46 protein-coding genes, 1 pseudogene and 1 other annotated feature (1 of these 48 cut by a window edge) are annotated in these 57,671 nt (G+C 57.6%); of the genes and pseudogenes, 7 read left to right on the top strand and 40 right to left on the bottom strand.

Annotation, left to right across the window (positions count from 1 at the left end; translation table 11 throughout):
• Positions 1–61: the 3' end of an NUDIX hydrolase gene (locus tag GT003_RS00840; RefSeq protein WP_161693432.1), read on the top strand. The gene continues 497 nt to the left of window position 1, outside the view; 61 of the gene's 558 nt are visible here — the last part of the coding sequence; the start codon falls outside the window, past its left edge; the stop codon is at positions 59–61.
• Positions 62–181: 120 nt separating this feature from the next.
• Here GT003_RS00840 and GT003_RS00835 read toward each other — a convergent pair whose 3' ends face one another.
• From GT003_RS00835 to GT003_RS00815, 5 genes are all read right to left on the bottom strand, one after another.
• Entirely contained in the window at positions 182–2,587 is a 2,406-nt protein-coding gene (locus GT003_RS00835; RefSeq protein ID WP_161693430.1) for a beta-galactosidase, read from the bottom strand.
• A 292-nt stretch (positions 2,588–2,879) separates the two neighbouring features.
• The gene (locus GT003_RS00830; protein WP_161693428.1) at positions 2,880–3,872 is read right to left on the bottom strand and encodes an aldose 1-epimerase; all 993 of its coding nucleotides are present in this window, start codon (positions 3,870–3,872) and stop codon (positions 2,880–2,882) included.
• A gap of 168 nt (positions 3,873–4,040) precedes the next feature.
• Positions 4,041–4,841: an alpha/beta hydrolase gene (locus GT003_RS00825; RefSeq protein ID WP_161693426.1), complete on the bottom strand. Its 801-nt coding sequence runs from the start codon at positions 4,839–4,841 to the stop codon at positions 4,041–4,043.
• Positions 4,817–5,749 (bottom strand): aldo/keto reductase, encoded by a 933-nt coding sequence (locus GT003_RS00820; protein WP_161693424.1) that lies wholly within the window; start codon positions 5,747–5,749, stop codon positions 4,817–4,819. Before GT003_RS00820 ends, GT003_RS00825 begins: the two co-directional genes overlap by 25 nt.
• 25 nt (positions 5,750–5,774) lie before the next feature.
• Complete coding sequence (locus GT003_RS00815; RefSeq protein ID WP_239565660.1) at positions 5,775–6,761, bottom strand: Gfo/Idh/MocA family protein; 987 nt, start codon at positions 6,759–6,761, stop codon at positions 5,775–5,777.
• A 183-nt stretch (positions 6,762–6,944) separates the two neighbouring features.
• Between GT003_RS00815 and GT003_RS00810 the strand changes: the two genes are divergently transcribed.
• Entirely contained in the window at positions 6,945–7,550 is a 606-nt protein-coding gene (locus tag GT003_RS00810) for a DedA family protein (RefSeq protein ID WP_239565661.1), read from the top strand.
• Positions 7,551–7,718: 168 nt separating this feature from the next.
• On the opposite strand, the gene GT003_RS00805 is transcribed toward GT003_RS00810, so the two are convergent.
• Positions 7,719–8,522 carry an arylamine N-acetyltransferase family protein gene (locus GT003_RS00805; protein ID WP_161693422.1) on the bottom strand — a complete coding sequence of 268 codons (804 nt, stop codon included), beginning with the start codon at positions 8,520–8,522 and terminating at the stop codon, positions 7,719–7,721.
• A 115-nt stretch (positions 8,523–8,637) separates the two neighbouring features.
• Between GT003_RS00805 and GT003_RS00800 the strand changes: the two genes are divergently transcribed.
• On the top strand, positions 8,638–9,528 hold the full coding sequence (locus GT003_RS00800) for a helix-turn-helix domain-containing protein (RefSeq protein ID WP_161693420.1): 891 nt from the start codon (positions 8,638–8,640) through the stop codon (positions 9,526–9,528).
• A 136-nt stretch (positions 9,529–9,664) separates the two neighbouring features.
• Here the strand turns inward: GT003_RS00800 and GT003_RS00795 are convergent, their stop codons facing one another.
• The 10 genes from GT003_RS00795 to GT003_RS00750 all read right to left on the bottom strand — a co-directional run bounded on the left by GT003_RS00795 (position 9,665) and on the right by GT003_RS00750 (position 22,856).
• A complete protein-coding gene (locus tag GT003_RS00795) occupies positions 9,665–11,584 on the bottom strand; it encodes a PAS domain S-box protein (RefSeq protein ID WP_161693418.1) in 1,920 nt (639 codons plus the stop codon).
• Between the two features lie 109 nt (positions 11,585–11,693).
• Positions 11,694–12,506, bottom strand: coding sequence for a class I SAM-dependent methyltransferase (locus GT003_RS00790; protein WP_161693415.1), 813 nt, complete (start codon positions 12,504–12,506; stop codon positions 11,694–11,696).
• Between the two features lie 213 nt (positions 12,507–12,719).
• Positions 12,720–14,006, bottom strand: coding sequence for a tyrosine--tRNA ligase (gene tyrS / locus GT003_RS00785; protein ID WP_161693413.1), 1,287 nt, complete (start codon positions 14,004–14,006; stop codon positions 12,720–12,722).
• A gap of 72 nt (positions 14,007–14,078) precedes the next feature.
• Positions 14,079–14,302: a binding site (T-box leader), on the bottom strand.
• Between the two features lie 45 nt (positions 14,303–14,347).
• Positions 14,348–15,457, bottom strand: a complete 1,110-nt coding sequence (locus GT003_RS00780) for a Gfo/Idh/MocA family protein (RefSeq protein WP_161693411.1) — start codon at positions 15,455–15,457, stop codon at positions 14,348–14,350.
• Positions 15,454–16,515 (bottom strand): Gfo/Idh/MocA family protein, encoded by a 1,062-nt coding sequence (locus GT003_RS00775; protein ID WP_161693409.1) that lies wholly within the window; start codon positions 16,513–16,515, stop codon positions 15,454–15,456. The genes GT003_RS00780 and GT003_RS00775 overlap by 4 nt, the downstream gene beginning before the upstream one ends.
• An 81-nt stretch (positions 16,516–16,596) precedes the next feature.
• Positions 16,597–17,139: a DMT family transporter gene (locus tag GT003_RS00770; protein WP_161693407.1), complete on the bottom strand. Its 543-nt coding sequence runs from the start codon at positions 17,137–17,139 to the stop codon at positions 16,597–16,599.
• Positions 17,140–17,169: 30 nt separating this feature from the next.
• Positions 17,170–17,871 carry a Crp/Fnr family transcriptional regulator gene (locus GT003_RS00765; protein ID WP_161693405.1) on the bottom strand — a complete coding sequence of 234 codons (702 nt, stop codon included), beginning with the start codon at positions 17,869–17,871 and terminating at the stop codon, positions 17,170–17,172.
• 67 nt (positions 17,872–17,938) lie between these two features.
• Positions 17,939–18,367 carry a DMT family transporter gene (locus GT003_RS00760; RefSeq protein ID WP_161693402.1) on the bottom strand — a complete coding sequence of 143 codons (429 nt, stop codon included), beginning with the start codon at positions 18,365–18,367 and terminating at the stop codon, positions 17,939–17,941.
• 190 nt (positions 18,368–18,557) lie between these two features.
• Positions 18,558–21,680: a beta-galactosidase, LacZ type gene (gene lacZ, locus GT003_RS00755; protein WP_161693400.1), complete on the bottom strand. Its 3,123-nt coding sequence runs from the start codon at positions 21,678–21,680 to the stop codon at positions 18,558–18,560.
• A 399-nt stretch (positions 21,681–22,079) separates the two neighbouring features.
• On the bottom strand, positions 22,080–22,856 hold the full coding sequence (locus GT003_RS00750) for a phytanoyl-CoA dioxygenase family protein (protein ID WP_204798875.1): 777 nt from the start codon (positions 22,854–22,856) through the stop codon (positions 22,080–22,082).
• A 57-nt stretch (positions 22,857–22,913) separates the two neighbouring features.
• Here GT003_RS00750 and GT003_RS00745 point away from each other — a divergent pair, with 57 nt between their 5' ends.
• Entirely contained in the window at positions 22,914–23,072 is a 159-nt protein-coding gene (locus GT003_RS00745; RefSeq protein WP_161693396.1) for a hypothetical protein, read from the top strand.
• Between the two features lie 331 nt (positions 23,073–23,403).
• Here GT003_RS00745 and GT003_RS00740 read toward each other — a convergent pair whose 3' ends face one another.
• From GT003_RS00740 to GT003_RS00655, 18 genes are all read right to left on the bottom strand, one after another.
• Positions 23,404–25,176, bottom strand: coding sequence for an ABC transporter substrate-binding protein (locus GT003_RS00740; protein ID WP_239565662.1), 1,773 nt, complete (start codon positions 25,174–25,176; stop codon positions 23,404–23,406).
• Between the two features lie 448 nt (positions 25,177–25,624).
• Positions 25,625–26,530 carry a carbohydrate ABC transporter permease gene (locus GT003_RS00735; protein ID WP_161693394.1) on the bottom strand — a complete coding sequence of 302 codons (906 nt, stop codon included), beginning with the start codon at positions 26,528–26,530 and terminating at the stop codon, positions 25,625–25,627.
• A gap of 14 nt (positions 26,531–26,544) precedes the next feature.
• The gene (locus GT003_RS00730) at positions 26,545–27,501 is read right to left on the bottom strand and encodes an ABC transporter permease (protein ID WP_161693392.1); all 957 of its coding nucleotides are present in this window, start codon (positions 27,499–27,501) and stop codon (positions 26,545–26,547) included.
• A gap of 115 nt (positions 27,502–27,616) precedes the next feature.
• Complete coding sequence (locus GT003_RS00725; protein ID WP_161693390.1) at positions 27,617–29,176, bottom strand: response regulator transcription factor; 1,560 nt, start codon at positions 29,174–29,176, stop codon at positions 27,617–27,619.
• Positions 29,169–30,959, bottom strand: a complete 1,791-nt coding sequence (locus tag GT003_RS00720; RefSeq protein ID WP_161693388.1) for a sensor histidine kinase — start codon at positions 30,957–30,959, stop codon at positions 29,169–29,171. The genes GT003_RS00725 and GT003_RS00720 overlap by 8 nt, the downstream gene beginning before the upstream one ends.
• An 846-nt stretch (positions 30,960–31,805) precedes the next feature.
• Positions 31,806–32,198 carry a DoxX family protein gene (locus GT003_RS00715; protein WP_161693386.1) on the bottom strand — a complete coding sequence of 131 codons (393 nt, stop codon included), beginning with the start codon at positions 32,196–32,198 and terminating at the stop codon, positions 31,806–31,808.
• A gap of 289 nt (positions 32,199–32,487) precedes the next feature.
• Positions 32,488–33,165, bottom strand: coding sequence for a GTP pyrophosphokinase (locus GT003_RS00710; RefSeq protein ID WP_161693384.1), 678 nt, complete (start codon positions 33,163–33,165; stop codon positions 32,488–32,490).
• Between the two features lie 45 nt (positions 33,166–33,210).
• On the bottom strand, positions 33,211–34,665 hold the full coding sequence (gene cls / locus GT003_RS00705) for a cardiolipin synthase (protein ID WP_161693382.1): 1,455 nt from the start codon (positions 34,663–34,665) through the stop codon (positions 33,211–33,213).
• A 355-nt stretch (positions 34,666–35,020) separates the two neighbouring features.
• Positions 35,021–35,734 (bottom strand): FadR/GntR family transcriptional regulator, encoded by a 714-nt coding sequence (locus GT003_RS00700; protein WP_161693380.1) that lies wholly within the window; start codon positions 35,732–35,734, stop codon positions 35,021–35,023.
• Positions 35,735–35,919: 185 nt separating this feature from the next.
• Positions 35,920–36,651 carry a LutC/YkgG family protein gene (locus tag GT003_RS00695; protein ID WP_161693378.1) on the bottom strand — a complete coding sequence of 244 codons (732 nt, stop codon included), beginning with the start codon at positions 36,649–36,651 and terminating at the stop codon, positions 35,920–35,922.
• Positions 36,644–38,173 (bottom strand): LutB/LldF family L-lactate oxidation iron-sulfur protein, encoded by a 1,530-nt coding sequence (locus GT003_RS00690; protein ID WP_161693365.1) that lies wholly within the window; start codon positions 38,171–38,173, stop codon positions 36,644–36,646. The genes GT003_RS00695 and GT003_RS00690 overlap by 8 nt, the downstream gene beginning before the upstream one ends.
• Complete coding sequence (locus tag GT003_RS00685; RefSeq protein ID WP_161693364.1) at positions 38,170–38,898, bottom strand: heterodisulfide reductase-related iron-sulfur binding cluster; 729 nt, start codon at positions 38,896–38,898, stop codon at positions 38,170–38,172. Before GT003_RS00685 ends, GT003_RS00690 begins: the two co-directional genes overlap by 4 nt.
• A gap of 260 nt (positions 38,899–39,158) precedes the next feature.
• A complete protein-coding gene (locus GT003_RS00680) occupies positions 39,159–39,923 on the bottom strand; it encodes a DeoR/GlpR family DNA-binding transcription regulator (protein WP_161694247.1) in 765 nt (254 codons plus the stop codon).
• 209 nt (positions 39,924–40,132) lie between these two features.
• The gene (locus GT003_RS00675) at positions 40,133–41,608 is read right to left on the bottom strand and encodes a rhamnulokinase (protein ID WP_239565663.1); all 1,476 of its coding nucleotides are present in this window, start codon (positions 41,606–41,608) and stop codon (positions 40,133–40,135) included.
• A 151-nt stretch (positions 41,609–41,759) separates the two neighbouring features.
• Complete coding sequence (rhaA, locus tag GT003_RS00670) at positions 41,760–43,043, bottom strand: L-rhamnose isomerase (RefSeq protein ID WP_161693360.1); 1,284 nt, start codon at positions 43,041–43,043, stop codon at positions 41,760–41,762.
• Between the two features lie 19 nt (positions 43,044–43,062).
• Positions 43,063–43,437: a sensory rhodopsin transducer gene (locus GT003_RS00665; RefSeq protein WP_161693358.1), complete on the bottom strand. Its 375-nt coding sequence runs from the start codon at positions 43,435–43,437 to the stop codon at positions 43,063–43,065.
• A gap of 18 nt (positions 43,438–43,455) precedes the next feature.
• Positions 43,456–45,525: a bifunctional aldolase/short-chain dehydrogenase gene (locus tag GT003_RS00660; protein ID WP_161693356.1), complete on the bottom strand. Its 2,070-nt coding sequence runs from the start codon at positions 45,523–45,525 to the stop codon at positions 43,456–43,458.
• A 211-nt stretch (positions 45,526–45,736) separates the two neighbouring features.
• Positions 45,737–46,027: a hypothetical protein gene (locus GT003_RS00655; protein ID WP_161693354.1), complete on the bottom strand. Its 291-nt coding sequence runs from the start codon at positions 46,025–46,027 to the stop codon at positions 45,737–45,739.
• Between the two features lie 269 nt (positions 46,028–46,296).
• Between GT003_RS00655 and GT003_RS00650 the strand changes: the two genes are divergently transcribed.
• On the top strand, positions 46,297–46,467 hold the full coding sequence (locus GT003_RS00650) for a hypothetical protein (protein ID WP_161693352.1): 171 nt from the start codon (positions 46,297–46,299) through the stop codon (positions 46,465–46,467).
• 132 nt (positions 46,468–46,599) lie between these two features.
• On the opposite strand, the gene GT003_RS00645 is transcribed toward GT003_RS00650, so the two are convergent.
• The 4 genes from GT003_RS00645 to GT003_RS00630 all read right to left on the bottom strand — a co-directional run bounded on the left by GT003_RS00645 (position 46,600) and on the right by GT003_RS00630 (position 50,887).
• Positions 46,600–47,385 (bottom strand): DeoR/GlpR family DNA-binding transcription regulator, encoded by a 786-nt coding sequence (locus GT003_RS00645; protein WP_161693350.1) that lies wholly within the window; start codon positions 47,383–47,385, stop codon positions 46,600–46,602.
• A 121-nt stretch (positions 47,386–47,506) separates the two neighbouring features.
• A complete protein-coding gene (phnW, locus tag GT003_RS00640) occupies positions 47,507–48,619 on the bottom strand; it encodes a 2-aminoethylphosphonate--pyruvate transaminase (protein ID WP_420831407.1) in 1,113 nt (370 codons plus the stop codon).
• A gap of 749 nt (positions 48,620–49,368) precedes the next feature.
• On the bottom strand, positions 49,369–49,836 hold the full coding sequence (locus GT003_RS00635) for a GNAT family N-acetyltransferase (protein ID WP_161693346.1): 468 nt from the start codon (positions 49,834–49,836) through the stop codon (positions 49,369–49,371).
• A 223-nt stretch (positions 49,837–50,059) separates the two neighbouring features.
• A complete protein-coding gene (locus GT003_RS00630) occupies positions 50,060–50,887 on the bottom strand; it encodes a phytanoyl-CoA dioxygenase family protein (protein ID WP_161693344.1) in 828 nt (275 codons plus the stop codon).
• A 156-nt stretch (positions 50,888–51,043) separates the two neighbouring features.
• On the opposite strand from GT003_RS00630, the gene GT003_RS00625 reads away from it, so the two are divergent.
• Both GT003_RS00625 and GT003_RS00620 read left to right on the top strand, forming a co-directional pair.
• Entirely contained in the window at positions 51,044–51,907 is an 864-nt protein-coding gene (locus GT003_RS00625; RefSeq protein ID WP_161693342.1) for a helix-turn-helix transcriptional regulator, read from the top strand.
• 222 nt (positions 51,908–52,129) lie between these two features.
• Positions 52,130–53,368: an MFS transporter gene (locus tag GT003_RS00620; protein ID WP_161693340.1), complete on the top strand. Its 1,239-nt coding sequence runs from the start codon at positions 52,130–52,132 to the stop codon at positions 53,366–53,368.
• 79 nt (positions 53,369–53,447) lie between these two features.
• Here GT003_RS00620 and GT003_RS00615 read toward each other — a convergent pair.
• Positions 53,448–54,183, bottom strand: a pseudogene (locus GT003_RS00615) (class I SAM-dependent methyltransferase).
• 309 nt (positions 54,184–54,492) lie between these two features.
• The gene (locus GT003_RS00610) at positions 54,493–57,600 is read right to left on the bottom strand and encodes an efflux RND transporter permease subunit (protein ID WP_161693339.1); all 3,108 of its coding nucleotides are present in this window, start codon (positions 57,598–57,600) and stop codon (positions 54,493–54,495) included.
• Positions 57,601–57,671: the final 71 nt, after the last annotated feature.

Below are 57,671 nucleotides of genomic sequence, written 5' to 3'. Positions count from 1 at the left end.
CGCGTGGCTGCTTGCGTCCTCGGAATTCGCATCGTCCGTGGGCGACAACGAAAGCAAATAATAAACGGTTGCGCCGGGCAGCGGCTGCGAATTCCGCCTGCGCGAGCGCCAACCGTTTTTTTGTTTACTGGCTGCCAGCCGGATTGCGCGATCCTGCCGGCACGATCCTATCCGCTTCGGATCACCGTCCCGTTGCCTCGAGCTTCACCGTGCGGCACGCAGCGATGCGTCCGCGCGAATCCGATGCGCCGACGTGCACGCGAAGAACGCCCTCGTACGGCGCGTACGCACGCGCGCGATAGTCGTACACGCCCGGCAGCGAAGCGCGCTCAAGCCCAATCGCGAATTCGCCTTCGCCGACGCCGAAGACCGGCGCCTCCGCATCGAACAGCGGCGCGACGCGGGCGCTCACGGACGCGGACGCATCCGGTTGTCCGCCCCGCATTACCCGCACGCGCAGGCATTCCGGGCCGGCCTCCACGAGCTCGATCGACCATTCGCTCTCTTGCGCCCCCGCAGGCGTTTCAATCCCCCGTAATTTGTACACGCCCGTGCCGAAGCCGTCCAGCTTCACGGCGAACGTCCCGTCTTCCCCTAGCGGCTGCGCCGGCTTGCCTGCAGCCGAAAGCGGTTCCGCCGACCCGCCCGCGAACCCGAGCCGGTCGGATATCGTCGCTTCGAACGCCACTTCTTCGCCGGTCCGATTGATAAATACGCATGCCGCGTGCTCGCCGTCCGTCAAGACGAAGCTTTCCGTCCCGACCGGCGCGCCGGCGAGCGGCTTGGCATAGCCGCGCCGGCCGAGCCATGCGAGCGCATGCTGCCACATTTGCGTGACGAGCGTCTCCTGCGCGTAGAAAATCCGCTGCAGGAACAGCCGGTTATACGATGACCGCACCCAAAGCACTTCGCCTTCGCCGTAACGCGCCTCCGCCGTACGGAAGCGCTTGGCCGGATCGGCGGGCGAGAACGAAGGCGCAAGCGCCGCGAACGGATCGCTCCAGCCTAATTCCGCATGGGCGGCCGCCGTGCGCAGCTGCTCGGCGTCGTCGAACAACACGAGCTTGCCGCCTTGGGCGACGAATCGCAGCAGCTTGTCCGCCGCATCCGTCCGGAGCGCTGATGCATACGGTACGATGACGCTGCCGATCGCGTCCGGTCCGTAGGAAACGCCGTCCGGCAAAGCGCCCAACTGCCGGTCGAGCGATTGATCGAACAGCGTCACGTAGGGAACATGCGCATCGATCGTCGCGCGGTGCAGCAGCGTCCATTCTTCCTGCCAGCCGTCCAACAGCAAGGCCGCTTCCGAATACAGGATGCCGAGAGCGGGCGCAAGCCTCGCCATGCCTGCCAGTTCCGGCTTCATCGCATCCAGCTCGGCCGCGAGCAGCCTCACTTCCTCCTGCGCCGGCGTACCGGCGACCTGCCAATTGCCATCGGGCAGATCGCCTTTCCATTGCACGAGGCCCGCATGCCAGATCCCCATGCCGAGGCATTCGTAGACGGCCCGTCGCACATCCTGCGGCGTGAACGAGTTGTTGACGACCTGCTCGCCGATCGGCGGGCTGACGCAGGCAAGCGCTTGCGAGGTCGCCGGCTTGCCGAGCGACGTGATGAATTGCAGGTACATGTGATTGAAGTCCGGTTTATGCGCATTAAACAAAATCTGACTCGTCGCCAATCCGTCCGAAACCGCGCTCATCCCGTATACCGACTGGCCCATTTCGGCATACGTGCGTTCATGGAACATGTCGCCGTGCAAGATCGCCAGCAGCGGATAAGGCGAATCCGATGCAAGGAACGTGATGTATTGCCGCTGGAAATATTCGCTGAGCGCGTCCATTCGGAAAGCATGCCAGTCGAGCCCGCGCGCCGAACGTTCGTCCCATGCTGCCGGGACGGCAGCTTCGAAGCCGTCGATGCCTTCGCCCCGATCGCCCCACGCCTCGCGCAGCGCCTGCACGGTGCCGTATTTGCGCGTCAGCCAGGCGCGGTAATGATCCTGCGCCGCAGCGGAATAATCGCTGTGCCGATCGGGAAACACGTAGGTCGGATACAGCATTTCGCCGCCCGTGACCCAATACGCCATGCGCTCGTGTTCGCCGAAGGCATCGACGAAACCGCGGACGAACGCGTCGATTTCCTCGTTGTACGCCGCGCATTCCGTGCCTGCCCATGGCTTATAATGGCCGTGCATCGAAGCCATGATCGGCTCGCCGTGCTGGTCCTTGACGGCAAGGTCTGGATGCGCTTCCAAATACCACTGCGGCAAATAAGGAAACAAGCCGTTGTTCCAAGCGCCGAGGCAAATATCGAACGATAAGCCCGTCGCCGCGAATTGCTCCCTGAACTGCCGCGCCCTTTCGCTTCCCATCTCGTACGGATCCCGCTGATTCCCTTCGGCATCCAGCTCCGGAATATAAATGACGTTGTTCGGACTGGAGCAGTTTACGCCTTCTTCTTCCATCTCCGCCAGTTCATCCCGGCCGTTGCCGCCGAAATAACCGAAATACGCCATCGGCCCCGACATCCTGCCGCGGGCCTCCGGCTGCAACAGCGCTCTCAATGCTTGATTCTTCTCCCCCATGCTGCACCTCCGACTTTCGTATCCCTGCTTGCGCGGCTTACGATTCTTTGGTTATTCGACGGCTTCGCGGATTTCCCTTGTCGCACAAGACGGCGAGTTCAAGAGGGAACGAGGCGCCTTCGACTCCAGGTTCAGCCAACGCTCGATTGCTTCACATGCTGACCGAACAGTTCAAGCGTACGATCACGTCAAACAGCGGAAATCCGGACATGCTGCCATGTCCGGACTCCCGCTGTTTATTCGAGCCGAGATCGATCGCGGCCTTGCTGGATGCAACTCCGATCCCGACCTCTTATTTCACATAGATCCGCGCGCGTTCCTGCCAGATCTCGCCCGGGGCCAGGCTGAACAGACCGATGTCGTCCGCCGGCAGTTCCGTGTTCGGCGCATTGACGAGGCTGATTTGCGGCTCCGGGCAGAAGAAGCCTTCCGTCGCGCCGTTATTCCAAATCATCCACTGCTTGTAAGACGTACCCGCGTCATACACGAGCGTCAAGCCGGCCTTCGTATCCGTCAGCTCCATCCGGTTGCGGCCGTTCTGCGGCCGGACCGTGTAATGGTTATCCAGCGCTTCGAAGAACGGGTAGACGCCTTCGCCCTTCATCAGCTGCTCGTTCGGCGACAGCGGCTGGAATTCGCCGGTCGGAAGCATCCGTTCGTTCAGGTGCCAGCGATCGCCCACCGTCAGCTTCAGACGGTAATCCTTCGCGGAATTGCCCGGTACGAACGGCGCATTGACCGACGTATGGAAGGCATACAGGCAAGGCAGCGATTCTTCCCCGTCGTTGATGACGGTGAATTGCTGCTCCAGCCCTTGTTCGCCGATCGCATAGCGCAGACGCAGCGTGAAGCGGAACGGCATATACTTGTACACGTCGCTTTGCTCGTCCACTTTCAGCGCGGCAACGACGTAGCTCTCCGTCGCGGTCGTGCCGAAATCTTCGACCGTGAACGTCTCGCTGTGCACGAAGCCGTGCAGATGGTTGCCCGTCTCCGGCTCGTTGACGGGGAACGCCAACGTCCGGCCGTTCCAAGGGAACTTGCCGTCCTCGAAACGGTTCGGAGGAAACAGCACGGGAATGCCGTGAATGAACGGACGCGCCTTGAACGATTCCATCTCGTCCTGCGTCGGCTCATGCAGGAACGCATAGCCGTTCTCCGCGTCGCGGAACGCGATCAGGTTCGCCCCGACTTCCGGAAGCAGGACCGCTTCGTAGCGACCGAACTTCAGGAATACGGCCGGCTCTCCCAAATAGGTATCTTTATAAGCTTGATTCATGCTCATGCGTCATTCGTCTCCTTTAATATAAGTGAACGATAATAGGGATAGCGAAACTATAATACCATTAATCGACCGTCGGATGAAACTGCCTGTCCCCTCCGGACAGCGAAAATCCTCCCCGCCGATGCGGCGGGAAGGATTGCTGCGCAAGCGGGTTGTCCCTTGTCCCGTTTAGAAATCGTAACGCTTCAGCCACAGTCCGCAAACCGTCGTCCAGTTCCCCACATGCGGATCGCGCTCGGCCAATCCCATGCCGTGCGGACCCTTCTCGTAGACGTGCAGATCGAACGGAACGCCTGCGCGGCTCAGCGCAGCCGCGAACAACAGCGCGTTCTCGACCGGCACGGCGGCATCGTCGGACGTGTGCCACAGGAAGGTCGGCGGCGTGTCCGCCGTCACTTGAAGCTCGGTGCTCATGCGCGCGACCAATGCCGCGTCCGGTTCGTCGCCGAGCAGATTCGCGAGCGAGCCCGAGTGGCCTGCCGGCCCCATCGAGATGACCGGATAGCAGAGGATGGCCGCGTTCGGCCGGCTCGACATCCGGTCGATCGGATCATCCGCTTCCAGTCTTCCGGAATCGTACAGCGTTGCAGCGGACGATGCCAGGTGGCCGCCGGCGGAGAAGCCGAGAATGCCGATCTTCTCCGGGTCGATGCCGTATTCTGCCGCGTGCAGGCGCACGTAGCGGATCGCCCGCTGCGCGTCCAGCAGCGGACTCGGATGCTTGTACGGCGCAACGCGGTAGCGCAGCACGAAGGCGCTGATGCCGATGCTGTTCAGCCACAGCGCGATGGGCTCGCCTTCATGGTCCGCCCGCATGCCGTAGCCGCCGCCCGGACATACGATGACCGCGCCTTTGCTGCCCGCCGCCGGATAAGGCGTCAGCGCGGGACGGTCTTCGTCCGTCGTTCCGGCCGCGTAGGGTGCTCCCTCCGGCCAAAGCTCGATTAAGGCGTTCTCAGATCCAGCCATTTGATTTCCTCCATCGTGAGCGGTATAGTCGTCGCTTCCTGGCAGGATTTCATCTCCGCTTCATTGCGCGCGCCGATGATCGCCGCAGTCGGGAACGACTGATTCAGCACGTACGCAAGCGCGATCTGAATCGTGGAATAGCCTTTCTGCTTGCCGAGCTCCTCGGCGCGGCGATAACGCTCCCAGTTGTCGTCGTTATAGAATACGCGAACGAGATCGGCGTCCGAACGGTCTTCCGGCGTGAAACGGCCGGTGAAGAAACCGCGTGCCTGGGAGGACCAGGAGAAGAGCGGCAGTTCGGTATTCTCATGCCAAGAGAGGATCGCGTCGTCTACGCTGATGCAGTCCGCCCAGTAAGGTTCCTGCGCTTTGCCCAGGCTCAGGTTCGGGCTGCTGAACTCGAAGCCGCGCAGGCCGTGCGCCGCCGCATATGCATTGGCTTCCTGCAGGCGCGCCGTCGTCCAGTTGGAACCGCCGAACGTGCGGATGCGGCCCGCTTCGATATGCTCGTTCAGAATCTCCACGATCTCGCCGACCGGTACGTTCGTGTCGTCGCGGTGAAGCGCGTAGACGTCGATGTAATCCGTGCGGAGACGCTCCAGGCTGACCATCAGCTCGTCGTAAATGGCCTTCTTGTTCACCTGCGGCACGCCGTTATGCGGATGGCCGCCCTTCGTCCATACGTTGATGGATGCGCGGTTCTTCCGCTCCTCCATCCACATGCCGATGGCCTGCTCGCTTTTGCCGCCGTAATAGATGTACGCGGTGTCAATCGTATTGCCGCCGATCGCCGTGAAAGCATCCAGATTGCTGCTGACCAGCTCGTAAACCTCCGGCGCGAAATAATCGGAGCCCATGATGAGTTGGGAGACGCCTTGATTTAATCCGGGAAGTGCGATATGTTTCATTGGTTGTTAACTCCTTCTCGTTAGATTATAGCGTTACGCGTTTGCGGGAATACGCGGATTCCAGGCAAGCGTCGATGACTTTCATATTCGCGACGGCGTCGGCCGGGGCGAACCGCACCGGCTGCTCTCCCCAAACGTTGCGGGCAAAAGCATCGGCCTGCAGCGCATACTGGTTCAACGACGGCTGTTTCACTTCGCGCTTGCCGTCCTTGGTGATTACGTAGTACTCGGCATCGCCGATGAAGGCGGAAGGCACCTCGATGCGGCCCTCCGTGCCAAGCACTTCAAGCGTGTTGCGGAACGCCGCCCACATGCCGCAGTCGAACGTCAGCGCGACGTTGTTCGGGAATTCCAGGATGCCGGATGCCATCATGTCGACATTGTCATGCTCGGGAGAGATCAGGGCATGAACCGTTGCGGCTTCGGGTTCCGCGCCGAGAATCAGCCTTGCCGCGCTGATCGGATAGCAGCCGACGTCATACAAGGAACCGCCGCCCCAATCTTTGCGGTAGCGAACGTTCTTGGCGTCGCCGGCGTTGTTGAACGTGAAAGCGCCGTGTATGCCGCGGATTTCTCCGATTTCGCCGGAATCGATGATCGCTTTGATTTCATCATAACGCGGATGGTTGCGGTACATGAACGCTTCGGCAAGATGCACGTCGTTCTTCTCTGCCGCATCCGCCATCCGCTGCGCTTCCTCGGCGTTCAACGCGATGGGCTTCTCGCAGAGCACGTGCTTGCCCGCTTCCATGGCACGGATCGACCATTCCATATGCAGGTGGTTCGGCAGCGGGATATAGATGGCGTCGATATCTTGATCCGCCAATATTTCTTCATAGCTTCCATAGGCTTTCGCTATGCCAAGCTTAGCTGCCGTTTCTTCGGCCTTGGCCGAATCGCGGCTTGCAATCGCTGTCACTTCTCCGGTTTCGGAAAGCTTGATGCCTGGAATAACGGAGTGGACGGCAATGCCGGCACAGCCGATGACGCCCCAGCGTAATTTACGGGTCAATTTGATAGCCACCTTTAACGATAGAATGAATTCGTCCCTAGTATAGTCCATTCCGATATGGGAAGAAATATAAAACAACAACATTTTCATATAACAATCATGTCGAATTTGTATATTCACCGTTCGTTCATCGTTCATTCAGCGTACTCCCATGATTTCAATCGCAGAAAGTAGGCCTCTCACTTGGAAAACCTCTTAGAGCTGCTCATTATGCGTTATGGCTATATCGGCTTGACCCTGGCTCTGTCGCTCGGCATCGTCGGCATCCCCGTTCCGGACGAAGCGCTGCTCACCTATTCGGGCTATCTCGTCGGCGAAGGCAGGCTTCTGGCGCCGCTGGTCGTCTTAAGCGCTTTTCTCGGCGCCGCGATCGGCATTACCGCCAGCTACGCGATCGGCAACCGTCTCGGACTGCCGTTTCTGCTCAAATACGGCCCCCGCCTCCATCTCTCGTCCGCCAAAATCGAACGCGCGCAAGGCTGGATGAACCGTTACGGAAAATTGCTGCTGTTCGTCGGCTTCTTCATCCCAGGCTTCCGTCACGTGACGGCGTATATGGCCGGCATGTCGCGCTTCAAGCTTCGGACGTTCCTGCTCTACGCTTACGCAGGCGCTCTCGTTTGGAGCACCTTGTTCGTCTACGTAGGTTATATGCTTGGCGAACGCTGGGAGAGCGTCAAGACGTATGTCCATCATAACGGACGAACGCTGTTGTTCGTCGCGTGCCTGCTTGCGCTTCTGGGCATGTTCTTCCGGGCGGTCATGAATGCCCGCAAAGTGAAAGCCTAACGAAGCTATGCCGAACGCATACGGCCCGGGTCTCGATATCGAGGCCCGGGCCGTATGCATTCATTGTCGATCCAACATTAGCAAAAGGCGCTTGATTTATGATTAGCCTTTGTTTCAGCCCTTGTTTTAGCCCTTGTTTTAGCCTTTGTTCTAACCTTAGCTAGTGGATTAGCCATTGTCCTCGTCCCTGGTCGCGATCACGATGCCGAAGTGAGCTGCCAGCGCCTCGTCGTACTCGGCTTGCGTCGAAGGCGCAAGCACGGTCACGCTTCCGTTCCGGAATAACCGAATTTCTCGGCCGACGCCGGTATTGCGGCCCTCCGGCGTGCAAATCGCCAGCTTGGCTTCCGTTCGAAACGGCGAATCCGGCGCGTATTGGCACCAATAACTGGCGAAGAGGTAATCGTCGGCCAGCTGCGGCTCTTCCGTGAAGGAATAGACGCGGCCCCATTCGCCCTTCTTCCGCTCGCTCAGAAACCACCCGAATGCGGCGTCGCGGTCGAGCCGGTAAGCTTCTTCTCCCTGCTCTTGGACCAGCCCGTCCTCCAGCAGGAGCGGACGCCGCGGCACGCTGCCGCCGACGCCGACATCGCATAGATACGACCGTCCTTCCGCCTCCACCTTCAGCACGTGATGGCGCCGCTTGGGCGGAAGCAGCGTCTCGTCCCGCCAGAACCGCGCTACGAGGTTCGTAACGGAAAAGCCCAGCTCCTGCAGCAGCCAGCTGAACATCGCATTCAGTTCGAAGCAGTAGCCGCCGCGGCGTCTAAGGACGATCTTATCCCATAAGCGTTCGGGGTCAAGCGACAACGGCACGCCGTTCAAAATATCCAAGTTCTCGTAGGGCACCGCCAGCAGATGCGCCTGCTGCAGCAGGGCCAGCATCTCCGCGCTCCCGTCCACCGGCCCCTCGTAAGCGATCCGTTCCAAATACGCGGCCGCGGCCGGTTTCATGATTTGCTCCATCTTCATCCCGCTCCTCTATCTTCCCATTCAGCCTGGCGGCTGTCCCTGAATCCGCATAGACAACTGTTCCTTGCCGTGCCATAATCATCCTATCCCACCGGACAAGAGGATGGATCCGTTCATGACGATATTCAAAGGCGATATGTTTTTTAACCAGAACGACTTTCCGTTCTTTATCGAGCGCTACATCATTCAGAAGAACGAATATATTCCGTCGCACACGCATGATTTTATCGAGCTTGTGTTCGTCGTGGAAGGCAGCGCGCTGCATGAAATGTCCGGTAACGCCTACCAGCTTGCGGCAGGGGACGTATTCGTCGTGGAACCGAATGTCTATCACAGCTACACGTGCGCGCCGGACAAGGACGCGATCGTATACAACGTGCTGTTCGACGCGGCATTCCTGCAGCGGGAAATGGAAGTGCTGCAGCAGATGCCGTCCTTCATCAACTTCTTCTATCTGGTGCCTTTTCTTCGGAAAAGCCATTCGTTCGTGCCCTACCACCCGCTGCAGCCTACGCAGAAGGTTCAGATCCAATCGCATCTGCAAACGATCTACGAGGAGTTCAAGCAGCGCCGCGAAGGCTACCAGCTCGTCATCAAGACCCGGTGGATCGAATGCCTCGTCTGGCTCAGCCGGTTCCACCAAGAAAACCGAGACTCCGGGCTGCGACCGAGCGTCAGCGACCGCGCCTGGATGGACTCCATCATCCATTACGTGGATCAACACTACTACCAGCCGCTGACCTTGCAGCAGCTAAGCCGGCTGAGCGGCATGAGCGTCTCGTCGTTCACCGCCAAATTCAAGGAAGCCGCCGGCATGAGCCTGCTCGATTACAAGCATACCGTGCAAATTCGCCATGCGTCTACCCTCCTCCTGACATCGGACAAAAAAGTCCTCGACATCGCCCACGAGACCGGCTTCGGCGACATCAGCTTCTTCAATCGCATCTTCCGCAAGCATACCGGCTTCTCGCCGCGGGAATTCCGCGCAGGCGGGCCTCGGTCTTGAATCATGAACAGAAGAAAGGAGCTGCGCCCGCAGCTCCTTTATCGCATTGATATATTCTTTTGGAAGCAGGACCGGTATCGGCCGCGTTATCGACGAACCCGTCGACCCCATTCTTCGACACGAGCATCGCACACGGCTAAGTCGCGCCTTTTTTCGCCACGCACTTCGTTATAATCTCCGATACGGACTTCATCTGAATCGGCTTGCTGATGTAATCGTCCATGCCCGCGGCGATATATTTCTCCCGGTCGCCCTTGACGGCGTGCGCCGTGACGGCAACGATGACTGGAGCTTTCTCGGATGGCAAGCTCTCCTTGATCATCCGCGTCGCTTGGAGCCCATCCAATAACGGCATCTGAATGTCCATGAAAATAATATCGTACGGATGGCGGTTGACCGCTTCGATCGCCTCCTCGCCGTTCGCGACGACCGTCGTATTATAGCCGAGCTTTTCGATCATTTTCTTGATGACCATCTGATTGACTTCGTTATCTTCGGCAATCAAGATGCGGAGCGGGTTGTTCGGGAGCTCTTCCTCCGTCTCCGCGTGATGCGGACCGCTCGAGTGAGGCACGGTTTTGAAACGTCCGGTGAATACGAAGGTCGAACCCGCTTGATCCCCATTTTGCTCATGCCAGATCTCGCCGTCCATTAAATGAACAAGCTTCTTGCAGATCGCAAGCCCAAGACCCGTTCCTTCGAACTTGCGCGTCATGAAATAATCGACTTGGTAGAACGGATCGAACAAGTGGGCGACTTTGTCCGGCTCAACGCCCAGCCCGGTATCCCTGATGGCAAAACGAAGCTTGATCTTATCTTCCTCGACCGCATCGCAATAGACGGCTATCGAGACCGCCCCGTTGGGCGTAAACTTGATCGCGTTGCTGAGCAGATTCATCAGCACCTGCCTGACCTTCGTCACGTCGCCGAGCACCATCGTCGGCACGTTGGACGCGACGGAGGTATTCAGCTCCAGGTTCTTCTCCAGCGCCTTGGGTAAAATGACGTTCAGCGTGTCCGACAAGGTCGCCCTCACGTTGAACGTTTCCTCCACGATGTCCGATTTACCCGATTCGATCTTGGAGAAGTCGAGGATATCGTTAATGATCGCGAGCAGCGTGGTGCCGCTTTTCTTAATGATTTGAATAAACTCGTTCTGCTCCTCGTCCAGGTCGGTTTGCAGGAGCAGGTCGGTCATGCCGATGACGCCGTTCATCGGCGTCCGGATTTCGTGGCTCATCATCGCCAGAAAGTCGCTCTTCGCCTTGTTCGTCTTCACCGCGGCTTCTTTCTCGACGATCAGCCGTTTCTGCTCCGTCATATCCTTGGCAATTAAGTAGAAGCCCACGTTCTTGCTGTGAATAATGATGGGCGCGACCGTGGCCAGCACTTCCACATGATGGCCATCCTTGTGAAGAATCGCGTTGATCTCGCTTTCCACCGTCGCGTAATCCTCGCCCACCGAGAGCACGTTGCGCAAATTGGTCTCGCCGATCAAACGAGCGATATTCATTCCGATCAAATTCGGTATCTTATAGCCCGTCAGACGTTCGGCCATCATGTTGCCGTTAATGACCGTGCCGTCCAAGCTGAACGATACGATCGCATCGTGATTGTATTTCTTAAGCGACGTGTAACGCTCGATGCTCTCCTGCAGCTTAAGCTCCATCGCCTTGCTGCTCGTAATGTCGAGCACCTGCGTAATATAATAGAGCGGCCTGCCGTCGTTCTCGTCGCGGACAAGCGATACATGCAGGGAGATCCATATCTTCGATCCGTTCTTGTGCTTGAACTGTTTCTCGATTTTGAAGGGCTGCGTAATGCCTTCGTATAATTCCTGAAGCAGAAGCGCATTGATAACGGCATCGTCCGAGTGGATAAATTCCGTTGCAGGCCGGTTCATTAGTTCTTCTTCCGTAAAGCCTAAAATGTTACATACCGCCGGATTAAGGCCGATCCACTCACCTTGAACCGATATGAGCGCGATTCCGATCGGCGCATGCTTGAACACATGCTCATAAACCGATTGTTGACCGACAACGTCCACATCCTGCATGCCGTTTAACCTCCTGATGACCCCATTAACTTTATTTCCAATATTATGCTTCAAATTTCACCCGCATTAATGATAATACACGTTTGCCGATGTTTTGAATCATCGGCGTTCAATCGTTATTCCCTTTGTTCGCCCGGACGGACAGCCATTGCGGCAGTGCAGCCAGCGCGTTCCGTTCCCAGTCGCAGAAGCCCGCAAGGTCCTGATCCGACAATCCTTCTCCCTCATCCGTCGAATCGTCGACCCAGAACGATCCGTTCTCGGCGTACGATTCCTCGATTTGCCGAATAGTCAGCTTAGCCGAGGCGATTGCGTTGACCATATCCTGCATGCGCCACTTATAGGTTGGCACCTCTCCGAACGGGCCAACCGCATCGTAGGGTTTGACCACCTGGATCCGATCTCGAACCGCGGTTCCGAAGGGACGCATGAATGGGTGAATATCAAACATGATATATGCGCCGTTCTGCTTCAGCACCCGCTGAATATGGCGATACATGGCGTTTAAATCGTCAATCCATACATGGACGCCGTTAGACGTGTAGACCAAGTCGTATTCGTTATCCTTTATCTTGGACAGCTGCATCGTATCCTCGCACCGAAATTCAATCTCCCAACCGCGTGCTTCCGCAATCGTTTGCGCGCTTTCCAATTGCTTAACGGAGATATCGCAGGAAGTCACTTCGGCCCCCATGAGATGAAAGGCAAATACGGCATGATTGTCTCCGCTCGACGGAACCAGCACTCGCTTGCCTCGCAGATCGGGCACGGCCTCTCGGATCATGGCGTAAGTCACGGGGTGAAATACGGACTCGGGAGCTGCCAGGATGCCGGCTATGGCTTCCTCTGTTCTGTATTTCCAATACCAGGTCTCGGCCCATTGATTCCAGCTCTGCTTGATTACATCGACATGACTGCCCATTTAAATTCCTCCCCTTTATGAAAGCAACGGTCATCGATCATCATTATCCAATCTGCGTTCTTCTATAGAAAGGGGGAAAATACATTTAATTATTCTCGCCAGTTCGTTGCTTAATTAAGCCCTATGAATAACTAAGCTATATGAATAAAGTATCAACCTGCCTCAAAAAAACGAAAGCTGCCGGAACGATGCCGGCAGCCTTCTCATGATCGGTTATTCGAAGCGAATCAAGAAATAATTTTTTTTGCCGCGGCGCAGCACGACGTATTTGCCGTGCAGGCGGTGCTCCGCTTGAACGACGGCTTCCAGGCTCGTCAGCTTCTCGCCGTTGACGGAAACAGCGCCGCTCTCGATGTCCTGCTTCGCCTGGCGCTTGGACGGGGCCGCTCCCGCCTCGATCATCAGATCGACCAACAGGCGATCCGCCTGATCGGTAATGACCGTCGTCGGCAGATCCTGCAGCGCCTCCACGAGCTCGGCTTCCGTCAGCTTCGTAATATCGCCGGAGAACAGCGCCTGCGTAATCTTCTCCGCGCTCTCCACGGCTTCTTCGCCGTGCACGAGCCGCGTCACTTGGCGTGCAAGCTCGCGCTGCGCCGCGCGCTTCTCCGGACGCTCCTTAAGCTCGTTCTCCAGCTCCTCGATGTGCGCCGGAGTCAGGAACGTGAAGTACTTCAGGAATTTGACGACGTCGCTGTCGTCCGTGTTCATCCAGAATTGGTAGAAGTGGTACACCGACGTTTTGTTCCGGTCGAGCCAGATCGCGCCCGATTCGGATTTGCCGAATTTCTTGCCGTCGCTCTTGGTGACGAGCGGCATGGTCAGTCCGAACGCGCCGGATTCGCCCATTTTGCCGATGAGATCCAGACCGGCCGTAATGTTGCCCCACTGGTCGCTGCCCCCGATCTGCAGCGCGCAGCCATGATCTTGACGCAGCTTCAGGAAATCGTAAGCTTGCAGGATCATGTAGCTGAACTCGGTAAACGAGATGCCGTTCGACAGGCGCGAATCGACAGAATCCTTGGCGAGCATGTAATTAACCGTGAAATGTTTCCCTACGTCTCGGAGGAAGGAGATCACGTCCAGCTGCGAAATCCAATCGTAATTGCTCACGAGCTTGGCCGGGTTGTGCTCCGCTTCGAAGTCCAGGAAGTTCGACAGCTGCCGCTTCAAGCTGTTCGTCCATTCCGCTACCGTATCCGCCGTGTTGAGCGAGCGCTCCGACGAACGGCCGCTCGGGTCGCCGATCAAGCCCGTGCCGCCGCCGACCAGCGCGATCGGAACGTGACCGGCGTTCTGGAACCGGCGCAGCATCAGAATCGGCAGCAGGCTCCCGATATGCAGGCTGTCCGCCGTCGGGTCGAATCCGCAGTACAGCAGGACGCGTTCATCCTGCAGTTTGGCGCTCAACCCTTCCCGATCGGTGACCTGATGAATCAGTCCCCTGTAATCCAAATCCTCCAATAAGGCCGCTTGGCCGGTTGCGATGTCTTGTGCCATATCCATATCCTCCTATAGTTACGTACTAAAAACGAACTCAAACCGAACTCAAAAAGACCCGCCCCTGTCATAGACAGGGACGAGTCATCGCGGTACCACCCTAATTGAATACGCAAGCGCGCATTCCACTCTGCCCGGTAACGGCGGACGGCCGTCTCTCCCTTCCGCGCGGCGCGCGGGTTCGGGACAAGAAGCTCGGGGAGGTAATTCGCGTTCAATCAAGTACCGGCTTGCACCAACCGCCGGTTCTCTGGAAGCATGAGCTGAACGCTACTGAATCCCTTCATCGCTTGATCATGGATGAATCGATACATCCACTTTAGTAGACATGGATCGACTTGTCAACTTCCGCGTCTAGCCAAGCGGCCTGCGGCGCCGTTACTTGCCCAGCACTGCGTTTCGGTCGTCACCGCTTCGCCGGAACGCAGCGATTGCTGCATCGCAAGCGCCAAATAATGATCTTGGCAGGCTTCCGCCAGCGAATAGAAATCAGGACCGCCCGCAGCATAGTCCGCCATTCGCGCCAGGCATTCCGCGATCGCGATCTCGTCGTCGGTCAGCCTGGCCGGCGCCGTGGCGTTCGTATAAACGACTTGTTCGCCGCAGTGCAAGCCTTTCAGATAGAAGCCCTCCAAATTGCCATCGAGCCCCGTCTGCTGACGCGTCAGCTGCACGTGCACCGGCGTTAGATGGTCTAGCAGGTAACGGATATCGAAATTATTGATCTCCCCTCGTTCGCCTCTCACGAGCAGACGCGGCGAGCGAATCCAGGAGAAATATTGGTCCCCCGTAAAATCATAAGAACCATAGCGGTCGCCGAAATCAAAAGCAGCCATCACTTGGCTGGAATCCACGATGCGATGCTCCTGCGGCGGACCCGAGCGGCCCGATCCCTCCACGATCTGCGATACGAACGCCGACGCGCGGATGACCGCGTTCTCGAAGCCGATATCCAAGTACCTGCGCATCAGGCTGATGCCATGGTAATCGTGCGCGGCCGATACCTGCGCCTGCGTCACGCGGCCCAGACGGCCGGATCGGACGATCGCCAGCCGCCCGGCATGATTGGGCTGAAAGGCATACTGTTCCGCGACTTGAATCCTTCCCCGTCCGGCGGTCTGCCCGTACAACGAGATCATCTCCTCCAGCGTCTCGGCCGGCGGCGTCTCGCAAAGCACGGGTACATCGCGCCGGACCAGCTCCAGCATGATGGACGGAGCGACCTTTCGCGGTACGCTGACGACGACAAATTCCAGCTCTGCCCGATCAAGCAGCGCATCCACGGTGCGGTAAGTCGGAACGTTCCATTGCCGCTCGAAAGCCGCTCCCTTGTCAGCGTCCCGGACGACGACGCCCGTCACCTGAAATCGCTCGGGCAGCGCCTTGGCGATGCGCAGGAAGAACTCGGTTCGCCAGCCGCCGCCGACAATCCCGAAGCCGACCGCGCTCATAGCTGCCTCCCGTTCCGGCCGCCGCCGATGCCGGAATAAGGGATGCCCGGAATCCAATCCCGACCCGCGGAAGGCGGTTCGAACGCGTCGACGGGGAAGGTAACCTTGCAGCCGCAGCGAGCGGACAAGTAGGCGCCTTCGACGATTTCGAGCGCGGCGAGCGAACTGACCGCGAGTCCGTAATCGGCCGTGTCCCGCTCGATCTCGTCGGCCATCGTTTCCAACAGGCGCCGATGGCCGGTAACCGCGAATTCTTCGGGCATGATCAGCTCGCCCGCCGGATGCGCTTCGTTCAACAGGATGTAGCCGTCTTCCCAGCCCCAGAATTCGATCGTTCCTTTCGTGCCCACGATGCGGAACAGCGTCTCCTTGCCTTCGCAATTGATCTGCACCTCGTCGCCCGTTATCATGACGACGCGAATCCCGCTTCGGGTCTGCGCATACGTAACGGCCACCGTCTCCACCTGCATGCCGTCCCTGTACGTGCGCGTGCTCGTATCGGCCTGCGCCATGACATAAGCGAGCGGCTCGATGCCGGTCAGCTGCACGAAGAAGTTCAGCCAGTGAATGCCGGCGTTGATAATATCCCATCGGGTGCATTGAATTTCCAGCAGCTTGAATTCGCCGATCTCGCCGCGCCGCACCCTGCCGATAACTTCCGTTTGGGTCGCCTTCGTCAGCATGCCATGCGGCACCGTCATCGGTATTCCGCGGCTCTGGATCGCTTGCAGGATCGCGCGGCCGGACGCGACGGTATGGCCGAGCGGTTTCTCCACGAGAATTCCTTTCAGCGGCAGCTTCAAGGCGTCCAGCGTGACCTCCTCGTGCGAAGGCGGAAACGTGCTGACGCATACGATATCCGTAGGACATGCGGCCAGCATTTCCCGGTGATCGGTAAACGTTTGAATAGCCGGGTACATCGCTTGCAACTGCTCGCAGATGTCGGGCCTCAGATCGGCAACGGCTTTCAGCTCGTAACGATCCGAATCGGCAAGCGCTTTCATGCTCAACTGACCGCCTTGCCCGCCGCCCACGACGGACGCCGTTAATTTAGTCATGCATGCAACTCCTCTCGTTATGTACATCGTCCAGGCTTCGCTCCCGGCATCCCGGGCTCGAAACCTGAAGCGCCTTATTCTTTATACTGCTTCTCCGTTGGAGCCGGCAACTCCTGCGGGCAGCCCGGCCTTCGCGGCAGTTTTCGCTTCGGCTTTCGGCCCGTCGGCCTCTTTCCCTGTGCCCGCGCGCCTGCCGCCGAGCTTGAATACCAGCATGCCGGCTACGATGACGAGCACGCCGATCAGTCTGCCGGGCGTCAGGTCGACCTTGGTCAAGCCCAGCCAGCCCTGCGAGTCCAGAACCAATGCGCAGACGAGCTGGGAAGCAAGCGACAGCGAGACGGCATACGTTGGCCCGAGACGCCTGATTCCCTGCATGAGACAAGTGACCACGCCGACGCCGATCAGGCCGCTGAAGAAGAACCATGCCTTCGCATGCTCCAAGCTGAACATCGCCCGGCCTTCCAATATCAAGCCGAGCGTCAAGGAGGCCGCAAACCCCAATCCCAATACGAGCGTCGTCGTCACCCAAGAACCCGCTTGTCCGTTTACCTTGCTATTGAATATTGTCTGCAGGCTGACCAACGAGCCCGCGATAAGTGCGATGAGGAAGCCTTGCAGCATGGTTTCATTCTCCCTTCCTATTCATTCGGTCTATGATTCGTAGATATTATGATTGGCGCGCACGCTCAAGCCCGCTCTATCCTTGACGAGAATCATGCCCTTCGTCCGCTCGATCAGACCGTCCGCGGCGAATTGCCCTAAGACCCGGTTCACATGCCGATAGCTGGTGCCGATCAGATGAGCCGCATCCCGCAGACCGGAGGTGCTTATGCTGCCGCCGGATTCCGGTTCCGCATCCGCGAAAGCGACGGAAAGCAAATAACCGGCAAGCCGCACGTCTACCGGCTGCATGAGATTAAAGCTCATCGTCAAGGACTTGGCATAGAACTTGCGCGAAATATTCGTTAACAGAAATTGCAGAAACGGCGCATGGTCGCCGGCATGACTCCGAAGCCGCTTATAGGGAATGCTAATCATCTCCACGGACGAGACCGCTTCGACCGTATTGAGAATCGCCGCATCCTGCACGTATTCGATATCGCCGATCGTATCGACCGGCGTCTTGAACGAGAGGATGAGCGTGCGTCCCTCCGCGGAGTCGGTATAGATCTTGATCTTCCCCTTCACGAGGACATACAGCGTGTGCGACGGATCGCCTTGGGAGCAGATCAGCTCTCCTTGTTTGTAGCGATCGAGCGACATATGCGGCCGCAGCGCTTCATGGAATACGCTGCTTAGCCCGTGAAGCTGCAAGTAATGCCCGACTTCCCTTCCGTCTTGAATTTCATTCAAATGTTCTTTTCCCCTTTCGACTCCTGCCCGAAACCGACGCCAAGCGTTCCCATTTGACCGCCTACGCCTAATTCAGCCCTAGTATGACCACGCCGGCTGCCATTATCCCGATCCCGATGAACTGCGGCGGCTTGACCTTGAGCTTCGCGAGATCGAACCAACCGCGGCTGTCGATGACGAAGGTCAGCAGCAGTTGGGCGATCATGACCGCGGATATCGTAACGGCGGCTCCGACCCGGTGCATGGCCGCGACGTTACCGAATATAATAACCGCTCCGAAGGCGCCGCTCGATAGATACAACGGCTTGACTTGCTTCAGGCTGCGCCAGCTTCTGTCCCGAACCGCGAGCGTAATGACCAGCGCCGCCGCGAACCCGGTCAATTGCGTGAGCGCGGCCGTCTGCCAAGTGCCGATCCCTTCGCTGATGCGCGAATTGGCCGCTCCCTGCAGCGCGATGAAGACGCCGCCCAAGCAGGCGAATAAAATGCCTCTCACGAATGATTCACTCCTCGATATCTCTTCTCCTTTAAATAATGGCTGCTTTGGCGCTTACAGTGAAGGACATATGTCCCTGACCGCTCCAAGATGCGAATTCGGGCGCTGCGCGGACGGCAAAAAGCCCCGAACCTCGCCGGTTCAGGGCATACCTAAGCAAATACGTTCTAATCGATGCGTTTCCGGGGAGCTAGTCGGCCTTGCCTTGCAGCGTGAAGCGATAGGAATAGCTCTTATCCGCCGGCAATAAATAGGGTTCGTGCGGCTTCGAACCCCAGCTGTCGTCGCCGCCGACGCCCATTTGCCGATAATTGACGCGAACGACCGTCGTGTCGCTGGCAGGCAGCTTATGCGCATGATCGCTGGCTTCCAGCTCGAAAGGGGTATACGGCAGCGCGTTCAGCTCGAAGATCGGATGTCCTGCGATGTGCAATGCGGCTCCGCTTGCATTCGAGATCGCGGCACGGCGCACGTCCATCTTATTGCCGCATTCCTGCGGTCTTAGGTAAGGCACGAACTGGTCTGCAACTTTACCTTGATGGATGCCGATTTTGGCGCTGAGCTGACGATCCCAGTACGATTCATGCGGTCCTTTGCCGTACCATTCCAGGTCCGCGAACGAGCCGTCCATGCCGAACATCAGGCCGATTTCGGGTATTTCCGGCAGACGGCTCCCCGGATCCAGCCGCAGCTGCACTTCAATCGCTCCGCTGCCGAGAACCGTATACGTCACCTTGCAAGCCGATTCCGATGTTGTCGGCAGCACGTAATCGGCATGCACGATGACGCGGTCGGCCAGCGGTTCCCAACGCAGCGAGCAAAGCATGCGTTCTTCGCCTGCGCTTCTCCAGGTCGCGCAGCGTTCATGCTGTTTATTGCCGCGGTCATTATCCGTGTAGGCCCGCCAGAAGTTCGGCGCGAGCGCGCCTTTGAGAAATTCGGTTCCGCCGACGCTATAAGAAACCAAGCTGCCGTTTGCCGTATCGAACCGGGCACTGAAGCGATGGCCGCTTACGATCAACGAACCGGATTGAACCATGGCATTCACGGGACCGCAGCTCTTCATGGGCGCAATCACGGCGGTAACGGGCTTCGCGACGGGAAGAACGAATTGTTCGAAGGCCACCTCATGACCCGCTTCCGCCCACTTCTCGGCTTTCTTCGTTACGAAGCTGATCGTAAGCACCGCTTCTCCCCTCTGCTCCGGTTTCGGGAGCGCAAGCGTGATCTCCTTGCTGGCGAGTGGCGCGACCGAGACATTAAGATGGCCTTCCGCATAGGCGGCGCCGTCTACGGCAATCGACCACTGGAGCAAATACGCATCCGTATTCGTAAATAAGTTCTTATTCGCGATGCGGTAGATGCCCCGCGCGCCGTCCACTTCGGAAATGTCAATATTTTGGTAGCATTTCTTGGCTTCGATCAGCTTCGGCGAGACGGAACGGTCGGCTAGAAGAAGACCGTTGCCGCAGAAGTTGCCGGAATGAGGGGTCTCGCCGAAATCTCCGCCGTACGCCAAATATCTCTTGCCGTCCGCTTCGGTCTTCCAGAGGCTTTGGTCTACCCAGTCCCAAATAAATCCGCCTTGGAGCACGGGATACCGATCGAACAATTCGGTATACAGATGCAAACCGCCGAGGGAATTTCCCATGGCGTGGCTGTACTCGCACAGGATATACGGCTTCTTCGGTCCGGGCGCGTTCGCGTACGCGATCAAGCCGCTCGGCCTGACGTACATGTAACTCTCCACGTCCGTCGCATCGGCGGATGCCTTCCAATTCACGACGCCTTCATAATGAACGACCCGCGTCGGGTCCGCCTCACGCAGGAAGTCATGCATCCGGACGAAATTATCGCCGCCGAACGCCTCATTGCCAAGCGACCACATGACGATCGAAGGATGGTTCTTGTCCCGCTGCATCATGGAATTCGCGCGGTCGATGACGTTCGCCGTCCATTCCGGCTTGCTGCCGGGCACCGTCGTCGGAAGCAGCTCGGTCTGACCGCCGCTCCAAGTGCCGTGCGTCTCCAGGTTGGTTTCGTCGATCACGTAGATGCCGTATTCGTCGCACAGCTCGTACCACAACGGATTGTTCGGATAATGGGCGGTACGTACGGCATTGATATTGTACGCCTTCATGAGTTTGACGTCCGCGAGCATGTCTTCGAGCTTCATTACGCGGCCGCCGTCGACGCAAAACTCATGGCGATTGACGCCCTTGAACACGATTCGTTGCCCGTTGATGAGCATGAGTCCGTCTCGGATCTCGAAACGACGGAACCCCGTCCGCGTACTGATCGTCTCCAGCAGCTCCCCGTTCCGATGCTTCAAGCTGAGCACGAGCGTGTAGAGATGCGGTTCCTCGGCGCTCCATTTCAACGGATTGGCGACAGGGGCCGATAACTCGACCTGCGCTTCCGCGATCCCGGCGCCAAGGGCTGCCGATCCCGTCATCGGCTCCGCGAACACGGCCTTTTGCCTGGCATCGTACAACTGCGCTTCGAGCGTGATCGAACCCAGATCGGCTTCCCGATGATTCATCAACGTCGCTTTCACGTTGAGCTTCGCGTCCGTGCAGGCTTCATCAAGCTCCGTAGACACGAAGAAATCGTACACATGCGCCTTCGGCACCGTATACAGGTAAACATCGCGAAATATACCGCTCAGCCGCCAGAAATCCTGATCCTCCAGCCAGCTCGCATCGCACCACCGATAGACCTCGACCGCAAGCTTATTCTCGCCGGGTCTCAAATAGGGGGTAAGGTCGAATTCAGCCGGCGTAAACGTATCCTCGCTGTAGCCCGCAAGCTCGCCGTTGACCCATACGTAGAAAGCGGATTCCACGCCTTGGAAGCTGATGAATACAGGCTGCCCCTGCCAATGATCCGGCACCGCGAACGTACGGGCATACGAGCCGACAGGGTTATACAGCGTAGGCGCGAACGGGGACGCCAGCTCCGGCTCCGACGTCTCCCACGGGTAGCGGACATTCGTATACTGCGGGTAATCGTAACCCTGCAGCTGCCAGTGTCCGGGTACCTCGATATCGGGCCAATCCGCATGATCGAAGCCTTCCTCGCAGAAATTCCGAATTCGCTTGGACGGGTTCTCCGCGAAAGCGAATTTCCACGTGCCGTTCAGCGACATATAGCTGCGCGAAGCGGTGCGGTCGTTCTTGAGCGCTTCTTCCACGGAATCGAAAGGGATCAGCGTGGCGTGCGCTTTCATGCGATTCAGCTCGAAAATATCCGGATTATTGTTCCACTCCGGGTAGCCGTTCGCCGGCGGCGTATACGTAAATTTCGGTTTCATTATCGGCAGCCTCTTTCGTCATGTACAGACGTCCGTCATGAACGCATGTCCTGTTTTTTAACTATAATTTTCACTATAATTAGCCGGATTAAGGATGTATATATAAAATAAAACACGGCCATGCAATAAAAATCCCTGTCGTTTTGAACGGGTCCACGCAGGATGCGGCGAAAATTACGAATGTACTTATCGTTGCGGAAATTTAAGGTAACCGCCCGCATGCAAGCTAAAAAAACCGTCCCCGCGCGAGTATGCGCGGAGACGGTTTTCTGGATTTTCGCGTGTGATTCTTAGCTAAACGATATGATTCATTATGATCGATGAATGATGAACCGATGAGCGATGAATGATGGACAATCGCGACGAGCGCATCACGTTTAAAGGTAACTGCAAGGCGTATTAACGATACGCTTCGCTGCCTCTGAACGGCATATGTTCGCCTGGGACGAACCGCGGCTTAGGCAGGTAGTCGTTTATCCCCTCCACCGGTTTGCCTCGCAGCAGAAAGCCGCTGTGCCATGGCGTCACCTTGATGCGCGTCGAGGTCGGGATATAGCGAATCGTAAGTCCGGCGCGGCGCATCGGCGACAGATTCGCGTTGGAGCCGTGAATCACGTTCGGATGATGCACGGAGACGCTGCCTGCGGGGAGGACGATGTCGACGGCCGACGATTCGTCGACCAGCGACGAATCGATCGCCGAGCCGAGCACGTTCTCCACGTCGTTACGGGCGATCATCTCCTGCAGATCCATATGCTGCGTGCCGGGAATGACCCGCATGCAGCCGTTCTCGGGAACGGAATCGTCCACCGCCAGCCACAGCGTAACGACGTCCATCGGCTCCAGCGGCCAATAGCTTCCGTCTTGATGCCACAGAACGGGCTGGCCGTCATAGGCCGGCTTGCTGATATAATGCGTGGCGAACAACGCGATATCCGGCCCGATAAAAGCTTCCGCGATGTCCAGCAGGCGCTCGTCGCTGATCAGCCGATGCCAGAACGGATCTTTCCCCATCAGGTCGGAATGGTACTGTTCCGGACGGAGATCCGGGTATTTCGCCGCCAGCCAGTCCAGATGCTCCCTCGTCTCGCCGATAAGCGCTTCGTCCAGCACGTTCGGCACCTGAACGTATCCTTGCTCGTCGTACTGCGCGCGCAGCGTTTCTTTTGCCGTCATAACCATCGCTCCCTATAGGTGCATCTTATTCCTCAGTATAAGGGCGGATCGGATGCCTTGTCTTTGTTTGAAAGCGCCATCTTTTTGCAAATAACTGACATCCTGCAGGTAATAGCGGATCGATTTACAAACGCCGCACATGCCGCTCTTGCCGCTCTTGCCGCTCTTGCCGCTCTTGCTCGCCGCTTTAGTCAAGCTTACGAAAAACAAACCTAATCACCCTGCAGCGGTTAACGGTTGCACGGAACGCTAATCGGTTCAAAAAGGCCTATTCTTTGCGCTAACGGTTGTCAGAAGGCTTATTGCGCGATTTTCCCATGCAAATCAACCCTTTTGGCGAAATAGCTTCTGTCACAGCCGTTAGCGTTTATTTAGCCGCCTTTTTCGACGATTAGCGACGCTGGCAGCCGTTAGAGTTCAGCCGCATTCACGATCAACGTTCGGGAAGGCTTCCTTCGCTTGCCGAACTCCCAGCATACAGCGCTTACTCCACGATCTACGCCCAAAAGCCCGGACGGCTGTCCGGGCTTTTGGCTTTAGATGCGGCTTATTTCGCGCTCCACAATTCCACGCGGTCTTTAACATACTTCTCGTAGCCGTCTTCCATTTTCTCGACGCCGGCTTTCTTCAGCTCTTCCATGTACGAATCCCATACCTTGTCGAAATCGGCAGGCTTCGCAAGGATCGCTTCCGGAACCCGTTTCCACGTGATGTCGCGCATTTTTTGACCCAGGATCGTCACGTCGTCTTCGCCAGGGATGGAGATGTTCCAAGCCGCGCCGTACGATTTGACCTTGAATTCGTCCTCTTTCGGGAACAGATCCTTCCAAGTCGTCGCTTTGTACGCAGCCAAGGTTTCCTTCTCAACGTCGCTGTAGCCGTTGACCAATTGCTCAGGGAAGTTCTTCGTGTAGTAGTTGCCGGATGGATCCTTGGCGCCGTCGCCGTAATGCGCCATGATGTTCCAGTAGAAGCCGATGCCGGTTTCTTTCGTGAATGCCGTGTTGTCGTTGTTGATGCGGTCTTGTACTTCCTTCGGAACGACGCGTTTGCCGTTCTCCATGACGTAGTGCTTGCCTTCGATACCCCAGTTGTTCAGGATTTGGCCTTCGTCGGAAGCGAGGAAGTCCAGGAACTTGATGGCACGGACAGGGTCTTTACACGTGCTGGAGATCGCGATGCCGTAGCCGCCCATGAAGCCCGTAGGCCAGAACGACGTATCCTTGTAGTCCTTCGTCAACGTAACCGGGTAGTGTCCGTACGTTTGGTCGAATTTGCCGGCCGTCTTCAGCGCTTGCTGCGCGTCGTTGTAATCCCAATCCTGATCGATCAAGCCGAGCACGCGGCCCGTCGCGACTTTCGCTTTATACTGGTCGTATTTTTGCACGAAGCTTTCTTGGTCCAGCAAACCTTCGGCGTTCATGTGGTTCAGCCAGCGGAAATATTCCTTCTCTTCCGGACGACGGAAGTGGTACGTGACTTCGTTCGTGTCCTGATTGATGAAGTATTCGCCGTCATCGGAGCCGCCCGTCGCCAGGAATGCCGGGTTCGTGACGGAGATGTACATATGCCAGTCGTCGGCGTTCAGGGACAGGCCGATGTTTTTGTTGCCGTTCTCGTCCGTCGGGTGCTTCGCCAGGTAGTCCTTCATGACCTTCTCGTAATCCTGTACCGTACGGATCTCCGGATAGCCCGCTTCCTTCACGACGCGGTGCTGCAGCTCGAAGCCGCCGCCGGCGACGAAGCGCTGTTCGTCCGCGGCTGCCCAAGTCGGGATCGCGTAGATGGCTTGGTCGTCATTGGTGTATTTGGCCCGCACCATATAATCGCCGAGCACTTTCTTGATGTTCGGTGCGTATTTATCGATGAGATCGGTCAAATCAAGCACGGCGCCGGCGTCTACCAGCTTGCCGATGTCGCCTTTCGCCGCGATTAGATCCGGATATTCGCCGCTCGTCGCGATCAGCGCGACCTTCTGCGCAGGGTCGCCCACCGCGAATTCGGCATCCAGCGTCACGCCGGTCTTCTTCGTGATTTCCTTGGACACTTCGTCCTGCATGTTGTTCCAATTCGGATTCGGGTCTTCGCTGAAATAGGAGAACGTGATCGGGGACAGATCTTCCGCCGCATCCTTCCCGTCATTCGCGCCAGCGTTGGCATTTTTGTTCGAGTTGCCGTTCGTCGTCGCGGCGTTCCCGTCGTTGGCCGCGTTAGTGCCGTTATTGCCGTTGTTGCCGTCATTGCCGCAAGCCGCCAGCATTCCCGTCAGAAGCACTAGCGAAAGAGCCATCGATGCTTTCTTCGAAATCCCTCGTTGCATGTTGCAAACCCTCCCATATGAATCTCTGAAATTATATTGTATAAACAGGAAGCCTGTAGATACCGTGCGTGGTGGTAATGGTTGTGCCGGGTTGTCAGTTGAAGTTTGTGTAGTTCGCGTCTGGTTCGCTTAGGTGTGCTTTGCTGTTCGCTGTTCAAATGCTGATGAACGTTGTGTTGCAGCTGTTTGTGAGTCGATTGTCATGTGCTGTTACGCTTTAAGGAAGCCCGGTTAAAATCGCCCGGAGGGAGGTATGGAGTCGGAAAAGCGTCAGCGTTCGCCTTTGTAGTCAGAAATCCACCTCTAATCTTTCATACAATGAAGATTTCCGACTACAACAGCGATTGGAGACCCATACCGACCGCAGGGCGATTTTTACTCTCCGGACCGAGCGTAGACCCATACCGACCGCAGGGCGATTTTTACCTACCGGGCCGACCGGATAACGCTAGCTTTTTACAGCGCCCAGCGTCATACCCTTTACAAAGTAGTTCTGCAAGAATGGATACACCACTAGGATCGGCACGGTTACGATGATCGTGATCGCCATCTTCACCGATTCCGGCGAGATCTGCGCCATGACCTCCGTCATGTTGCGGCCATGGAAGCTGTCGGCGTTGGTCGTCGTGCTCTGAATGACCTTCATGAGCTCGAATTGCAGCGTCGTCAGATAATCCTTCGAGCCGTTGTAGAGGTACGTGTCGAACCAGGAGTTCCATTGGCCGACGGCCAGGAAGAGCGCGATCGTGGCGAGCGCCGGCTTCGTCAGCGGCAGGATGACCCGCCAATAGATCGTGAAGTCGTTGGCGCCGTCCAGCTTGGCGGATTCCTGCAGCGCATACGGGATGCCGTCGATGAACGAACGGATGACGAACACGTTGAAGGCGCTCACAAGACCGGGAAGAACATAGACCGCGAACGTGCCCATCATGTGCAGGTCCTTGATCAGAATGTAGGTCGGAATCAACCCGCCGGACACGTACATCGTAAGCGCGAGAAACGTGGAGACGAAGCGCCGTCCCTGGAAGTCGACCCGGCTGAGCGTGAACGCCAGCATCGAAGCGCTGATCAGGCCGAGAATCGTGCCGACGACCGTGCGCAGGATCGAGATTTTCAGCCCGGTGATCAGGCCGGAGAAAGCGAAGATCGTTTCGTAATTCTTGAACGTGAACGCCCGCGGGAATATCGTGATGCCGCCTCGGACGCTGTCGGTCGAATCATTCAGCGATATCGCCAGCACGTTCAGAAACGGGTACAGCGTAATGATCGTGACGAGCGTAATGACGAAGTAAACGGTGAAGTCGAAGAAGCGGTCTGACCAGGGGGTGCCGCTCGAGAATAATCGTGCTTTCATCTGCCGCAGCCTCCCTAAATGATGCTTTCTTTCGTGATTTTTTTGAAAATGCCGTTCGCGGTGAACAGGAGAATGACGCTGACGACGGAGTTGAATATATTGATCGCCGTCCCGAACGAATACCGTCCCATGCCCAAGCCGTAATTCAGCGCGTACAGGTCAAGCGTCTGCGAGTAATCGCGCACGAGATTGTTGCCGAGCAGGAACTGCTTCTCGAAGCCGATGCTGATGAGATGGCCGATCGAGATGATGACGAGCACGATGATCGTGGAGCGAATGCCCGGCAGCGTGATATGCCACGCTTGCTGCGACCTGCTGGCGCCGTCGACGCGCGCCGCTTCGTACAGCTCGGGCCCGATGCCGGCGATGGCCGCCAAGTAGATGATCGTGTTCCAGCCGGTCTCTTTCCAAATGTCGGAAGCGGTGACGATGCTCCAGAACAGATTGCCTTTGGCCGCGAATTGAATGGGCTCATGGATGATATGAAGCCCGACCAGCAGATCGTTGACCGCCCCGTTGTCCGTCGAGAGCATCTTGGTGACGATGCCCGCCGCGACGACCCAGGACACGAAATGCGGCAGGTAGGAAATCGTTTGCACGAACCGCTTCAGGAAGCCGATCCGAACCTCGTTCAGCAGGATCGCGAACACGATCGGGATGATGAAGCCGGCAACCAGGCCCATGACGCTCATCGCTAGCGTGTTGCGCAGCGCTTGGAAGAACGAGTCGTCGTGAAACAGTTCCTTGAAGTACTTGAGCCCGACCCATTCCTGATCCAGGAACGAATCCTTCGGCTTGAATTTTTGGAACGCCATCGTCCAGCCCCAGAGGGGAAGGTAATTGAAGACGAACACCCACAGCACGAAGGGAAGCGACATCAAGTAAAGATATTTCTGTTGGAAGAACGTGCCCCAGAAACGGGATTTGCGTCGTGCCGCAAGCTGCGGCTTGATCGTTGTAACGGCTTTCATTTGGCGATACCTCCTTGCTGTATGGCTTTATGATACCGGATATAAAGCGCTTCCAATACCACTGCAATTGGGGGTAAAATCATGTGAAAATTGCATCCGACTTTCGGCCTACCCCTCACTTCTTCTTATAAGCGGACGGCGATTCGCCGACGTATTTGCGGAATTTGGCGTGAAAATAATCCGCGTTGGCGTAGCCGACCTTCTCCGCTACCTGATAAACCTTCAGCCCCTGCTCCAGAAATTCCTTGGCCTTCTCGATCCTCACCTTGTCGAGGTAGGTGTTGAAGTATTCGCCCGTCTCGCTCTTGAACAGCTTCCCGAGATACGCGCTGTTGTAATTGAATACCTCGGCGAGCGTCTCCAGCTTCAGATTCTCGTCGTAACTGCGCTGGATCAGATCGATCATCTTCTTGATCTGCTTGTCTCCGCTGCAGGCGGCGCTGCCGATCAGCAGGGCGGGCAGGATCGCGGTCAGCTCCCGCTCCAGCTCGTCGTAACGAATATGGTCATAGATGGCCAGCATGCAGCGGGACAGCCGGTCATGATCCAGCTTCCGTTCATCGCCGGACTGGGACAGCTTGCCCGCGACGGCCGTGACTAGGCCGGCAAAGGTGGATTTCACGGCTTCCTCCGTCTGGCCGCAATCGATCAACCGTCTGCCCGTGCTGCCGATCAGCTGCGCGACCGCTTCGGCGTTGCCGACATCGATGGCAAAATACAGCTTATCCGCCAATGCCGGAACATCGACTGTGCAATCCGCTGCCGACGGCGAGATGGCTGCCGGCAGGTGAAACGGTGCCGTGCCTGCCAGGACCAGCTGACCGCCCGTATAGAAGAACCGCCGCTCCAGCAGCCGGGCTGCTTCCAGATACGATTGGCGGATGTCGCCAAGCTGTGTCACTGTCGAGCCGCCAACGGCCGCAATATGCACGCCGGGCTCCGTAACGAGCGATGCCAGCTCATTGTATACGCGTCTGCGCACCTGTTCCTCCTGCAGCCGGTCTGGCAGCAGCAGAACGAGCGCGGCGTCCACAGCCAAGACGACGCCTCTCCCTGTCTCATCGTAGGCGGTAACGAAGCGGTCCCGAATCGCCTCGAATTGGCCCGGCTCCAAGGCGCGATCCTTCCCTTTCAGCTTGACGATCGCAATGCTGTAACTGTCCCAGCACAAGCCCGCCGCCTCCAAATCACTCGGACTCGGCGCGTCCCGCTGCGCCAAGTCGGCGGACACCAGAGCTTGCAGCAGCTTCTGCCGATTCCATTCCTGCATCGATCCGCTGGCCAGCTTAGCCTGCCGCTCGCGCTCCATGATGCCCGCGAGCTTGCTCAGATGCGCGGTGAGCTCGTCTTCGTCGACCGGCTTCAGCAGGTAGCCGTCAATATTCAGCCCGATGGCTTTCTTCGCATAGTCGAAATCCGCGTACCCGCTCAGGATGAGTACATGCACCTCATCATCCGTCTTCCGTACCGCTTCGATCAGTTCGAGACCGCTCATGCCCGGCATCCGAATGTCGACGATGAGCAGATCGGGACGATGGGTCGTGATTTTCCGCAAGGCATCCTTGCCGTTGGCGGCCGTGTCCATGACGGCATAGCCGAGTCCTTCCCAATCGATCAACGTCCTCAGACCCTCGCGGATAGTAGGCTCATCATCGGTAATCAGCACGTTAAACATAGCGATCCACTCCCATCGGTATCGTAAATTGAACATTCGTTCCTACGCCAGGACGGCTCCAAATGCGCAGGCCGTACTCCTGCCCGTACATCAGCTTCAGCCGCATATGCACGTTGCGGAGTCCGATATGATTGCCTTCGTTTTCCTCGACCTCGTCCAATGAACCGCAGAGCTCCTCCAGCTTCTCCTGCGAAATCCCCTCTCCGTTGTCGGACACCTCCACCTGGATGCGATCGTCTTCCACGACGGCAGAGATGCGCACGCATCCGCCGGCTTCCCGGTTCTCCAAACCATGAATGACGGCATTTTCCGCCAACGGCTGAATAATGAGCGGCAGGACCGGCACCTGCTCGGCGGAGGGATCGATATGCAGCTCGTACCTTAGCCGATCCTCGTAACGGAATTTCTGAATGTCCAGATAACAGCGCACCATATCGATTTCATTGCAGAGCTGAACGGTGCGGCTGCCGGCCTCGAGGTTCTTGCGCATCAGCTTGCCGAGCAGCTTGACGACGTTCGATATTTCGCGTTCGCCCTTCAGATGCGCTTTCATGCGGATCGATTCCAGCGCATTGAACAGAAAATGCGGATTGATTTGGCTGGCCATCATTTTGAATTTGATCTCGTTCTGCCTCGACTCCAGCTCGACCTTCTGCCGGTTGGAATCCTGCACCTCGACGATCAGCTCGTTGATGCTCGCCACCATGCTGTTGAACTGCCTGGACAGCTGCCCGATTTCGTCTTTGCCGTCGATCTCGAGCGCCACGTCCAAATTGCCCGTGCCGACCTTCGTAATGTACTTGCTCAGGCGCATCATTCGTTTGGAGAGCATCGCGGAGAAACCGTAGATCAGCATAATGGCGACCACCAGGCTGATGAGGATGACCGTCAATCCCAATCGGATGATGCGATTCGGCTCCTTCATGATGTCGTCGATGGAGAACACCGAAATAATGCGCAGGGCGTTCAGGCTGGACTCGGGCACGAGCGGCTCGATTTGGATTTGCGAGGAATTGCCGTCCACGTTCGCCTGGAAGCTGCCGCTCTTCGCCGCGATGACGTTAGGGTCGTAACTGATGCTGGCCAGCGTGCTTCCGACGCGCCCCGGCCGATTCGCCGCGACGATGCGATTGTTGCCGTCCACGATCATCGTCTCGAACTTCTCCTGGCTGAGAATCGAATCCAGCTTCTCGGAGCTGACGTTAATGACGAGCACGCCGCTCGTATGCTGGGTCAGAAAATCGATTTTGCGCACCAAACTCAAATAAAACCGATGATCGCGCTCGTCCTCCATGTAATACCAAGCGGCAAGGCCGCTGTTCGTGAGCGCCCTCTTGTACCAGTCGGCCTGCAAGACATCCGGCGTCGGCTGCAGAAATTCCCAGTTGTTCAGCAGCGTCTGATTGTTCACGTACAGCCGGATGTTGGAGATATCCTTGTACAAGCGAATGTAATCCTTGATATCCGGATATTCCTTGTACGCCTTGACAACCTCGTACACCGATTCGTAATGCCGGTTAGCCAGCGTCTCCAGCCTGCTGTCGTTGGACATGCGGTACGAAATATCGTACGACACGTTGATGACCTCGCCGGTTCGTTTCTTGACCCGTTCCATGTTGTTCGCCGTCTGCTCGAGCGCATTGTCCAGCGCCATGTCGCGAAGCTCGCTGGTGAGGAAGGCGCCCACGATCAGCACGGGCACGAACGTGACGAAGATAAAGGAAAACACCAGCTTCGTTCTCAGCTTGAGGTCATTGATGCCGCGTTTCATGAAGTAAATCATGCCGGATGTCCTCCCAAAATTTATGCAATTTATGTAAGCGTTTGCATTTTTGCAAAATAGAAACTGTCAATTTTGTCCTTGTTCATTGTAATCAAACCGTTCGTACAAAACTAGAGCACAATTTATTCCATTTTCATGTCATAATTAGTGATTTCGCGCTGGATGATGGGCGCATGGGACGACTCGGCTGCCGAATCTCGTTCATTTGTCAGCTAAGGTATGGGATTGGCCGTGAGTAACCGCAGCCTTATAAATCTAACGGTTGTACGAAGGCCTATTTGGCCCAAAATCGCCATTTTAAATCTGTAACGGCTGCCAAGAAGCTTAATGGGAGTTTTCCCCTTTGAAAACGGCTGCTAAACAGCTAATAACACTTGTCACAACCGTTAGCGTTTTTTACGTGGCAATTTTCGTGAATTAGCGACGCTGGCAACCGTTAGACTTCCTTTCGAACTCATGTCGTGTGCTGCAACATTGATCCACGGCATCTGCGCTTGAGGTGGTTTGTGAGAGGTGGTTTGTGGGACAGTTGGTTTATGGGACAGTTGTTTATGGGACAGTTGTTTATGGGACAGTTGGTTTATGGGACAGTTGTTTATGGGACAGTTGTTTATGGGACAGTTGGCTTTTGGGAAAGGGGTTTGTGGGGGAGATGGCTTCTGGGAAGTGTTTTGTGGAGAAATGTTTTGTGGAGAAGTGCACTCGTTTCTTTAAGAGCCTCCCCGCCTTTGCGCTTTTGCGCTGTTCTGCCAACAAAAAAAGCTCCCCTCGGGGAGCATCTTAATCGGGCGAGCTTCTCCGCTCGCACACGGAGAATGGAGAACGGACAGTCAGCTTCAGCCGCCTCTAACGGCGACCAGCAAAGAATCGGCGTACCTGCTCATCCCGGAGCCAAATGCCTCCCCAAACCAGCACGGCCAAATACACCGCGAACAAAATCGTGGAGAACAGCGGAGCATCCAAACGAACCTGCGTTGCGATCACGCCGCCGAAATAGCCGGTTAACAACACCGCGCCCAGGTTCGCCGTGCGAGGCCACGCGTAAAGCAGCGTCGATAGGAGCCCGAGGATGCCCATCACGTATATATGATGTTCTTGGAATCCCAGGTCGACGGTGGCATCCACGACAAAAGAAGGCTTGAATAATTTGGTCATGCTGTCGAACAGCATAAACAGGATCGCAATGCCGCTCATCGCTCTTGCCGTCCACAGTCTGCCTTTCGAAATCGTCTTCGTCATACAACCATCTCCCCCAAGTGAATGAATGATGTACCTGCGCTTCTACCACGCGAACGTCCCGCGCTACATTCGCTTGGCTACCCTTCATCATGACAACGAACAGCCAGTTGCAATATCGACATCGCAAAGCAATATTTTTATTTTTTTCCGCCTCTCTCCGAATGTTAGCCGTTGCGCAAAACAGAAAAGGCTCGGATGCTTGCTTCATCCGGGCCTCTTCTTCTCTTGCGTATGTCTAGCTAAAGCCTCACTGAAGCTTCACCATCCGGCTTCCGTCTAGCTTCAGCGTCTATTTGGACGAAGGAAGCATCGGCATTTGCAGCGCCGGCTGCTTGCCTACCTCGACTTCGTCGCTGAACTTCTGTACCTCTTCCTTCAGCCTCAGCATGCGGCGGTCCAGCATATTGATCATATCGGCCGTCGATTTGAGCTGTTCGCGGATGGACTCGGGCATATCGTCGTGGAACTGGTAGTAGATTTTGTGCTCGAGGCTCGCCCAGAAATCCATCGCGATCGTACGCAGCTGGATCTCAACCTTCACGTGCTCGGTCCGGTCCGATAAGAAAATCGGGATCTGGATGATCAGGTGCAAGCTTTGGTAGCCGTTCGGCTTCGGATGCTTGATGTAGTCCTTCAGCTCGATGACCTCGACGTCCCCTTGGCTGCGGATCATATCGTATACCCGGTACACGTCCGTCGTGAAGGAACAGATGACCCGCACGCCCGCGATGTCGCGAATATGCTCGGCGGCGTTCTCCTTCGAGACTTCAAGCCCTTTGCGCTGCAGCTTCTCCACGATGCCCTCGGGCGACTTGATTCGCGTTTTCACGTGCTCGATCGGGTTGTAGTTCTGAATGAATTGCAGTTCTTCGTTCAGTATCGTCAGCTTCGTGCTTACTTCGTCGAGCGCGAATTTATAGCTCATGAGCATTTTCGCCCATTCCATGACCATCTGCTTGTCCATCATCGATTCTTCACTCCTGCTGCATTCTACAATGCATGTTTATGTCCATCACAAAATCGGGGATAACAGCCGCACGCACGATTCCCTGAACCGTTCCAGCTTGGATCGGCGCTTGTACTGCTCGTACGTCAGCTCCGTGCAGTCCTGCATGTCGTCTTCGAATATACGTTTCAACCGCAAAGCCGTTTCCGTATCGTAAAGGATCGCATTGACCTCGAAATTCAATTTAAAGCTTCGGATATCCACGTTCGCCGTGCCCACGGAAGCGACGCAGCCGTCGACGACGAGCGCTTTGGCATGAAGGAAGCCTTTCTCGTACAAATAACATTTCATGCCTTCCTCGAGCAGTTCTCCCAAATACGAGAAGGTTGCCCAATAGACCATTTTATGATCCGGCTTGCTCGGCAGCATGATGCGGACGTCGATGCCCGACAGCACCGCCAGCTTGAGCGCGTTCAGCAGGCTCTCGTCCGGGATGAAATAAGGCGTTTGCAGGTAAATCGTCTTTTTCGCGGAATGGATCATTTTGATATAGGCATTCTTGATCTGCTCGAGCGTCTGGTCTGGCCCGCTGGAGACGATTTGGACGCCCGTGGAGCCCGTGCTTACGGCCGGCGGGAACAGGTCAAGCACGTCCCGGCTCATCGACTTGCTCGAAGCCAGGTTCCAGTCCAGCATGTAGTGGGCTTGCATTTGGAGCACGGCGTAGCCGGTAATGCGCAGGTGCGTGTCGCGCCAGTAGCCGAATCGTTTATTCAGGCCCATGTACTCGTCCCCGACGTTGAAGCCGCCGATGTATCCGATCTGACCGTCGATGATGACGAGCTTGCGGTGATTGCGGTAATTGACGCGAATGTTCAGATAAGGGATTTTGGAAGGGAAGAAATACGCCACCTCGCCTCCGGCCTGAACCAGCCGATGAAAGAACTCCCGCGACAGCAGCGAGCTGCCGATATCGTCGACGAGGAAGCGAACCTTGACGCCCTGAGCCGCTTTCTCGGTCAACGCATCGAGAAGCCGGTTGCCGATGCCGTCATTGTGGACGATGTAGTACATAAGATGGATATGGTGCGACGCGCGTCCGATATCCGCGAGCAGCGCCTCGAATTTATCGGGGCCGTTCGTGAAAATATCGACGTTGTTATTCTGCGTATACAGGGCGAAGCCGCTGGTCAGATTCATGTAAATCAGATCCGCGTAGTGTTCCGCCGCATCATCATTAAACACAATTCGATGGTCTCGAAACTCTCGCCGCTGCTGCTCGATGAGCGCCGTCATCGTTTCTTTCGTGCGCTTGTTCAGCTTGTACAGCTTCTTCTTGCTCAGGTTTTGCCCAAAAACCAAATACACGACGAAACCGACGGCCGGCAGAAACAAGAGCACCATCAGCCACGCCCACGTCACTCCGACATTGCGCCGCTCCATGAACATGACCGCGATTGCGAGAGGGATATTGATAATCGTGATGATCGTAACGAAGTTCGCTAGGAAAAAATCGGCCATGATGCTTGCTTCACCTCAGATAAGCGGATATACGGCGCGGTGCGGGCTCGCGCAATGGCCCGTCAGAGCCCGGAAAGGGTCTTGCCTGTTCCAGTATAACCCATACCGGCCATCCGAGGAAAATCTCCGCGCGTATCGATCCCGATCGAGGGGCTGAAGCAGCAACACGCGCAGTCCCACGCTTAGAGAAACTGCGCCTGGATCCTCGAAATCGCGCATGCGTTCAACATGCGATCCCTCCCTTTGCAATAGAATCACCGGTTCCTCCTCGAAAATAAAATAAGGCTGTCCCCTCGTCGTAACGAGAGAACAGCCTATGCTTCAGGACGAATTGACTTTGAAACCCGCCCCTACCCTACAAATACCGCATCAAATTACTGACCACATGCTCCAAATGCGCCTTCATCCGCTGGCTTGCAGCCGCCGCATCGCGCTCGGAGACGGCTTCGAAGATGGCGAGATGCTCGCTGTAGAGGCGCTCGGCAACCGAATGGTTCGCATAAATCTCCACCCGCCGGATATCGCGGATCACCGTCTCCAGCTGGCCGACGATCGATTCGAACAGCCGCAGCATGATGGAGTTATGGGTGGCCTTCGCCAGCGTCAAATGGAACAGCAGATCCGTACGTTCGCCTTCCAAATCATCGCCGATCGCGGCTTCCATCTCGCGCACCAAGCCCTGCAGCAGCGCGATGTCTTCGGGCGTCGCCTTCTCCGCGGCGATGGACGCGTTCGAGACCTCCAGCGCATGACGCGCTTCCAACAGCTCCAGCAGCGTCTCGCGGTTCATCCGAAGCGTCTCCAGCTCGGGAAGCTCGACCGGCGCCGAGACAGGCGCGCTGCTGATGACGGTGCAGCCGCCGCCTTGGCGAATCTCGATGTAGCCCATCGCCTTCAGGGCGCTCAGCGCTTCGCGCATCGTGGATCGGCCGACGCCGAACTGCTCCGACATGTCCTTGGTCGAAGGCAGCTTGTCGCCGACCTTCAGCTTGCCGTCCAGGATCAGACGCTTCAGCTGTTCGGCGATTTCTTCGTAATGGTTGCGCTTGGACAAACGTGTAACTTCCATGTGCTGAAGCTCCTTTCCTACCGGCCTTCGGCTGCCGAACCCGGTCGGCGCGCGCAAAGCCTGCTGGAGAATCGTACCATTCCCGTATCGGCAAAATCAACTCGCCGCCGCGAACCGGCTTGCCGCAGCGTATCGCCGCCCGGCCAGCTTGCCAACGCAGAATGCCCGGCGGATTTCCCCGTCCACTAGCCGACGATCAACGTATAAACGACGCCCGGGCCGTGAACGCCGATCGTCAGGTCGTTCTCGATATCCGCCGAACGGCTCGGGCCGGATATGAAGTGAATGCCCGCCGGGAGATTCTCTCTCCCCGCCTGGTCAAAGTTGACCAGAATCTGCCCCAGCCGCGTATGCAGCCGCTCGATCGGGATGATAACCATCAAGACCGTCGGCAGCAAGCTGACGGAGCGGCCCTTGTCCTTCGAGGACAGCACCGTGACGGAGCCGGTGTAAGCCGCCGCGTAATCCGCGACCACGATGCCGAAATCCGCTTCCGCCGCGCGCGCTTTCCAGTGCTCCTCCGCATCGCTGTTCCATACCGAGAACGAAGCGTCCGGTATCGCTTCTTCCAGTCCGAGCGCGTTCAGCTCCGGCTGGTTTTGGCGGATGACGTATTTCGCGCTCATCTCTTCCGCTTTGGACGCGATAAACGCGCGCGCGTCTTCCATCGTCGCGAGCCGCTCCGAATGGCCGCCGGCTGCTTTGAAATTCGCTCGGAATTTCTCGACGCGCTCGTCGATCGGCCATTCGAATTCATTCCAGAACTCCGGTGCGCCGCGGAACGGATGCGCCGGCGGTTCCGCCGAACGCGGACGCCGCAATTTGCCGGAAATGCCGTTTATGAAGCCGACTTGCTTGGCACGGGATTTCGCCTCCAGCTCGGCCAGCCATGCTTGGTGTTCGTCCGTCTTAGCCATGATGTCCGTGGCCTCCTTTGCCCGCTGCGCGGTCCTTCACGATCTGTTCCATCCGGTCCTTCATGGCCGGATCCATGTCCTGCAGGCCATGGCGGATTTCTTCCTCCATCGTCTTCCACTGCTGCCGGAACGACTCCTTCGGCAGGCTCGGGGTCACGCGGTACGTGTTCCAGCCCTTGAGCGGCCCGATCTTCAAGCGAATGCCGCCGTCGCGAACGACAAGCTTCTGGCCGAGCTGACCGATCTTGAGCACGGCTCCGTACCGCTTCGCGTTCGACATGACGGCCGCGAAGCCTTTCATGCCGAGCGCTTCCATCTTATCGCCGCGCCCGGCCTCCAGCTTGCGGCGGCGGAGATAGATGAGCATCTCGTGCAGCGGAATTTTGACCGGACAAGCTTCATAGCAAGCCCCGCACAGACTCGACGCGTTGGCGATATCGTCCCATTCCGCCACGTTCTTCTTCAGCGCCGGCGTCAACACCGCGCCGATCGGTCCGCTGTATGTGCCGCCGTAGGCATGGCCGCCGATATGGCGGTAGACCGGGCAGGCGTTCAAGCAGGCGCCGCAGCGAATGCAGTTCAGCAGTTCCTGGAATTCGGGATCGCCGAGCTGCAGCGAACGTCCGTTGTCCACGATAATGATATGCATCTCTTCCGGCCCATCCGCATCGACCTCGCGGCGCGGTCCCGTAATGCCGGACATGTATACCGTCAGCTTCTGTCCCGTCGCGGAACGCGGCAGCAGCGTCGCCATGACCTCCAGGTCGGACCAAGAAGGGATAATGCGCTCCATGCCCATCAGCGTAATTTGCGTCTTCGGCACCGTCGTGACCATCCGCGCGTTGCCTTCGTTCTCGAACAGCACCATCGAGCCCGTCTCCGCGATCGCGAAGTTGCAGCCCGTCATGCCGATGTCCGCTTCCAGAAACTTCTCCCGCAGCTTGCGGCGAACGAAGCCCGCCAAGACTTGCGTATCCGGAGCAAGCGTCTCGCCGGCGTCGGCCGACAACAGCTCCGCGATCTGATACCGGTTCTTGTGAATCGCCGGGATGATGATATGCGACGGCGTCTCGCCGGCCAATTGAATAATATATTCCCCAAGATCGGTTTCGATGGCCTCGACGCCGATTCCCTCGAGCGCATGGTTAAGATGCAGCTCCTCGGTAACCATCGACTTGGATTTCACGACCGTCTTCGCTTCCGCGCGTTTCGCGATGTCGAGCGAGATCTGCACGGCTTCCGCGGCCGTATCGGCAAAATGCACGTTCACGCCGTTTGCCCGCGCGTTGTCCGCGAACAGGTTCAGATAGTAATCCAGATGCGCGATCGTATGCAGACGGATCTGCCGCCCGCGTTCGCGCCACTCGTCCCAATTGCCGTGATCCTCCGCCGCGTTGATCTTCCCGTTGCGCAGACGTTCCGTCGTGAATTTGACCGCTTTCCGCAGAAAATCGTTGTTTAACGCCAGTCCCGCGCGTTCCTTGACGGTCGCTCCGCCCGCCTGCGTTCCCGTTACGCTCATGCGCCCTTCACTCCTTCATATAGAAGCTCCGCCAGATGCATGACGCGCACCGGCTTATCGCGATATCGCAAATTGCCGGCAATGTTCATCAGGCACGCCATATCGAGCCCGACCAATACCTCGGCTTCCGTCTCCAGCACATGCTCGCTCTTCTCGTTTACCATCGCGCCGGAGATATCGGACATTTTCACCGAAAACGTCCCCCCGAACCCGCAGCAGTCATTGGCAAATGGCAGCGGCACGAACTCGAGCCCCTTCACCTGCTCCATCAGCACGAGCGGTTCTTCCTTCACGCCGAGCAGCCGGCTGCCGTGGCAGGATGGATGATACGTGACTTTGTGCGGAAAATGCGCTCCCACGTCCGTTACGCCGAGCACCTGCACGAGGAACTGCGTGAATTCGTATGCCTTGGCCTGCAGCTTCAGCGCCTTCTCCAGCATGACGGGATCGTCCTCGAACAGCTTCGGATAATGATGAATCATGAACGTGCAGGACCCCGAAGGCGAAATGACGAAATCGGCGTCCTCGAAGGCAGCGATAATCGTGCTCGCCGTCTCGCGCGCCTCCTTCCAATAGCCGCTGTTAAAAGCCGGTTGTCCGCAGCAGGTCTGCACGGTCGGAAACTGCAGCGTAACGCCGTACTTCGCCAGCAGGCGCACCATGGCTTCCCCGACGCGGGGGTAAATCGCATCGCTCAAACACGTAATAAACAAGGATACTTTCACGATACCCGGCACCTCTCTCCAAATAGGTTGCTTGCCCGAGCGGCGAACAACGTTCGCGACCAGGGTCGGTTGCATACCCGAGCAGCGAACAACGTTCGCGACCAGGGTCGGTTGCATACCCGAGCAGCGAACAACGTTCGCGACCAGGGGTGATCTATGATATCATTTTATCAGGTTGTCAGACAGGTTGACAATAAGAAAATGCGGAGCCGATCGGATTTTTTTGCCGAGGACTGTCCGCATTTCCCTTTGACGCCGGTTTAGACCGTATGCACCTTAATTCCCCGCTCCGCTAACGCAGCAAGCGTCTCCTGCGGGGCGCGGCGGTCCGTGACGATCGTATGCACGTCGCCAAGCTCCGCCACATGGGTGAACGCCTGCACGCCGAATTTGCTGGAATCCGCCAGCAGCACGACATCGTCCGCCATGCCGATCATCTTCTGCTTGATGCGGGCCTGAAGCTCGTTGGATTCGCTGATGCCGCGGTCCAAATGCACGCCCTTGCAGGAGAAGAACACCTTATCCACGTGGTAGGCATCGAGCGAGCGTTCGGCGAGCGGTCCGACGAAGGACAGCGAGCGCTGAGCAAGCGTGCCGCCCGTGGAGATGACCTCGATGCGCTCCTTGCTGCTCAGCTCCGTCGCCACTTTGATGGAATTCGTCAGCACCGTCAGCGGAAGATCCGGCATGATGGACGCCATGTACCACGCGGTCGTGCTGGCATCCAGCAGGATGCGATCCTTCGGACGAATCAGCTTCACCGCTTCCCCGGCGATGCGGCGCTTCTCCTCCGCATGCGTGATCTCGCGCTCCGAGTAAGGAATTTCCGGCTGCAGAGGCGCATCCTTCACGCTCACCGCGCCGCCATGAGAACGGCGAAGCCGTCCGGCTTGCTCAAGCCGGTCCAAATCGCGGCGGATCGTTTCCTCCGTCACCTGGCATAGCTCGCTCAGCTCCGTCACCCGAATGCTGCCGCGTTCGTTCACCAGCCCAACTATTTTCTCATAGCGCTCTGCAACCAGCATCATTGATCTCTCCCGCATCCTGCTTATATTCGTTCTGCACCTTCGAACAGTTCCGCCGCCCGGCGATACGTCCGCGTCCATGACCGGGCATCGAATGGCCGGGCATGCGGCGCGCCGTCTGCCCGGCGGCGGAAGGTCGTGCTTCTATTGGTTGTTGCATCCGTACCAATGGATTGCGTACGTTCCAGCTGTATCGGGTACGATTTCAGTTATTTCGAAAGTCCCGTCAATGCGCGGAACCTGCCGTACGCGTCTTCCCATTGCGCCCCGTCCCGAGGCTCGTAGACCGTGACCGGGAACGACTCGCGAATGACCTTGCGCGCTTCCCATATATCCGAAAGCTCGCCCTGCGCGATCCATTGGACCGCCAGGTTGCCAAGCGCGCTGCCCTCGACGGGCCCGGCCCAGACCGGCTTGCCGATCGCGTTCGCGGACCATTGGCACAGCAGCGCGTTCTGAATGCCGCCGCCGACCATATGCAGGCCGCTGAAGCTCTTGCCCGACAGCCGCTCCGTTAATTCAAGCACATAACGGTATTTGAGCGCAAGGCTTTCGAGAATGCAGCGGACGAATTCCCCCGGCGACTGCGGCGCTTGCTGGCCGGTGCGCTCGCAATAGTTCGCGATGCGGGACGGCATGTCGCCGGCATGCAGGAACATCGGGTCGTCCGGATCGATAAGCGACCGGAATGCCGGCGCTTTCTCAGCCAGCGCCACCAGCTCGGGGAAGCTGTACGAGAGTCCCGCTTTCTCCCACGTTCTGTGGCTCTCATTCAGAATCCACAGGCCCATGATGTTCTTCAGCAGCCGGAATGTACCGCCCACGCCGCCTTCGTTCGTGAAGTTCAGCGTCTGCGCCAGCTCTCCCATGACCGGCTGATCCACTTCCGTGCCCATCAGCGACCAAGTGCCGCAGCTGAGGTAAGCAAAATCGCGCTCCAGCGCCGGTACAGCCGCGACCGCCGAACCCGTATCGTGCTCGGCGACGGCGAATACCGGTATCGCGTCGATGCCGAGCTCTTCCGTGAGCGAAGCCCGAAGCTGGCCGACCCGCGTACCCGGCTGCACGACATTGCCGAACAACGAAGGCGATATGCCGATGTCGGCAAGCAGTTCCGCGTCCCAGCCGCCCAGCACCGGATTGTAAAACTGCGTCGTCGTGGCGTTGGAGAACTCGTTATGCATCTCGCCCGTCAAGAAATACCGCAGCAGATCCGGAATCATCAGAAAATGCTTCGCCTGCTCCAGGAGCGGAGAATCCGCTTCCTTCAGGGCAGCCAGCTGATAGATCGTATTGAACGGCAGGAACTGGATGCCGCTCCGGCCGAAAATCCGGCTCGCCGTCAGACGTTCCATCGTCCGTTCCATGACGCCGTCGGTATGGCGGTCGCGGTAGTGGTACGGATTGCCGAGCAGCTCGCCGCCCCGCCCGACCAGACCGAAATCGACCGCCCAGGAATCGATCGCCAGGCTGGAGATCGTCTCGCCGGCATGCTTCGCTTTCAGCAGCCCCTGCTTGATGTCGTGATACAAGCGGAGAATATCCCAATGCATCCGGTCCCCCACTACGACGGGATCGTTGCCGAAGCGGTGTACTTCTTCCACCTCGATCGTACGGTTGTTCAAACGGCCAAGCAGCGCCCTGCCGCTGCTCGCCCCAAGGTCGTAAGCCAAAATGCTAGGCAAAAGGAACCCTCCCAAACGTTCATCGTCGCCAGCCAAGACCGCTTCGAACCCTTGCGGCGCGCAGGCTGCAGGATTCGAAGCGGATATCTTGCGGGAATTGCCGCGACGCGAATTGAACCGCGGCGGCAATTCCCGCATCCTATGAAATGTATTAGTTCTTCGCCGCAGCCGTTTCCGTGCCGCGCTTCAGCAGCACGTCCTGCTCGTACGCTTTCACGTCGGCCAGCCATGCCTCGCGAACCGGCACGCCTTGCTTCGCGCAGTAGTAGTCCCATACCGCGCCGAACGGATACGATTTGAATTCTTCCTGCAAAGCCAGGCGCGTCGTGAAGTCGAAGTCCAGCTCCGCTTTGCGCAGTTCTTCTACCGGATCCAGGAAGCCGCGAAGCAGCGCCTTGATCGTGTTGCGCGTGCCGATGACCCATGCCGCGACGCGGTTGATGCTGGCATCGAAGAAGTCGAGGCCGATATGCGTCTTGCCAAGCAGGTCGCCGCGGACGAGCTCGCGTCCGATATCGATCAGCTCGTCGTCGAGCGTGACGACATGATCGCTGTCCCAGCGCATCGGGCGGCTCACGTGGAGCAGAATGCCATCGGCGAACAGCGACAAGGCGGACAGTTTATTGGAGATGACCTCCGTCGGATGGAAATGGCCCGCATCCAGACAGATCAGCTTGTTATTGGCGATGCCGTAGCCCATGTAGAATTCGTGGGAACCGACCACGTAAGCCTCGGAACCGAGACCGAACAGCTTGCTCTCGACGGCATCGAGGTGGAACGCGGGATTCAGCTCTTCCGCGAACACTTCGTCGAGGGCATCCTTCAGACGTTGGCGCGGCGCCAAACGATCGACAGGCGAATCCTTGAAGCCGTCCGGAATCCACACGTTCGTGACGCAGGTTTGGCCGAGCTGCTCGCCGAAGTACGCGCTGATCTTGCGGGAAGCCTTGCAGTGGTCGATCCAGAATTGGCGAATCGCCGGATCCGGATGGCTGAGCGTGAGGCCGTCGGCCGATTTCTCGTGCGAGAAGCAGGTCGGGTTAAAGTCAAGGCCAAGACCCTGCTCTTTCGCCCACGTTACCCATTTCTCGAAATGCTTCGGCTCGATCGCGTCCAGCTCGACCTTCTCGTCGGTATCGACGTAGATCGCATGCAGGTTGACCTTGTGCTTGCCCGGAATAAGCGAGAACGCTTTCTCCAGATCGGAACGAAGCTCGGCAGGCGTGCTTGCGGCGCCCGGGTAGTTGCCCGTTACCGAAATGCCGCCTGTAAGCGCTTGATCTTTATTCAAGAAACCGCGGACGTCGTCGCCCTGCCAGCAGTGCATCGATATTTTGATTTCGGAGAGCTTCTCCAGCACGGCGTCGACGTCGATTCCATGCTGCGCGTACAGCGCCTTTGCCGCTTCGTAATTCGCAATAATGCTTTGGTCCATGATCATTGCTCCTTCGCTCTTATTTGATAGGGTAAGCTACGACGGACATCAGCGCGTTCGCCGCCTGCGTGGCGTCGAGACGGCTGTACTGCACGATGATCGGAATATCGCTCAGCACCTCGATGGCGTAAGGAACGCCCACCGGAATGGACGCCCCGTTCGCCGAGAGGGACGAGGTACGGATATGATACGTTCTTCTGCCGGCCACGGCAACCGAAATGTTCTCCAGCGGTTCGCGGTCTTCGAAGAAAATGGTGATTTGCAGCTGCGCCTCTTCCGAGGAACAGTTCAGCACGCAGATGGATTCATGGCTCACGTAATCGCCCGGCGCGCTCTTGGGGGGAATAAATCCGTCCGGGATGATCCAATGCTTCTCGCCTCTTGCTTGATGCATGCTCCGCACCGTCCTCTCTTATCGTGTAAAGGCAGCGGGCACGCCGCCGTCGATCGTCAGCATGCAGCCCGTCGTCTTGTCCGCTTTCGACGAAGCGAAGAAGGCGATGCCTTCCGCGATGTCGCGCGGATAGATGTTCACGAGCAGCGTCGTGCGCTTGCGGTAGTACTCTTCCAGTTGGTCCGGCTCGATGCCGTAAGCGGCCGCGCGCTCGTTGCGCCAGCTGCCGTTCCAGATCGCGGAGCCTTGAAGAATCGCGTCAGGCAGAATCGTGTTGACGCGAATGCCGAATTCGCCGCCTTCCGCCGCGATGCAGCGCGCCAGATGCGCTTCCAGCGCTTTCGCCGCGCTGTAGGCCGATGCGCTCTTGCCGGCATAGACCGAATTCTTGGAGCCGATGAATACCATGTTGCCGCCGACGCCTTGCTCTTTCAGCAGCTTGAACGCTTCGCGGGCAACGAGGAAGTAACCGGTGCCGAGAACGCTGATGTTCAAATTCCATTCCTTCAAGGACGTTTGATCGAACGGACTCGACGTTGCAAGACCCGCGTTGTTCACGACGATATCCAGACCGCCGTAAGCGAGCGACGTTGCGCCGATGGCAGCCATAACCGCTTCTTCGCTCGTTACGTCCATCTTCACCGCGGTCGCGCGGCCTTCGCCGAACTTCTCGTTGATCTCGCCGGCCACGCGCTCCGCGCCTTCCAGGTTTAGGTCGGCAAGCACGACATGAGCGCCTTCGGATACGAGACGACGGGCAGTTTCGCTGCCGATGCCGCCGGCGCCGCCCGTAATGAACGCGACTTTGCGGGAGAATTCCGCTTCCGCCGGCGCGAGCGACAGTTTGTACAGCTCGAGCGGCCAGTATTCGACGTTGAAGGATTCGTTCTCGCTCAGCGATACGAAGCTGCCGAGCGCCGTCGCGCCGCGCATGACCGCGATCGCGCGGTGATAGAGCGCTCCGCTGACCTTGGAGTTCGACCAGCTCTTGCCCGTGTTGATCATGCCGACGCCCGGGATCAGAATGACGCGCGGCGCCGCTTCGAACATGACGTCGCCTTCGTTCTTGTTGCGCTCGAAGTAAGCTTCGTATTGTTTCTTGTAAGCCGCGATGCTTTCCGCCAAAATGGCTTTCAGGCCTTCGATGTCATCCGCATTCGGCGTCCAGTCGACGAAGAGCGGAACGACCTTCGTATGCACGAGGTGATCCGGGCAAGCGGCGCCGACTTGGGACAGCGCCGGGGAATCCGAGCCGCCGACGAAAGTCAGCACGTCCGCTTCGTCGTCGAACGTAAGGATCATTTTCTTCACGTCGCTGACAGCTCCGCGAATAGTCGGCATGACCTGGGAAGCGATGCTTCTGCGAACGCCGGCTTCCAATGACGCATGCTTCACGCCGCCGAACAGCTTCGCTTCGTTCACGCGCGCTTCGATGAAGGCTTCGGCTTCGCTGATGATTTTGATCGTTTGCGCGTAAGCTTCCTCGCTTGTCTCGCCCCACGTGACGAGACCGTGCTTCTCCATCAGGACGAGCTCGGCGTTCGGGTTATCGAGTACGCCTTGGGCGATCATCTTGGACAGCGTGAAGCCGGGACGTACATAAGGCACCCATACGAAGCGGTTGCCGAAAATTTCTTTGGCCAGCTGCTTGCCGTTGTCGGCGCAGCACAGGCTGATAATGGAATCGGGATGCGTATGATCGACATGCTTGAACGGCAGGAACGCGTGCAGCAGCGTCTCGATCGAAGCGCGCGGGTGCTTGCCGTCGATCATGCAGTTCGCGAGGTAGGCGACCATATCTTCGTCGGACATCTCGTCGCGCTCGAACAGCGGACGGATATCTTCCATGCGCAGCCCCGTGAAATTGCCGGCTTTCATCGACGCCAGGTCGGAACCGCTTCCTTTGACGTACATGACTTCGATTTCGCGGCCGCGGAAATCCGTGACCGTCGTTTTGCTGGACGTGTTGCCTCCGCCCCAGTTGCAGACGCGGCGGTCGGCGCCGATGATGTTGGAACGGTAGACGAGCTGCTCAAGTCCTCCTTGAAGCTCCGATGCTTTCGCGTGATCCCATAAGCTCTGTACCATTGCTTTACCTCCGATGAATGAATGATTAGCGTGCATGATTGCGTTCGTTTGCATTCAGTTTAGCATGTTTGTTTATGTTTGAATATACAATTTCAAACAAAAACAAAAATATATTGTTTATTTCGGAACGAAACAAAGACCCGATTCCGAATAAATCGGAACCGGGTCTTCAGCGGTCTTAAAATCCGTCCATGAGGAAGGCTGCCACCCGTTAATCCCTGCGATACAAGCCGATGAAGCTGACGACGACGCCGAGCAGGATGCAGATAAAGGCCGCACTCGGAAAATGATATTTAAAATCCACGATCAGGTTCAGAATCGCGCCCAGCACGATCAGCTGGCCGCCCATGAACATCAACTTCTTGCCCGACAGTCGATGCCTGAATACCGTAAACGCCGCGATCAAGCCGACGACGACCGCAAGGCCGATGAGCAAGCTGATCCACAAGAACCCGTTCTCCGTTAATTGGAAAAACTTCGAATACCACGGAAGCTTATTCATGCAATGTACCTCCCTTTTTACCGTGAGATGAATGCTGCTTGCCCTATCGTGCACGCAAACCAATCCGTGTGATGAATGCTGCGTTCCCTGCCGTTCACGCAAACCAATCATCCGAGATGAATGCTGCGTTCCCTGCCGTTCACGCAAACCAATCATCCGTACCTGATTAATATCCCACATATTGGTTAATGAAGTATAGGAATACTTACAAATCGTTTACAACGTCGCCTCGACCTTGGACGGCTCTAATATGAAAAGGGAGTGAGAACTTGAAACGAAGAAGCTGGGGAGTAACCTACACGGCATTGCTGTGCAGACTGATCTTGGACGAGAACAAGTGGGAGTCGCAGGAGCGTTACGCGAACCATGATCCCATGGAGGACAGGCTGGGGAGGACCGCTTCTCGGACAGGCTCCTCCCGCAAAGCGGGCGCACGGTAGTGGGCTTGCTCGGAACGACGAAACGCATCCTGCAGCACCGCCGATCGCGGCTATGCAGGATGCGTTTTTGCTTGTCCAACAACGTCATTCTCTCGGCCGAGCCGCGCCCTTGACGCTGCTTCCGCTGCGCCATTATTCGGCAACGACCCATTCCACGCCGTCGGCCGCAAGCGCCGTTTTCCATTCCGCCGGATGCGGCTTCTCGCAGACGACCATGTCGATTTCGTTCCAATCGGCGATTTTGTGAAGCGTGCCGTTCCCCAGCTTGGAGCTGTCCGTCAGCACGATGCTCGCATCGCTGTTCTGCATGAATCTTCTCGCAAGCACCGCCCTGTCCGCGTCGAAGCTGGTGATGCCCTGCGCCGGAAGCATGCCGTCAATCGTAATAAAGGCTTTGTTCACATAGAAATCGGCCATGATTTTCTCCGCGATCGTGCCGGAGCTGCGGTAATGCCGCGGATCGATCTTGCCGCCCACGAAGAAGACGTCTCCGTCGAACAGCTCCTTGTTCTGATAGTCGATCAGCATGTTCAAGCCCGAGACGGAGTTGGTGATGATCGTAAGCTGCTGCTTGTAGATCAGGAACGGGATCATCTGCAGCGACGTCGAACCGTCGTCGATCACGATGACGTCGCGGTCCTGAACCAATCCCGCCGCGGCGCAGCCGATGCGCTTCTTCTCCTCCGCGCGCAGCACCTCCCGTTTGGTATGGGGCGGCTCCTCGTGCGCCAGCGTGATCTTGACGGCGCCTCCGTAGACGCGCTTCAGCCGATTCTCCTCTTCCAATTCCTCCAAATACCGCCGGATCGTCTCCGAGGACACGCTCAGCCGACTCACGAGATCGTTGGTGCGCACCTTGCCCGCGTCGTTGATGAGTTCCAGTATTTCGCGTTTCCGTTCTTCTCCGACCAGTGACAATGCGGCCGTCCCCTTTCGCATTCGTGTCCCGCTGCATGAACCGATCCTTACCATTCCCTCATGGGACCGCGGATTCCTGCCTATGAAAGGTAGTAGCGGCCTTGCTCAAACGTATCCGCCGTTACCAGAAGCGCAGTTCCTCCATGATTTCCAGCAGCTTCGCGATGTCCTCCCGGTATACCTCGCCGATCGTGCCGATCCGGAACGTGTCCGCGGCGCTGATCTTGCCCGGGTAGATAACGAAACCCGCAGCCTTGAGGCGCGCGTACAGCTCCATGAAGCTGAACGACGCAACCGGCGGGCAGTAGAACGCCGTTATGAACGGGGATTGCAGCGGTTTCTTCAGCAGCGCGCAGAAGCCGAGCTGCTGCATGCCGTTCACGAGCAGCTCCTGGTTCGCTTTGTACCGCTCGCAGCGCGCTTCGATCCCGCCTTCCTGTTCCAGCTCGCGAAGCGCCTGGTCGAAGGCGCGGACGACATGCGTCGGCGACGTGAACCGCCATTTGCCGTCTCCCGTTTCCATGGTCGCCCATTGATCGTACAAGTCGAGCGACAGGGAACGGGCTTGGCCTTCGCAGCGCATCAGGGATCGGCGATTGGCGATGACGAAGCCGAAGCCGGGAACGCCCTGGATGCATTTATTGGCGCTGCTGATCAAATAATCGATCCGCAGGTCGGCCACATCGAGCGGGATGCCGCCGAAGCTGCTCATCGCATCGACGATCAGCGTCCTGCCGCTGTCCTTGACGGCCGCCGCGATAGCCGCGATCGGATTCAGCATGCCGGTCGTCGTCTCGCAATGCACCACCGCCACGTGCGTAATATCCGGCTCCTCGCTCAGCCGCTGCTCGACGCGCTCCGGCACGACCGGCTCCGTCTCGCTGAAGTCCTGCACGGATACCGCGATGCCGTATATTCGCGCCATTTGGGCGATTCGATTGCCGTAGGCGCCGTTCGTCAAGACCAGCAGCCTGCCATCCCGGGGGATGACCGTGCCGATGACGGCTTCGACGCTGAAGGTTCCGCTGCCCTGCATCAGCACGGTAGTGTATTCGTCGCTTCGCTTCGTCGCCAATGCCGTCAGACGCTCGCGGATGCTCTGCACGAGTCCGTTATAGTCGCTGTCCCACGTGCACCAGTCGCGAAGCATGGCTTCCTTGACCGTCGCCGAAGTCGTGAGCGGCCCCGGCGTGAGCAGCAGATAAGGCCTGTCCACGGATGCTTCCTTCATCATTTATCTCTCCTCGTTCGTTCTGGATTGCCATGCCTGCGTCTTGCGCTTGAGCTGGTTGCGCGCAAGCCCCAACCCTCTCTTCCCCAGCCGCGGGTGAGAGCCGTATATCGTTTGGCCCCGTTCACACGACCACCTCGGTTAACGCCGGCGGACGCACATTCCCGAATGAAATGAGATGTACGCTCGGCAATAGAACGTGAACGCGGCGGTTCTTGTCAAGATGAAGCTGACGAATCATGGCGCTGTTGACGTCGGCGATCATCTCTCCAGCCGCAGTGCGCTGCTTCGTCAGCGGCTTTAGCGTCAGCCGGTAGAAGGCGCCCCTCCGCCAGCGAATTCGTTCGTTCCCTTTACCGGGACAAACCAAGTATAGAGGCGAATTGTAAAATGCATATCAAAACCATATTAATAAATTGTTTTTAATTGATTTTAGTTGGTTTTACTTTGTTTTTGATTTTGACAATTGGATTGTCGTCACGATTAGCCTTAAGTCAGCCAGCACAAATCAACCTTGGACTTTCGAGACGATGATAATTCCGCATTCCGCTGCTTTACTGTAAACCTCAACTATAAGGACGGCATTAACCTGGAGTAAAAGGTTTATTTTCATTTGTTTTGTTCTCGTCTGGATTGGAATTCCTTTGCGCTAAAAAAAAACCTCCACCTGCCCTGCCGGGCAAGTAAAGGTTTCACATCGGGCTGAAGCTTATCGCATTGACGATATGACTACCGTTCCCCGAGACGGCGCCTCAAGACATTCGGTTCGCCGAGCGCTCGTACTCGGTAATCCAAACGTTCGGCTCGGCTTCGAAATCGCGAATCCGCACGAACCCCAGCTTAAGATACAACCGCTTGGCAGGATCATTCGCTGTCCCCGTCGCCACGAGAAACTTGTCCGTGCCATCCGCCAACGTTCGGAGCACATGCCGAATCAGACGTTCTCCGATGCCTCTGCGAAAATGCCCCGGGTCCACGACAAGCCGGTGAATATCGACGACGCCCGAATCGGTCTTGTACGAGACCGCTCCTGCGAGCTGCTCCGATTCGAACCAGCCGAAGAACGTCTCCCCGCAATTGCGAATGGATGCCGCCGTATCATGCAGTCCCGGTATGCCGTCGAAGCCGATCAACTCCGCTTCCACGCGGTAAGAGACCCGCTGCAGCTCAAGCAGCCGCCTCGTCTCGGCGGGATCCGTTAAATCAATCGCTCGTATCATGATGTTTCGCTCCTTGTGTTTCTGATGTTCCCGGTGCTCCTTACTAGCTGCACCGCTGCACGCTGTTCGCGTGTTGGTTCGATACTGATTCTAAGCATGACCCAACCGCTGCGCAAACACAACACGAAAGACCGCAGCCCCTGCGGGGATCGCGGTCTTTCGTGTATTGCGCATCACGCGTCCCGGCCGCGTTCCTTCGTTGCAGCGGTCGTTCGTATGAAAGCTACCTGCTGTACAGCGTCGGGAAATATTCTTCCCGATCGAAGCGCATGCCCGGCTCAGGCCGCGCGCCCAGCAGACGAAGATTATCATGCCTTTGCTTCCCGCCGCGGTAGTACGTATCGCCCGGCATGAGATGCGCCACGATCGACAAGCGGGCATCGTTCGTCAAGTTCGGCCCCGAACCGTGGAACGTCAAGGCATGATGGAAGCTTGCCTGGCCGGCCTTCAGGATGCACGGCTCCTCGACCCAGTCGCGCTTCGCGAACTTCTCCTTCAGCTTGCTCATGTCCTGCTCGAAGAACGTATCGCTGCCTTCAACCGCGCCCCACTTATGCGAACCGAGAATCGTCATCATGCCGCCGTTCGTTAGATCCGTATCCTGCAGCGCGATCCAGACCGTCACCATGTTCGACGTGCTGCTGTTGCGCCAATAGCCGTAATCCTGATGCCAGCCGACATTGCCGGCCTTGGTCTCCTGTCCGTTCGTGCCGGGCTTGTAGATGACCTGATCATGCCATAGCCGGATGGAATCCTCGTTCAGCAGCTCGGCTGCCATATGGCCCAAATTGCGGTTGGTCACGACGGAGCGAACCTCGTCGTTGATCCACCAGCCGTTATCCAGCTTGCGGATGGCCAGCGGGTTCTCCGGCAGCGAATAATGATAGAACGGCAGCCCGTGGCCGTCGTGCTTCTTGTTCCATATACGCTCATGCGCCTCGCGCAAGCGCTGGATCGTCTCATCGTCGATCAGCTTCGGGCTGATCCAGTAGCCGTCCTCGTCAAACCGCTTCTTGTCCTCTTCCGTCACTTGATACTTAATCACGCCCATGAATTCGATCGCCTCTTTCGTCTCGCTTAAGTGTGGATGCAGCGCTTACATATCCTCATTGTAGTGCCCCGGCATCCCGTTGACTTCCACGAAGCTATCAAATAGGATTAGAAACATGCAGATGATCAGAAACACGATGAAAGGCGTTGAGGCGGCTTGTCCCGGAGCAAAAGCGATTCCGTCCGCTGGGTGTATGAATGGGAGCAGGATGGCGAGTTCGCGTCTTTTCCCGAGGTTGAAATGATGGGCTTCGACCGGAACCAGGAGGCGATGGCGCTCTCCGATCATCGGCATGAGCGCTGCTTCGAATTCGTCTATGTCGAGAACAGCAAGGTGTCGTGGGAGGTAGGCGACGAGCTGCACGCTTCCCATGCGGGTCAGTTCTTCCACACCAAGCCCGGCGAGTGGCATCGCGCCAGGTTCCATTACATGGAGCCGTCCAGCATCTGGTGGATTATCGTCGTCGATCCCCGCGAGCTGCCGGACTGGCTCGGCTTCGGCGAAGCGGACCGGTTCCGGATCGGCGATGCCCTCGCATCCCTGCCGCGGATCGTCAGCGTGGATATGCGCGTACGCGAGTCGTTGCTCAAGCTGCGCGGCCTGCTCCGCCAGGGGACGGCCGCCGACCTGTTCCTGGTTCGCCATTATCTGCTCGCGATCTTGCTGCAGCTGCTGTATCCGCCCGTCGCCCGGCAGCTCCCCGGCGATCTTTGCGAAGCGATGCTCGCGCTTACGGCCGAGATCGAAGCCGATCCCGAGCGGCGCTGGGCGAACAAGGAGCTGGCCGCGAAAGTCGGCGTCAGCGAATCGCATTTCTACCGGCTGTTCCAGGATATGCACGGCCAGTCTCCCGCCGGTTACATCGACCGGCTCCGCATGAACCGGGCCTGCGAGCTGCTTCGGCTGCCCGGGACCAGCGTGACGGGCATCGCGATGGATCTCGGTTACAAGACGAGCCAGCATTTTGCCACGGTATTCAAGAAATACATGGGCGTCTCCCCGTCGCAGTGGCGACGATAAACAACCGGCCTTCGAGAGAGAGCCGGATAAAGTGAACAGGATTCGATTTGAATTAGATTGGCATGTAAATCAACGCGATTAGCAAATGTCATAGGTTCTAGAGGTCTACGCACGCCGCCTCTTCACGAGACAATTGGCAAATACCGCCTCTGCATCCCCCCGCCGGATACGGTATAATAAAGGCTTGCCATCTTAGAACGACTCACCGGGGGTGCCCCTAGCATGCGAATGCTCTCTTCCTATCCGAAGGAAATCAAGGTTTTTCTGCTTGCCAGCCTCGTCAATGCCATCGGAAGCGCGCTCATGTGGCCGCTCGTCACGATGTTCGTGTTCGATGAGCTCGGGCGCAGCATGTCGGATGCCGGCCTCGTCATCCTCGTACAATCGCTTGGCGGGATCGCCGGGCAGCTGCTCGGCGGCGCGCTGTATCATCGCATCGGCGTGAAAAGGCTCATCATCGGCGCGCTCGCCATGAACGCGATCGGATTGCTGCTGCTGCCGGCGCTGAGCCATGCTTGGACGGTCTTCATCGCGATGATGGGACTGATCGGGCTGTTTAACGCGCTCTCCATGCCGGCCATCCAAGCGTTCATCGGATTTCGCTTCGCCGATCGCCGCGGAGAACTGTACAACGTCGTCTATGTCGCCAACAACATCGGCGTGGCGATCGGCACGGCGCTCAGCGGCTTTCTCGCGGACGCTTCCTATTCGCTCAGCTTTATCTTGAACGGCGTATCCTCCGGCGTGTTCGCCGTGTTCTTCCTGTTTTACTTGAAGCAGGTCGGAACCGGCGGCAGCGGTGAAGGCGCAAGCCTGCTTAAGAAGCGGGCCGGGCAGCGGGAAGGACTGTGGACGTTGTTGAAAGACGTGCGCATCTACTTGTTCATGGCGCTCGGAGCCATGCTCATCAACCTAGGCAACAGCATCTGGAACACCGGCGTCTCCCCGTTCATTATCGAGCACGATATGCCGAAGCAGATGTTCGGTTTTCTGTGGACGCTCAACGGGATCCTCATCTTCGTCGCCCAGCCGGTCACGAATCTGATCAAACGGACCGCCGCCGGCTCGATCAAATCCCAATTGACGGCCAGCGCCGTGTTTTACTTGCTTGGCTATGCCGTGATGCTTGCGATGCACAGCTTCGCGGGCATGGTGTTCGGCATGGTGCTCACGACGCTCGGGGAGATGCTGATCGCGCCTGCCATTCCGGCCTTCCTGAGCGAGAACGGTCGCAAGCATGCGCCGTTCTACCTCGGCCTGGCAGGCGGGATCGGTTCCGCAGGCCGAGTCATCGGTCCTTACGTGATGGGCAGCCTGTACGACGGCGGAGGGTTAATACCCGTCGCTTGGCTTGCGGTCGTCACCGCGTCGATGGCCGCCGCCGCTTTCATCGTGCATGCGGCGATGAACCGCAGCCACAAGGATTCGCGCGCGGCGCTGCGCGGGACGCTGCATTCTTAACCAAAAAGGCTTGTCCGCGACGGAAGCTATGGAGCTTCCATCGGCGGACAAGCCTTTATTTGTGTGCGACTGCAGCGCTTCATCCAGCCCGATCCGCGGCAATCATCAGAAACAGCGGCCGCCGAAGCTCGTCTTGCATCTCCGGCACCGCAGCGATCATATCCGGCGTCGGCTGAGGCTCCGACAGCTTCCGTATGCTGAAGCCCGCCTCGATGAGCGCGTTCAGCAGCGTGGAGACCGTGCGATGATACTTGATGACGTCGTTCTCGAGAAATCTCGCCTGCCGCAGCCCTTCCTCGTAATAACCATCGACCGGCCAATGCAGCTTCTCGCCCTGCGGACCATAATGCCAATCCTGCGCCGCACGCGCGGTAAATACCGGGTGCTCCGTCGAGAAAACGAAGCTTCCGCCGGGCGAGAGCAGCCGGCGCGCTTCGCGGCAAATATCGCCGAAGTTCTCGATATAATGCAGCGCGAGCGAGCTGATGATGACGTCGAACGCGCCCGCAGGGTAATCCAAATCCTCGATGGCAAGCTGCCGGTATTCGATCTTCGGGTCTTGGGTCAGCTCAGCGGCGCGCCAGCATGTTCGCCGAAATATCGATCCCCACGACCGAAGCCGCTCCCTGCTCGCTCGCATATCGGCAGTGCCAGCCGAAACCGCAGCCGATGTCCAGCACCCGCTTCCCCGACAGCTCCGGAAGCATCTGCCGGAAGGAATGCCATTCCCCGGCCGCCTCCAGACCATCGATCGAACGCGACATCCGGCTGTAATTGGCGAAAAACCCGTTGTCGTCGTACTTGTTTTGTTTCATCGCGGTGATTCCTCCTCGTCCTCGAATTGGCGTCTACCGTAAGTGTAAACCGAATGATGGGATAAGGTCAAAACAGCCGGTTGCCGGGTGGATGAGCCTTGTTCGCGCCAATAAGCACGTTGAGATACGTATTCAGCGGTAAGTTACCGCGATCGATCGGGAGACGCTCCATGAATGTAAAAATCCTCCGATTCCGCGACTAATGCGAGATCGAAGGATTATTATTACCGAGGCATTAAAGCAGGTAGCGCAGCAGGCGAGAGCCGCCCGGCATTCATCCGGACCGGCCCCTCCTTGCTTCCAGCTGGATTAGAAATCGAATTCCTTGCGAACCTTGCTGCGTTTGCCCGTCATTTCATAAATAACCGGTACGACGATCAGCGTCAGCAGCGTCGAAGTGAACAAGCCGCCGATAACCGTGATGGCCAAGCCGCCGGAGATCAGGCTCGTCGAGGATTTCGACAAAGCGAGCGGCATCAGCGCCAGGATTGTTGCGCAGGCTGTCATCAAGATCGGTCTCAGCCTTGTTTTCGAAGCTTCGACCAGCGATTCGCGAAGCTCCATGCCGGACTTGCGGTTCGACTCGACGCGATCGAGCAGTACGACCGCATTAGTCACGACGATACCGACAAGCATCAGCATCCCGATCATGGCGCTCATCGAGAGCGAATTGCCCGTGATGAGCAGGGCGCCCAATGCGCCGCTCGGCACGAAGAGCAGGGAAGAGAGAATGATGAGCGGCGTACGCAAGCCGCCGAACGTCATGCTCATGACCAGGAATACGAGGCCGATCGCGGCGACCATCGCGAGGCCGATGCTCTTGAAGCCGCTGTTGATCATCTCGAGGCCGCCGCCGATTTTGACGTCGACGTTGCTCGGCAGCGACAGGCTGTCGATGTCGGACTCGATCGATTTCGTGACCGAAGCCGTCTTGTCCGTATCCTTCACATTGCCTTTCACTTCCGCATACGTCTTGCCTTCTTCATGGTTGATGGCTACCGGTGCCGTCGACTCGGACAAGTCCACGAGTTCGCCCAGCTTTTTCACGCCGCCTACCGTCGGAATGGAGATGTTCTCCAGTTCGGCTTTCGACGAGATCGGCTGTTTGTAGGACATCGTGATGTCCCAGTTCTTGCTGTCCAGCGTGTACGTGCCGACGTCGAGCGGACGCAGCTGCTCATTGACGGCCGCCATGATTTGGAACGAGGATACGCCCAGATCGATCGCCGATTGCTTCATGGACATGACCCACTTCGGAGATACGTCCTTGAGGTTGTTCTCGACGTCCTTCATATCCGCGTTGGACTTCATCAAATTCTCGACCTGCGAGGACGCTTTGGCCAAGGCCTCCAAGTCGTCGGAGTACAGATTGACCGTTACTTCGTTGCCCGTCGGAGGACCGTTCTGCTCGCCTTCCTTGACGTCAATCGTCGCTTTAGGCGATACGGCCGTCACGATCTCCTTCAAATCCTTGTTCGCTTTGTCCATCAGCGCGTCCGTATCGATATCCGCGCCTTCCTTGAATATGACCTTGAACGATGCCGTGTTCGTGCTCGGAATCTGTACGAACGGATTGTCAACGCCGCCAACCATCGCTTGATAATTGTCGATGTCTTTCAAGCCTTTCAAATACGTTTCCACTTTTGCTGCTGCGGTATTCGTCTCCTCGAGCGGCGTCTGAGCCGGCATCTTCAGGTTAACCCCGATGGAAGCCGTATCGCCCGCCGGCAGGAAGGCCACGCCGAGCAGCGGAATCGTGCCGAATGATGCCAGCAGCAGCACGACCGACAGGATCAGCACCCATGCCTTGCGTCGCAGCGCGCCGCGGATCACTCGCTCGTACCATCCGATGAAGCGTCCGCCTTCTTTATGCGGCTTAATGGAATTGAAGAATTTCGCCCCGAGTACCGGGATAAGCATCATCGCGACAAGCAGCGAGCATAGGATCGAGATAACGACGGCGATGGCGAAAGGACGGAAGAATTCGCCGATAATGCCCGTTACGAAGGCGAGCGGAGCGAATACGACGACCGTTGCGATCGTGGATGAACCGACGGCGCCGATAACTTCCTTCGTCGCGCGGAACGCTAGCTCCTTGCCGTTCATCTCGCGGCCTTTCTCCTGCCGCCACCTGTAAATGTTCTCGATGACGACGATACTGTCGTCGACGATCCGGCCGATGGAGACCGCGATGCCGCCGAGCGTCATGATGTTCAGCGTGTAGCCCATCTGATTCATCAGCGCGATCGTCGCGAAGATCGAGATCGGCAGCGAGATGATCGAGATGAGCGTTGCGCGGATATTGCGCAGGAACAGGTAAATAATGATAACGCAGAACAACGCGCCGTACAGCCCTTCACGAATGAGCGAGGATACGGAATGCTTGATCTCCGCGCCTTGGTCTTGAATGAGGCGTACGTCGAGCGTGCCTTTATCCTGGTAGGAAGCAAGCACGTCCTTGACGGCGTCGGAGACGTCCGCCGTGTTGGCATCCTGCGACTTCACGACGCCGATGATGAAGCTCGATTGACCGTTGTAGCGGGTAATCTCGTTCTGGGAAGAGACGGTATTCACTTCCGCGACGTCCGACAGCTTCACTTTGGCCGCGCCCGGAGCGCCTGCCCCGGCACCGGCTCCCATGCCTTGACCGCCGCCCGCGCCAGCAGCTCCTTGACCGCCGCCCGCGCCGATCTGAAGGTTCTTGATTTGGTCCAAGGAACCGATCTTGCCTACGAGGCGGATCGGGATCGTATTGTCGCCCTGGCTTACGGAGCCGAGCGGCAGCGCGTAATCCAGCGATTGGATCGCGGTTTGGATCGCGTTCAGCGACAACCCGTGCTGCGCGGCTTTATCCTTGTCGACCACGATGCGCAGCTCTTGGGAGGTCTGGCCTTTCAGGGTAACGGAGCTGACGCCGGATACTTTCTCCAGCTTCGGAACCACTTCCCCTTCCAATCGCTTCTGCAGCGCCTCCGTATCTTCCTTCGACGAGAAGATGGCCGCCTCATAGATCGGCGCTTCTCCGAAGGACAGCCGCTGCACGGTTACTTTCGCTTTATCCGGCAGGGTCAGCTTCGCGACCGCCGCTTCGGCATCCTTCATTTTGTCGTCCATATTCGTGCCGAACGCATACTGCAGGAAAATGCTCGATGAATTCTCCGAGCTGGAGCTCGTGAGCGAATCGTAATTTTTCAGCCCGAGCAGGCTCTGCTCGATCGGCTTGGTGACTTCGGTTTCGATCTCTTCGGTCGATGCCCCCGGGTATACCGTCTGAATGAAGACGGCCGGGAAGGTCACGTCGGGAAACGTCTGCTGTCTGATCTGGGTCGACGAATAGAAGCCGACGCCGAGCACGAGCACGCATAGAATCACGACCGCGACGCTGTTTTTTAAACTGAATCTGGTCAATCCGTTCATTGAATCTCTCCTCTTTTCTCTTTATCTAGAAGAAATCATAGCGGAGTTTTTTGAACTGAGCATGAACTGGC

Origin of the sequence: Paenibacillus sacheonensis (genome assembly GCF_009909195.1) — a bacterium.
Classification (GTDB): Bacteria; Bacillota; Bacilli; order Paenibacillales; family Paenibacillaceae; genus Paenibacillus_Z; species Paenibacillus_Z sacheonensis.
Note: the sequence above shows the minus strand (reverse complement) of the source record. Positions and strands in the feature narration are given on the sequence as shown.

Bases quoted from the DNA above. Each gene is read 5' to 3' on its own strand.
- GT003_RS00835 (WP_161693430.1), bottom strand. From the start codon at position 2,587: ATGGGGGAGAAGAATCAAGCATTGAGAGCGCTGTTGCAGCCGGAGGCC.
- GT003_RS00830 (WP_161693428.1), bottom strand. From the start codon at position 3,872: ATGAGCATGAATCAAGCTTATAAAGATACCTATTTGGGAGAGCCGGCC.
- GT003_RS00825 (WP_161693426.1), bottom strand. From the start codon at position 4,841: ATGGCTGGATCTGAGAACGCCTTAATCGAGCTTTGGCCGGAGGGAGCA.
- GT003_RS00820 (WP_161693424.1), bottom strand. From the start codon at position 5,749: ATGAAACATATCGCACTTCCCGGATTAAATCAAGGCGTCTCCCAACTC.
- GT003_RS00805 (WP_161693422.1), bottom strand. From the start codon at position 8,522: ATGAAGATGGAGCAAATCATGAAACCGGCCGCGGCCGCGTATTTGGAA.
- GT003_RS00800 (WP_161693420.1), top strand. From the start codon at position 8,638: ATGACGATATTCAAAGGCGATATGTTTTTTAACCAGAACGACTTTCCG.
- GT003_RS00795 (WP_161693418.1), bottom strand. From the start codon at position 11,584: ATGCAGGATGTGGACGTTGTCGGTCAACAATCGGTTTATGAGCATGTG.
- GT003_RS00790 (WP_161693415.1), bottom strand. From the start codon at position 12,506: ATGGGCAGTCATGTCGATGTAATCAAGCAGAGCTGGAATCAATGGGCC.
- tyrS (WP_161693413.1), bottom strand. From the start codon at position 14,006: ATGGCACAAGACATCGCAACCGGCCAAGCGGCCTTATTGGAGGATTTG.
- GT003_RS00780 (WP_161693411.1), bottom strand. From the start codon at position 15,457: ATGAGCGCGGTCGGCTTCGGGATTGTCGGCGGCGGCTGGCGAACCGAG.
- GT003_RS00775 (WP_161693409.1), bottom strand. From the start codon at position 16,515: ATGACTAAATTAACGGCGTCCGTCGTGGGCGGCGGGCAAGGCGGTCAG.
- GT003_RS00770 (WP_161693407.1), bottom strand. From the start codon at position 17,139: ATGCTGCAAGGCTTCCTCATCGCACTTATCGCGGGCTCGTTGGTCAGC.
- lacZ (WP_161693400.1), bottom strand. From the start codon at position 21,680: ATGAAACCGAAATTTACGTATACGCCGCCGGCGAACGGCTACCCGGAG.
- GT003_RS00750 (WP_204798875.1), bottom strand. From the start codon at position 22,856: ATGACGGCAAAAGAAACGCTGCGCGCGCAGTACGACGAGCAAGGATAC.
- GT003_RS00740 (WP_239565662.1), bottom strand. From the start codon at position 25,176: ATGCAACGAGGGATTTCGAAGAAAGCATCGATGGCTCTTTCGCTAGTG.
- GT003_RS00735 (WP_161693394.1), bottom strand. From the start codon at position 26,530: ATGAAAGCACGATTATTCTCGAGCGGCACCCCCTGGTCAGACCGCTTC.
- GT003_RS00730 (WP_161693392.1), bottom strand. From the start codon at position 27,501: ATGAAAGCCGTTACAACGATCAAGCCGCAGCTTGCGGCACGACGCAAA.
- GT003_RS00725 (WP_161693390.1), bottom strand. From the start codon at position 29,176: ATGTTTAACGTGCTGATTACCGATGATGAGCCTACTATCCGCGAGGGT.
- GT003_RS00720 (WP_161693388.1), bottom strand. From the start codon at position 30,959: ATGATTTACTTCATGAAACGCGGCATCAATGACCTCAAGCTGAGAACG.
- GT003_RS00715 (WP_161693386.1), bottom strand. From the start codon at position 32,198: ATGACGAAGACGATTTCGAAAGGCAGACTGTGGACGGCAAGAGCGATG.
- GT003_RS00710 (WP_161693384.1), bottom strand. From the start codon at position 33,165: ATGATGGACAAGCAGATGGTCATGGAATGGGCGAAAATGCTCATGAGC.
- cls (WP_161693382.1), bottom strand. From the start codon at position 34,665: ATGGCCGATTTTTTCCTAGCGAACTTCGTTACGATCATCACGATTATC.
- GT003_RS00700 (WP_161693380.1), bottom strand. From the start codon at position 35,734: ATGGAAGTTACACGTTTGTCCAAGCGCAACCATTACGAAGAAATCGCC.
- GT003_RS00695 (WP_161693378.1), bottom strand. From the start codon at position 36,651: ATGGCTAAGACGGACGAACACCAAGCATGGCTGGCCGAGCTGGAGGCG.
- GT003_RS00690 (WP_161693365.1), bottom strand. From the start codon at position 38,173: ATGAGCGTAACGGGAACGCAGGCGGGCGGAGCGACCGTCAAGGAACGC.
- GT003_RS00680 (WP_161694247.1), bottom strand. From the start codon at position 39,923: ATGCTGGTTGCAGAGCGCTATGAGAAAATAGTTGGGCTGGTGAACGAA.
- rhaA (WP_161693360.1), bottom strand. From the start codon at position 43,043: ATGGACCAAAGCATTATTGCGAATTACGAAGCGGCAAAGGCGCTGTAC.
- GT003_RS00665 (WP_161693358.1), bottom strand. From the start codon at position 43,437: ATGCATCAAGCAAGAGGCGAGAAGCATTGGATCATCCCGGACGGATTT.
- GT003_RS00660 (WP_161693356.1), bottom strand. From the start codon at position 45,525: ATGGTACAGAGCTTATGGGATCACGCGAAAGCATCGGAGCTTCAAGGA.
- GT003_RS00655 (WP_161693354.1), bottom strand. From the start codon at position 46,027: ATGAATAAGCTTCCGTGGTATTCGAAGTTTTTCCAATTAACGGAGAAC.
- phnW (WP_420831407.1), bottom strand. From the start codon at position 48,619: ATGATGAAGGAAGCATCCGTGGACAGGCCTTATCTGCTGCTCACGCCG.
- GT003_RS00635 (WP_161693346.1), bottom strand. From the start codon at position 49,836: ATGATACGAGCGATTGATTTAACGGATCCCGCCGAGACGAGGCGGCTG.
- GT003_RS00630 (WP_161693344.1), bottom strand. From the start codon at position 50,887: ATGGGCGTGATTAAGTATCAAGTGACGGAAGAGGACAAGAAGCGGTTT.
- GT003_RS00620 (WP_161693340.1), top strand. From the start codon at position 52,130: ATGCGAATGCTCTCTTCCTATCCGAAGGAAATCAAGGTTTTTCTGCTT.
- GT003_RS00610 (WP_161693339.1), bottom strand. From the start codon at position 57,600: ATGAACGGATTGACCAGATTCAGTTTAAAAAACAGCGTCGCGGTCGTG.